This is a genomic window from Corallococcus sp. AB038B (assembly GCF_003668955.1).
GTDB classification, from domain to species: domain Bacteria; phylum Myxococcota; class Myxococcia; order Myxococcales; family Myxococcaceae; genus Corallococcus; species Corallococcus exiguus.
Map to the genome: position 1 here is coordinate 1 of NZ_RAWO01000014.1, position 56,730 is coordinate 56,730.

At 67.3% G+C, this 56,730-nt stretch carries 50 protein-coding genes and 1 pseudogene (1 of these 51 only partly in view); 24 read left to right on the forward strand and 27 right to left on the reverse strand.

What is annotated here, in order from left to right; genetic code table 11:
* Positions 1–469 precede the first annotated feature (469 nt).
* The 8 genes from D7Y04_RS35620 to D7Y04_RS35655 form a co-directional block, all read right to left on the reverse strand.
* Positions 470–922 (reverse strand): hypothetical protein, encoded by a 453-nt coding sequence (locus D7Y04_RS35620; protein ID WP_120575622.1) that lies wholly within the window; start codon positions 920–922, stop codon positions 470–472.
* Complete coding sequence (locus tag D7Y04_RS35625) at positions 919–1,566, reverse strand: anti-sigma factor (RefSeq protein WP_121762217.1); 648 nt, start codon at positions 1,564–1,566, stop codon at positions 919–921. The genes D7Y04_RS35620 and D7Y04_RS35625 overlap by 4 nt, the downstream gene beginning before the upstream one ends.
* Before the next feature lie 85 nt (positions 1,567–1,651).
* Entirely contained in the window at positions 1,652–2,266 is a 615-nt protein-coding gene (locus tag D7Y04_RS35630; RefSeq protein WP_120575660.1) for an RNA polymerase sigma factor, read from the reverse strand.
* A 61-nt stretch (positions 2,267–2,327) separates the two neighbouring features.
* Positions 2,328–3,401, reverse strand: a complete 1,074-nt coding sequence (locus D7Y04_RS35635; protein WP_216669303.1) for an Immediate early protein ICP0 — start codon at positions 3,399–3,401, stop codon at positions 2,328–2,330.
* A gap of 174 nt (positions 3,402–3,575) precedes the next feature.
* Complete coding sequence (locus D7Y04_RS35640) at positions 3,576–4,094, reverse strand: hypothetical protein (RefSeq protein WP_171807100.1); 519 nt, start codon at positions 4,092–4,094, stop codon at positions 3,576–3,578.
* Positions 4,094–4,993 carry an oxygen-dependent coproporphyrinogen oxidase gene (gene hemF / locus D7Y04_RS35645; RefSeq protein ID WP_121762218.1) on the reverse strand — a complete coding sequence of 300 codons (900 nt, stop codon included), beginning with the start codon at positions 4,991–4,993 and terminating at the stop codon, positions 4,094–4,096. Before hemF ends, D7Y04_RS35640 begins: the two co-directional genes overlap by 1 nt.
* 43 nt (positions 4,994–5,036) lie before the next feature.
* A complete protein-coding gene (locus D7Y04_RS35650; protein WP_370457297.1) occupies positions 5,037–5,789 on the reverse strand; it encodes a hypothetical protein in 753 nt (250 codons plus the stop codon).
* 57 nt (positions 5,790–5,846) lie between these two features.
* A complete protein-coding gene (locus D7Y04_RS35655) occupies positions 5,847–6,140 on the reverse strand; it encodes a DUF3467 domain-containing protein (RefSeq protein ID WP_121762219.1) in 294 nt (97 codons plus the stop codon).
* 70 nt (positions 6,141–6,210) lie between these two features.
* Between D7Y04_RS35655 and D7Y04_RS35660 the strand changes: the two genes are divergently transcribed.
* Entirely contained in the window at positions 6,211–7,032 is an 822-nt protein-coding gene (locus D7Y04_RS35660) for a carboxylesterase (protein ID WP_121762319.1), read from the forward strand.
* On the opposite strand, the gene D7Y04_RS35665 is transcribed toward D7Y04_RS35660, so the two are convergent.
* A complete protein-coding gene (locus D7Y04_RS35665) occupies positions 6,986–9,103 on the reverse strand; it encodes an ATP-binding protein (protein WP_121762220.1) in 2,118 nt (705 codons plus the stop codon). The genes D7Y04_RS35660 and D7Y04_RS35665 overlap by 47 nt on opposite strands.
* A 223-nt stretch (positions 9,104–9,326) precedes the next feature.
* Between D7Y04_RS35665 and D7Y04_RS35670 the strand changes: the two genes are divergently transcribed.
* The 5 genes from D7Y04_RS35670 to D7Y04_RS35685 all read left to right on the forward strand — a co-directional run bounded on the left by D7Y04_RS35670 (position 9,327) and on the right by D7Y04_RS35685 (position 18,286).
* Positions 9,327–10,055, forward strand: a complete 729-nt coding sequence (locus D7Y04_RS35670; protein WP_121762320.1) for an ABC transporter ATP-binding protein — start codon at positions 9,327–9,329, stop codon at positions 10,053–10,055.
* Positions 10,052–12,592 carry an FtsX-like permease family protein gene (locus D7Y04_RS35675; protein WP_121762221.1) on the forward strand — a complete coding sequence of 847 codons (2,541 nt, stop codon included), beginning with the start codon at positions 10,052–10,054 and terminating at the stop codon, positions 12,590–12,592. Before D7Y04_RS35670 ends, D7Y04_RS35675 begins: the two co-directional genes overlap by 4 nt.
* Positions 12,593–12,595: 3 nt before the next feature.
* Positions 12,596–13,795 carry a lipocalin-like domain-containing protein gene (locus tag D7Y04_RS35680; RefSeq protein ID WP_121762222.1) on the forward strand — a complete coding sequence of 400 codons (1,200 nt, stop codon included), beginning with the start codon at positions 12,596–12,598 and terminating at the stop codon, positions 13,793–13,795.
* A gap of 246 nt (positions 13,796–14,041) precedes the next feature.
* Positions 14,042–14,971 carry a hypothetical protein gene (locus D7Y04_RS44185; protein ID WP_147477267.1) on the forward strand — a complete coding sequence of 310 codons (930 nt, stop codon included), beginning with the start codon at positions 14,042–14,044 and terminating at the stop codon, positions 14,969–14,971.
* Positions 14,972–14,974: 3 nt separating this feature from the next.
* Positions 14,975–18,286 (forward strand): DEAD/DEAH box helicase, encoded by a 3,312-nt coding sequence (locus tag D7Y04_RS35685; RefSeq protein WP_121762321.1) that lies wholly within the window; start codon positions 14,975–14,977, stop codon positions 18,284–18,286.
* 79 nt (positions 18,287–18,365) lie between these two features.
* Here the strand turns inward: D7Y04_RS35685 and D7Y04_RS46965 are convergent.
* A pseudogene (locus D7Y04_RS46965) lies at positions 18,366–19,114 on the reverse strand (IS5 family transposase); the annotation flags it as partial.
* Positions 19,115–19,301: 187 nt separating this feature from the next.
* Positions 19,302–19,715, reverse strand: a complete 414-nt coding sequence (locus D7Y04_RS35695) for a DUF6194 family protein (RefSeq protein ID WP_121762223.1) — start codon at positions 19,713–19,715, stop codon at positions 19,302–19,304.
* 106 nt (positions 19,716–19,821) lie between these two features.
* Here D7Y04_RS35695 and D7Y04_RS35700 point away from each other — a divergent pair, with 106 nt between their 5' ends.
* Complete coding sequence (locus tag D7Y04_RS35700) at positions 19,822–20,250, forward strand: DUF3574 domain-containing protein (protein WP_233601734.1); 429 nt, start codon at positions 19,822–19,824, stop codon at positions 20,248–20,250.
* Here the strand turns inward: D7Y04_RS35700 and D7Y04_RS35705 are convergent.
* Positions 20,247–21,140, reverse strand: coding sequence for an NmrA/HSCARG family protein (locus D7Y04_RS35705; RefSeq protein WP_121762225.1), 894 nt, complete (start codon positions 21,138–21,140; stop codon positions 20,247–20,249). The two genes, D7Y04_RS35700 and D7Y04_RS35705, sit on opposite strands and share 4 nt — an antisense overlap.
* Positions 21,141–21,241: 101 nt before the next feature.
* On the opposite strand from D7Y04_RS35705, the gene D7Y04_RS35710 reads away from it, so the two are divergent.
* The 9 genes from D7Y04_RS35710 (at position 21,242) to D7Y04_RS35750 (ending at position 31,806) form a co-directional block, all read left to right on the forward strand.
* Entirely contained in the window at positions 21,242–21,829 is a 588-nt protein-coding gene (locus tag D7Y04_RS35710) for a TetR/AcrR family transcriptional regulator (protein WP_233601735.1), read from the forward strand.
* 21 nt (positions 21,830–21,850) lie between these two features.
* On the forward strand, positions 21,851–22,123 hold the full coding sequence (locus D7Y04_RS35715; RefSeq protein WP_121762227.1) for an SDR family NAD(P)-dependent oxidoreductase: 273 nt from the start codon (positions 21,851–21,853) through the stop codon (positions 22,121–22,123).
* Between the two features lie 200 nt (positions 22,124–22,323).
* A complete protein-coding gene (locus tag D7Y04_RS35720; protein ID WP_121762322.1) occupies positions 22,324–24,915 on the forward strand; it encodes a P-loop NTPase fold protein in 2,592 nt (863 codons plus the stop codon).
* A gap of 66 nt (positions 24,916–24,981) precedes the next feature.
* Complete coding sequence (locus D7Y04_RS35725) at positions 24,982–25,965, forward strand: SDR family NAD(P)-dependent oxidoreductase (protein WP_120598212.1); 984 nt, start codon at positions 24,982–24,984, stop codon at positions 25,963–25,965.
* Positions 25,966–26,475: 510 nt separating this feature from the next.
* Positions 26,476–26,712: a hypothetical protein gene (locus tag D7Y04_RS35730; RefSeq protein WP_121762228.1), complete on the forward strand. Its 237-nt coding sequence runs from the start codon at positions 26,476–26,478 to the stop codon at positions 26,710–26,712.
* Positions 26,713–26,923: 211 nt separating this feature from the next.
* Positions 26,924–28,408: a glycerol kinase GlpK gene (gene glpK, locus D7Y04_RS35735; protein ID WP_121762229.1), complete on the forward strand. Its 1,485-nt coding sequence runs from the start codon at positions 26,924–26,926 to the stop codon at positions 28,406–28,408.
* Between the two features lie 75 nt (positions 28,409–28,483).
* On the forward strand, positions 28,484–28,795 hold the full coding sequence (locus D7Y04_RS35740) for a 4a-hydroxytetrahydrobiopterin dehydratase (RefSeq protein ID WP_121762230.1): 312 nt from the start codon (positions 28,484–28,486) through the stop codon (positions 28,793–28,795).
* An 8-nt stretch (positions 28,796–28,803) separates the two neighbouring features.
* Positions 28,804–30,048: a hypothetical protein gene (locus tag D7Y04_RS35745; protein ID WP_233601736.1), complete on the forward strand. Its 1,245-nt coding sequence runs from the start codon at positions 28,804–28,806 to the stop codon at positions 30,046–30,048.
* 447 nt (positions 30,049–30,495) lie between these two features.
* Positions 30,496–31,806, forward strand: coding sequence for a hypothetical protein (locus tag D7Y04_RS35750; RefSeq protein WP_147477268.1), 1,311 nt, complete (start codon positions 30,496–30,498; stop codon positions 31,804–31,806).
* Positions 31,807–31,810: 4 nt separating this feature from the next.
* Here D7Y04_RS35750 and D7Y04_RS35755 read toward each other — a convergent pair whose 3' ends face one another.
* Both D7Y04_RS35755 and nrfH read right to left on the reverse strand, forming a co-directional pair.
* A complete protein-coding gene (locus tag D7Y04_RS35755) occupies positions 31,811–33,289 on the reverse strand; it encodes an ammonia-forming cytochrome c nitrite reductase subunit c552 (RefSeq protein WP_121762232.1) in 1,479 nt (492 codons plus the stop codon).
* Positions 33,286–33,804: a cytochrome c nitrite reductase small subunit gene (nrfH, locus tag D7Y04_RS35760; protein ID WP_172818484.1), complete on the reverse strand. Its 519-nt coding sequence runs from the start codon at positions 33,802–33,804 to the stop codon at positions 33,286–33,288. The genes D7Y04_RS35755 and nrfH overlap by 4 nt, the downstream gene beginning before the upstream one ends.
* Before the next feature lie 109 nt (positions 33,805–33,913).
* On the opposite strand from nrfH, the gene D7Y04_RS44645 reads away from it, so the two are divergent.
* From D7Y04_RS44645 to D7Y04_RS35770, 3 genes are read left to right on the forward strand one after another with little or no spacing between them, the layout of a single operon-like run.
* On the forward strand, positions 33,914–34,234 hold the full coding sequence (locus D7Y04_RS44645) for a hypothetical protein (RefSeq protein WP_158627644.1): 321 nt from the start codon (positions 33,914–33,916) through the stop codon (positions 34,232–34,234).
* Between the two features lie 2 nt (positions 34,235–34,236).
* Positions 34,237–35,748, forward strand: coding sequence for an FAD-binding protein (locus D7Y04_RS35765; protein ID WP_158627645.1), 1,512 nt, complete (start codon positions 34,237–34,239; stop codon positions 35,746–35,748).
* Positions 35,745–36,755, forward strand: coding sequence for a hypothetical protein (locus D7Y04_RS35770; RefSeq protein WP_121762234.1), 1,011 nt, complete (start codon positions 35,745–35,747; stop codon positions 36,753–36,755). Before D7Y04_RS35765 ends, D7Y04_RS35770 begins: the two co-directional genes overlap by 4 nt.
* A 61-nt stretch (positions 36,756–36,816) precedes the next feature.
* Here D7Y04_RS35770 and D7Y04_RS35775 read toward each other — a convergent pair whose 3' ends face one another.
* From D7Y04_RS35775 to D7Y04_RS35810, 8 genes are all read right to left on the reverse strand, one after another.
* Complete coding sequence (locus D7Y04_RS35775; protein WP_121762235.1) at positions 36,817–38,217, reverse strand: family 2B encapsulin nanocompartment shell protein; 1,401 nt, start codon at positions 38,215–38,217, stop codon at positions 36,817–36,819.
* A gap of 33 nt (positions 38,218–38,250) precedes the next feature.
* On the reverse strand, positions 38,251–39,648 hold the full coding sequence (locus tag D7Y04_RS35780) for a family 2B encapsulin nanocompartment shell protein (protein WP_120597330.1): 1,398 nt from the start codon (positions 39,646–39,648) through the stop codon (positions 38,251–38,253).
* 53 nt (positions 39,649–39,701) lie between these two features.
* The gene (locus D7Y04_RS35785) at positions 39,702–41,960 is read right to left on the reverse strand and encodes a family 2 encapsulin nanocompartment cargo protein terpene cyclase (RefSeq protein WP_120597331.1); all 2,259 of its coding nucleotides are present in this window, start codon (positions 41,958–41,960) and stop codon (positions 39,702–39,704) included.
* A 187-nt stretch (positions 41,961–42,147) separates the two neighbouring features.
* On the reverse strand, positions 42,148–42,558 hold the full coding sequence (locus D7Y04_RS35790; protein WP_121762236.1) for a histone: 411 nt from the start codon (positions 42,556–42,558) through the stop codon (positions 42,148–42,150).
* 152 nt (positions 42,559–42,710) lie between these two features.
* Positions 42,711–43,799: a succinyl-diaminopimelate desuccinylase gene (dapE, locus tag D7Y04_RS35795; RefSeq protein WP_120597333.1), complete on the reverse strand. Its 1,089-nt coding sequence runs from the start codon at positions 43,797–43,799 to the stop codon at positions 42,711–42,713.
* A gap of 45 nt (positions 43,800–43,844) precedes the next feature.
* Positions 43,845–44,477: a cupin domain-containing protein gene (locus tag D7Y04_RS35800; protein ID WP_121762237.1), complete on the reverse strand. Its 633-nt coding sequence runs from the start codon at positions 44,475–44,477 to the stop codon at positions 43,845–43,847.
* An 83-nt stretch (positions 44,478–44,560) separates the two neighbouring features.
* The gene (locus D7Y04_RS35805) at positions 44,561–45,388 is read right to left on the reverse strand and encodes a 2,3,4,5-tetrahydropyridine-2,6-dicarboxylate N-succinyltransferase (protein ID WP_120597335.1); all 828 of its coding nucleotides are present in this window, start codon (positions 45,386–45,388) and stop codon (positions 44,561–44,563) included.
* A 63-nt stretch (positions 45,389–45,451) separates the two neighbouring features.
* Entirely contained in the window at positions 45,452–45,763 is a 312-nt protein-coding gene (locus D7Y04_RS35810; protein ID WP_121762238.1) for a hypothetical protein, read from the reverse strand.
* Between the two features lie 198 nt (positions 45,764–45,961).
* Between D7Y04_RS35810 and D7Y04_RS35815 the strand changes: the two genes are divergently transcribed.
* From D7Y04_RS35815 to D7Y04_RS35825, 3 genes are all read left to right on the forward strand, one after another.
* Positions 45,962–47,431, forward strand: coding sequence for an aminotransferase class I/II-fold pyridoxal phosphate-dependent enzyme (locus tag D7Y04_RS35815; protein WP_121762239.1), 1,470 nt, complete (start codon positions 45,962–45,964; stop codon positions 47,429–47,431).
* Positions 47,432–47,487: 56 nt separating this feature from the next.
* Entirely contained in the window at positions 47,488–48,207 is a 720-nt protein-coding gene (locus D7Y04_RS35820) for a glycosyltransferase family 2 protein (RefSeq protein ID WP_120575652.1), read from the forward strand.
* A 245-nt stretch (positions 48,208–48,452) separates the two neighbouring features.
* Complete coding sequence (locus D7Y04_RS35825) at positions 48,453–49,487, forward strand: rod shape-determining protein (protein WP_120598366.1); 1,035 nt, start codon at positions 48,453–48,455, stop codon at positions 49,485–49,487.
* Positions 49,488–49,555: 68 nt separating this feature from the next.
* On the opposite strand, the gene D7Y04_RS35830 is transcribed toward D7Y04_RS35825, so the two are convergent.
* Positions 49,556–51,907: a hypothetical protein gene (locus D7Y04_RS35830; protein ID WP_120598365.1), complete on the reverse strand. Its 2,352-nt coding sequence runs from the start codon at positions 51,905–51,907 to the stop codon at positions 49,556–49,558.
* 911 nt (positions 51,908–52,818) lie between these two features.
* Here D7Y04_RS35830 and D7Y04_RS35835 point away from each other — a divergent pair.
* Positions 52,819–53,028, forward strand: coding sequence for a hypothetical protein (locus D7Y04_RS35835; RefSeq protein ID WP_121762240.1), 210 nt, complete (start codon positions 52,819–52,821; stop codon positions 53,026–53,028).
* A gap of 49 nt (positions 53,029–53,077) precedes the next feature.
* Positions 53,078–53,272, forward strand: coding sequence for a hypothetical protein (locus D7Y04_RS35840; protein ID WP_121762241.1), 195 nt, complete (start codon positions 53,078–53,080; stop codon positions 53,270–53,272).
* Between the two features lie 39 nt (positions 53,273–53,311).
* Here the strand turns inward: D7Y04_RS35840 and D7Y04_RS45270 are convergent, their stop codons facing one another.
* From D7Y04_RS45270 to D7Y04_RS35860, 4 genes are all read right to left on the reverse strand, one after another.
* Complete coding sequence (locus tag D7Y04_RS45270; protein ID WP_199749787.1) at positions 53,312–54,130, reverse strand: c-type cytochrome; 819 nt, start codon at positions 54,128–54,130, stop codon at positions 53,312–53,314.
* Positions 54,131–54,153: 23 nt separating this feature from the next.
* Entirely contained in the window at positions 54,154–55,272 is a 1,119-nt protein-coding gene (locus tag D7Y04_RS35850; protein WP_120598361.1) for a metallophosphoesterase, read from the reverse strand.
* Positions 55,273–55,284: 12 nt separating this feature from the next.
* A complete protein-coding gene (locus D7Y04_RS35855; RefSeq protein WP_121762242.1) occupies positions 55,285–56,595 on the reverse strand; it encodes a cytochrome-c peroxidase in 1,311 nt (436 codons plus the stop codon).
* A gap of 92 nt (positions 56,596–56,687) precedes the next feature.
* Positions 56,688–56,730, reverse strand: partial view of a sodium:proton antiporter gene (locus D7Y04_RS35860; protein ID WP_158627646.1) — the 3' portion only. It continues 1,862 nt past the right edge of the window; 43 of the gene's 1,905 nt are visible here — the last part of the coding sequence; the start codon falls outside the window, past its right edge; its stop codon occupies positions 56,688–56,690.

A 56,730-nucleotide genomic window follows, 5' to 3' on the forward strand; every position in this document is an offset into this window, starting at 1 on the left:
CTGCCTTGCTGCCCCGACCCGCCCTGCCCCGTCCCGCCCCGTGCTGCCCCGTCCCGCCCCGCCGCCCTGCCCGCCCACCGTCCCGCCCGTCCTGCCCTCATACCCAAGAGCAACTGCCGTGCCGTCGCTCAACCCAGCGTTTTCCGAGGGAACAAAGCCCGGAGCACCCCTGCCTCGCAGGGCAGGACTGACTTTCTTTCAGCCCGGCTCCAGGTAGATCCGCCCTCTTTCCTGCCCTCCGGTGCCATGCGCACCCCGGCGCACGTCAGGCGGGGGACGGAGCTGTCCGACGCTGGGACAGCACACCGTCCACGCAGGGGTGGATGTGCGAGGACCTGGGAAGCTTCAGGGACGGTGGGCCCTGACGCGGGGCCGCCCGGGGAGTTGGGGGCCATCCAGGCGTCAGGGTGGGGATTCCGCGGACGGCGCCTGCCTCGGGGGCGGCGCGCATCCGTCACGACTCACACGGCTACTTCGACGGCGGCACCAGGACGAGGATGAGTTCGCCACCCACGTGCTTGCCGGCCTTCTGGTACACGGCGCCCTGACGGCCCAGCTCCACCTCCACGGAGGACTGGTTCGGGATGATGACACGCAGCGTGGCGCTGCCGTCCTTCATGCCCAGCAACTGGAGCGACGCGTTCGTCCCGTTGGGGAGCTTCACTTCCGTGGGCTTCTGGGCGCCCACCTCCACGGTGTCCAGCGACATGCGCTTGAAGGAGGTGAAGCTGAAATTCTGCTTCTGGAACGCCTCCTTCATCTTGTTGAGCTCGGGCGGCTCCACCGCGGTGCCCTTGTTGGAGGCCAGCACCACCTCCACCTGCACCTTCACCTTCTGCTCCTGGGCGGAGGCGACCGCCGGCCCCATCACCAGACCCACGGCGAACAGCAGAGCCAGCACCGCCCACGTCGGCTTCGTCATAGCGCTCCTCCGGTGGGCCGGGGCGGGACGGACGGAGCCGGCGTCGGCTGTCCTCCCTGGCCATCCTGCTCCACGCTCGAATCCTGGGACTCCACCGCGCCCGGCTTCTTCTCCTTCACGGGCTCCGGGGCCTGCTCCTGCTCGTCCACCATCCAGATGATGGAGCCGCCGCCCTCTGTCTCCATCACCACCGGGGCCACGCGGGCGCCCTGGTAGGACTGGATGGACTTCACCGTCATGCGCTCGGCGGCGTAGCCCTCCGGCGCGCTGTCGCGCAGCACCAGCGGCAGGGCCACCAGCATCACCACCGCGGCGGTGGCCAGCGACGAAATCATCGCCGTGCGCTGGTAGAGGAACATCTCCGACAGGGCCAGCCGCATCCGCTCGATGAGGGGCGGCTTCTCCGGCGTCACCCGGGCCATGACCTTCTGGGCGAAGTCCTTGAAGTCGACGTCGTCCACCGCCATGTCCAGGCCGACCCGGAGCAACCCGGACTCGGCGCGCAGGTCCGCCGCGCGGCCTGTGCAATCCCGGCAGGCGGCCAGGTGCCGCTCCACGTTGACGCGCTCCCCGGGAGCGATTTCACCGTCGATGTAGGGAGACAGGAGCGGTACGAAACGCTCACACGCGGGATTTCCGGCCATACTCTTCACCCTGCGGGCTGGTGGGAATTCGTCGGTGAGGACGCGACGGGCCCCACGGATATTCGAGGAGGCCTTTCTGGCATCCTCATTCGTTGCCCACTCCGCTCTTGGCTTCGTCCAGCTCCAGATAATCCCCCAGGATTTTCTGCACCTTGGCGCGCGCGTGGAAGAGCCGGCTCATCACCGTGCCCTTGGGGATGTCCAGCGTGCGGGCCAGGTCCTCGTAGGACATTCCCTCGATTTCGCGCAGCAGGAGGATGGCGCGGTGCTTCTCCGGCACCGTGGCCAGGGCTTCCTGGATCTTCTCCGCCAGCTCCTTGCGCAGGGCGCTCTTCTGGGGATTGGTCCCCAGGCGGCTGCCGAGCGCGCCGATGCGGGCTTCGGAGAGGTCCACTTCCTGCGTCTCGTCGAACTCCACGGCCTCGCCGCCGCCGCGGCGCTTGCGCAGCACGTCGATGCAGATGTTGGACGTGATGCGGTAGAGCCACGTGTAGAAGGACGCGTCGCCCTTGAAGTGGTCCAGGTACTTGTAGACCTTGACGAACGCCTCCTGAGAGACGTCCATCGCCTCCTCCTTGTCCTTCAGCATTCCGAGCGCGACGGCATACACCTTGCGCTGGTAACGCTCGACGAGGAGCTTGAAGGCGCGCTGGTCCCCGCTGCGGACGCGCTTGACGAGTGTGAGGTCGTCGGTGGCCAAGTGCGCGGCACCGTAGCACAAGCCGCGCCAACCCCAAGGCTTTCGACGCGCCCCGTCGCTCCTAGAGGGAGCTGACGAGCGCGATGGCCGCCAGGGCCAGGCCCACCATGGCCAGCACCGCTCCGAAAATCATGCGGTCCCACTGGGCCTGGGTGACGGCGGAGTCCTCCGTGTCCTCGCCGGCCCGGAAGGTGTGGAGCACGTTCCAGAACATGCGGCCGCCCAGCCGGCGGTCGGTGCCATGGCGGTCGCGGGGGTCGTCGTTCTGGAGGGGCTGTCCCTGGGCGTCCCGGCGCACGAAGGGGCCGGGCAGCGGCTGGTAGAGGCCAGGGGTGAGCGGGGCGGCCTGCTCGGAGTGCCGCACGTCGGGAGGGGGCTCCAGCCGGACGGCGTCCGCGCGCTCGCGGGCCTCCTCGGGGGTGGGCGCGTCCATCACCCACATCCCGGCCTCCACGCCGTTCTGCCCGGTGTGGGCGTCCTGGAGGTGGGCGAAGCCCTGGTCCTTGAGGGCCTGCTCGAAGGCGGCCTTGCCCTCCGCGGCGGGCGGGTGCTGAGCGGCGGCCTCCGCGTAGGCGGCGAAGAAGACCCACAGGCGGGCCACCCGGTCCGACGAGGGCAGCGACGAGGGCCGCACCTGCGCGGACAGGAGCGCCCCGTCCGACGCGAAGCGCTTGCCCACCGCGAGGTGGCTCTCCAGGTCGTTCAAGTCGGAGGGGATGAGCGACTCCACGTCCAGCACCGGCCCCCGCGCCTCGCCCGCGCCCAGGTAGGGGCTGGCGGTGGTGGGGAGGGAGCCGGGCGTCCGGAAGCCGTCGCCGCCCTTGCGCCGGGGGGTCTGCGTGGCCGCGCCGGGGGACTCGAAGCCCGTGCCGACGTCCGCGCGAGGGGCCCGACCCGTCCCGTCAGAGCGAGGCCCCCGGTTGGGAATGCCGACGCGGACCGAACGGGGGCCCACGTCGCCACCCTCCGGAGAGGCGCCGGCCTCCGTCCCTTCGCCACCGGGGAGGCCGGGCTCGCCGGGCTCCGCTCCAGACTCCAACGGCGCGCCACCATCGGCTTCCGGCGGAAGTCCCACGGGCGGGGAGCCAATGCGGGTGCGGTCGCCGGACGTGGTGGTGGGGGTGGAGGTCTCCATCCCGTCATCGCGGAACGGAGACGCCGGCGACGGGCCCGTCGGCGCGGAGGGCCCACCGCCGGAGCGGGGCCCACCAGAGCCGGGAGGACCTCCTGCGCGGGGGCCGCGGATGTCGCCGACGTTTCCCATCACGAAGGATTCTCTCACAACGAGAACCCCGAGTTGCATGGGGGGCTACTCCCCCTCGCGCTCCACCTCCACGGGGCTGGTCATTCCGTTGGCATCCAGACGGACGCGGTACACGGCGTTGAGGCCGTCGCCATCTTCGTCCACGCGGGCGAGGCAGGACACCTCGGGTTCACCCACGGGGCTCTCCTCCACCCGCACCTCGTACTGGAGGTGAACGGCGGGGCCGGGATCGAAGCCAATGCGTCGGAAGTCCTCGTGGTCGTTCGGGAACGGCACGGCCTCGCCCCGCTGGGGCACGGGGGCGGGATAGGGCGCGATGGACACGTAGTCGCCGTGCTCGTCGCGGAAGCCCTGCACTGCGTCGCACAGGGCCAGCACCTGGACGCGGGCCTCATTGGCCACCCGCTCCGGCGACGCGCGGCTCCGGCCCGACGCCCCCATGATGGGCAGGTAGGCGATGTACAGGCAGCTCATGGCCACGGCGAGGAACACCGTGACCGCGACGCCCACGCGCACCGCGAGGTTGCGCGGGCGCGCGGGGCCGGGCTCTGGAGCCGAGGACATCAGGCCCACTCCCGGGGATTGCGCAGCACCTCCACCAGCCGGCCTTCGGGCGTGCCGGGCTCCGGGTGGTAGTCGTAGCGCCAACGCACGCGCGGCGGCAGCGACATCAGGATGGACTCCGTGCGCCCCTGCGTCTCCAGGCCGAAGAGGGTGCCCCGGTCGTAGACGAGGTTGAACTCCACGTAGCGGCCCCGGCGCACCTCCTGCCAGTAGCGCTGCTCCTCCGTCACCGGCGTGTCCTTGTGCTTCCGCGCGATGGGCAGGTACGCGGGGATGAAGCTGTTGCCGCACGCCTGCACGAACGCGAACTCGCGCTCCAGGTCACCGCCCATGTTCTCGAAGAAGATGCCGCCCAGGCCGCGCGCCTCGCCCCGGTGGCGCAGGTGGAAGTACGAGTCGCACGCGGCCTTGAAGCGCGGGTAGTACGTGGGGTCGTGCGCGTCGCACGCGGCCTTGTGCGCGCGGTGGAAGTGCGCCGCGTCCGCTTCATCCAGGTAGTACGGCGTCAGGTCCGCGCCGCCGCCGAACCACGCGCGCCCGCCCTGGTGGATGAAGCGGTAGTTGGCGTGCACCGTGGGCACATGCGGGCTCTTCGGGTGCAGCACCAGCGACAGGCCACCGGCCCAGAAGGTGCGCCCCTCGCCCTGGAGCTTCCTGGCGAAGGCCTCCTCCAATTCGCCGTGGACGATGGAGATGTTGACGCCCGCCTTCTCCAGGACGGCGCCATCCTCCAACACGCGGCTGCGGCCGCCACCGCCGCCGGGGCGGCTCCACGCGTCCTCGCGGAAGCGGCCCTGGCCGTCCAGTTCCTCCAGCGCTCCGCAGATGTCGTCCTGGAGCTTCTGGATGAAGGCGGCCATGCGCCCCTTCAAACCCTCCACATCCACCGTCGCCGTCATGCCCGTTGTCTCCCTGTCGCGGGTTGAACGGGCAGACACACTACTAAGGGCCCTGGGCGGACGGGGCCTCGAAGTCCACGGGAGGCGTGGATGGCGCCAGGTTGCCCGCTGCATCGAAGGCCTCGATGCGCGCGCGATAGCTGCGCCCGTCCTCCAGGGAGAACGCACCACCGCAGGCCTCATGCCCCAGATAAGCCGTATTGCCTTGCACGGGCAGCAGGTACTGCTGGGGAGAGATGCCCAGCCGGCGCGGCGACAGCTTCACCACCAGGAAAGCGGGGCTCTCCTCGCGCAGCGCCAGGTTGAGCTTCACGAAGCGCGCGATGCCCTGGGGCGAGCGGCGCACGAAGCCTTCCGAGACCGCGGGGCGCTTCACCCATTTAGGCGCCTTGGCGTCCGGCCCCTTGCCGCTCAGCCACGACGGCTGCGCGCCCACCTGGCCGTTGAGGAGGGCGATGTTGGGGAGCACCTCCTGCAGGTTCAGGAAGTAGCGCTTGTCCGCCTGCATTGGCTCCGCCAGCTTGAGGATGACGGTGGCGCGGCCCAGGGAGCTCTCCCAACCCTTGGTGACCTTGAGCTTCACCTCGTGGTCGGTGGAGACGAGCTTCAGCGGCTTGCCCACCAGTCCCAGCACCGGCGACTTCGCGGTGCCCACGCCCTCCAGCAGGATGCGCATGTTGGTGGGGACGATGCCGCCCGGCGCGGGATACAGCTGCACTCCGTCGCCGGTGCACTGGGCGGAGGCGTTGGCGGCGGACAACAGGGCAGCGGCGAACACGAGGGCTCGGAACACGATGCCGCTCAGTGTGCGCCGGGAAAGGCCGCGAGGGAAAGTCCCGGCGGCGCCTGCCCTTCAGTGCTTGGGGCCGTCGTCCTCGCCCAGGGTGATGGCGCCGAAGCGCGCTTCGTAGCGCTGCACGTTTTCCTGGAGTGCCTTCAAGAGCCGCTTGGCGTGGCGCGGGCTGGTGATGATGCGCGAGCGGACACGGGCCAGGGGCTGCTGAGGTTGGACATAGAGGAAGTCCAACACGAACTCCGAGTCCGTGTGATTCGTCAGGACCAGGTTGCTGTACTGGCCATTGGACACCTCTTCGGTCATCTGCACCTGGAGCTGCACTTCAGGGGGCTTCGTCGGAGTGTCGGCCATGAGTCAGGCGGCATAGCGCCTGGGGCCCGTCGTGGCCAGTGTCCTCCCCGTGAGCACGCGCTGGCGGGACATCGACGGAGAGTCCACCGCGCCCTTCACGCTGGGGCGGGGGCCGGACGCCTGCCTGCTCTTGCATGGTTTCACCGGCAGTCCCTGGGAGGTGCGTCCCCTGGGTGAGGCCCTGGCGGCGCGGGGGATGCGCGTGGTGGCGCCCAGGCTTCCGGGGCACGGCACCACGCCAGAGGCGATGCTGGGCGTGGACTTCCGCGACTGGCAGGCCTGCGCGGACGAAGCGCTGGCGTCGCTCTCCGGACACCGCCGCGTGTTCGTCGCCGGACTGTCCATGGGTGCGCTCCTGGCGCTGCGGTTGGCCGCGCATCAACCGGAAGCCGTGCACGCGCTCGCGCTGGTGGCGCCCGCGGTGCGCTTCCGGGGCGCGCGCATGGCGCTGGTGAGACAGCTGTGCCGCACGCCGCTGCTCGAATGGACCACGCCGTGGGTGGACAAGGGCGGCACGGACATCTCCGACCCGGAGGTGCTGGCGAAGGCGCCGGTGCTGCCCGCGTTCCCGGTCGCCCGGCTGCGCGACCTGTGCAGGCTGCAGGACCTGGCGCTGGCGGACGCGCCCCGGGTGCGCTGCCCGGTACTGGTGGCCACCGCTGAGCAGGACCACGTGGTGGATCCGGAGGGCGGACGCTGGCTCGCGCGGCGGATGAAGGCCTGTCCCCAGGTGCGGCACGTGGCCTATCCGGAGGGCTTCCACATCATCCCGCGCGACGTGAGCGGTGCGCGGCTCTCCCGGGAGGTGGGGGACTTCCTCCAGCCGTGGCGTGCGGAGGAGGACTTCAGGAGCCGACCGGATTGGCCGGAGCAAGACGCGCCACCGCCGTGAGCAGCTCCACCGCGTCGAGCGGCTTGGTGACGAAGGCGCTGAAGCCCGCGCGAAGGGCGCGGTCGCGGTCCTCGCGGCGCGCGGCGGCGGTGACGGCGAGCGCGGGCACACCGCCTCCGGACTCCCAGGGCAGCGCGCGCAGCCGGTACAGGAGCGAATAGCCGTCCTCGCCGGCCAGCGTCACGTCCGTCACCAGCACCGTGGGCGGAGAGCGGCGCACTTCATCCATGGCGTCAGTAACGTTGGTGGCGGTGAGCACGTGCGCGCCCACGCGGGTGAGCAGCACGGACATCCACTCGCGCGCGTCCGGCTGGCCATCCACCACCAGCACGCGCTGGCCCTCCAGCTCCGGGAAGCGCGGCAGCGTCAGGCCCTCCACGGGACGCGGCACGCGCAAGGAGCCCGGGGCCGTGCCCACGCGCGAGTTGGGCAGCACGACGGTGAACGTGGCGCCCTTCCCCAGCCCATCGCTGACGGCCGTCACGGTGCCGCCGTGCAGCTCCACCAGGTGCCGCACGATGGACAAGCCCAGGCCCAGGCCTCCGTGCTGGCGGCTCACGCTGGTGTCCGCCTGCTGGAAGCGCTGGAAGAGGAAGGGCAGGAAGTCAGCGGGGATGCCCTCGCCGTCGTCGCGCACCACCAACTCCGCGCCCTCGTCGCACGTGCGCGCGGACACCGTCACGTGGCCGCCGTGCGGGGTGAACTTGATGGCGTTGGAGAGCAGGTTCCACACCACTTGCTGCAAGCGGTCCGGGTCGCCGAACAGCGGCACGCCATCCTCGTCCACGGAGACATCGAGCGTCAGCTCACGCGCGAGCGCCGTGGGCCTGACGGCATCCAGCGCCGCCTCCACCACGTGGCCCAATTCCAGCGGCACCGGCTCCAGGCGCAGACGGCCGTTGGCGATGCGGCTGATGTCGAGCAGGTCCTCGATGAGCTGTCTTTGCGCGCGGGCGTTGCGCTCGATGGCCTCCACCGCGCGCTGTCGTTTGTCTTCACCCAGCAGGCCCTGCCGCAGCATCTGCGACCAGCCGAGGATGGACGTGAGCGGCGTGCGCAGCTCATGGGACACCGTGGCGAGGAACGCGTCCTTGGCGCGGCTGGCGGCCTCCGCGACGCTCCGGGCCGCGCGCTCCTCGTCGTACAGGCGCGCGCGATCCAGCGCCTGCGCGCACAAACGGCCCACCGTCAGCAGGAAGGCACGCTCCGGCGCGTCGAAGTCGCGCGCGTCGCCGAAGCCCAGGCCCAGCGCGCCGAACACGCGCCCACCGCTCACCAGCGGCACGGATGCCCAGGCCAACAGGGTCCGCTCACGGGACAGCTGCGCGAGCCTGGGGTAGCGCGCCATGCACTCCGTCCATGAGCTCAGCGCGCAGGGCTCGCGGGTGCGCGTCACGTCCGTGAGGGGACAGGTCGCGGAGACCTCGAAGCGCTGCCAGCCCTCCAGCTCACCGGGAGAGAAGCCATGCGCGGCGGCGCGCTCGAAGACGTCCAGGGTCGTCCCTTCTGGCACCACCACCAGGCCGGTGAGGGCCCCCATGGCGAGGGCGCCTTCGCGCGCGGCCACCTCCACCACCTGCGCGGGCGTGAGCGCTTCGGAGAGCGCGGCGGTCATCGCCTGGAGGCGTTCGGTGCGCCAGGCCGCGGTGGTCCACGCGGCGCGGCGGGTGCTCACGAGCTCCGTCACGTCCACCGCGAAGGCGAGCACGCCCTCCACCTTCCCCTGCGCGTCGCGGCGCGGCAGCAGGGACAGGTTGAAGAAGAGCTCCTCGTCCGCGGGGCACGCGCGGGCGGACGCCTCGCGCAGGTGCAGGGCTTCTCCGGTGGCGAAGACGCGGTCCCAGGCCTCGTGCCAGCCGGGGCCATCCAGTTGCGGGCAGGCCTCGCGCAGGGGGATGCCCACCTGGCCTCGCGTGTCGAGCAGCGGCAGTCGCGTGGAGGTGCTGAACTCGATGTGGTGGCCGGGGCCGCGGTAGAGGCCGAAGAAGGCAGGGAGCTGTTGAAGCAGCTCATGCAGCGGCGGGGGCACACTGCCGGACGCCGCGACCCACCCGGCCTGGGCTTCATTCATGTGTGGCCCCCCCTACCCCGCGGAAGGCAAGGCTTCCGGCGAGGAGAGGTGGCCATCAAACACCGAGACGTCTCGGCACGCACGAAAAGCAACCCGGACAACCTGCCGGGTGTCATGGGTTGAGCGCTCCCTGGCGCTGCTGGCGTCCAGTAGCGGGCATCCCTCCCGGTTGGACGGGGAAACGCTCCCGGATGCTGGGCATCGGCTATGTCGGATGCCCGGCATGCCTTCCTCTCCTCCCGATTCGCGGCCCCTCGTCGAACTGCGCGGCGTCACCAAGTCCTACGCGGAAGGCGATTCCGTGCGCGAGGTGCTCTCCGGCACATCGCTCGCCCTGCACCGGGGCGAGTTCGTGGTGCTGCTGGGCCGCAGCGGCTCCGGCAAGTCCACGCTGCTCAACCTCATCAGCGGCATCGACCAGGCGACGCACGGCGAAATCCTGGTGGAGGGCCGCGACCTGGGGCGCATGCCGGAGCGGGACCGCACGCTGCTGCGCCGCGAGCGCGTCGGCTTCATCTTCCAGGCGTTCAACCTGTTGCCCACGCTGACGGTGGAGGAGAACGTGCGGCTGCCGCTGGAGCTGCTCGGCCGCTCGAGCGCCGAGGCCAGCGCGCGGGCGAGGGAGCTGCTGGAACGGGTGGGATTGGGAACGCGCGCGAACAGCTTCCCGGACCGGCTCTCCGGCGGAGAACAGCAGCGCGTGGCGGTGGCGCGAGCCCTGGCCCATGCCCCGCCGCTGCTGCTGGCGGACGAGCCCACGGGCAACCTGGACGAGGAGACGGGCGGTCAGGTGTTGGACCTGCTGGAAGGACTCACACGGCAAGGCAACGCGTGCGCGCTCATCGTCACGCACGAACCCGCGATGGCGGAGCGTGCGGACCGCGTGCTGACGATGGAGAACGGACGCCTGGTGGAGCGCCCCGGCGGTGCGCGCGGCCGGGGAATGCCATGAGAGCGCTGCTCGCACGCTCCAGCCTGCGGCACCTGGGCGGGCACCCGTGGCTCACTGCACTGTCTCTCCTGGGCATCGCGATGGGCGTGGCGGTGGTGGTGTCCATCGACCTGGCGAGCGGCAGCGCGCTGCGAGCCTTCGAGCAATCCACCGACGTCGTCGCGGGTCGCGCAACGCATCAAATCGCAGGAGGCACCTCCGGTCTGCCGGAGGGCGTCTACACGGCGCTGAAGCTGCGGCCGGACGCACCGGAGGCGGCGCCCGTGGTGCAGGGCTTCGTGCAGGTGGAGGGTGGCAACCACCGCACGCTCACGCTGCTGGGATTGGATCCGTTCGCGGAGGCCCCCTTCCGGGACTTCTCCAGCGGGGGTGCGGTGGGGGACGTCGGCACGCTGCTCACGCGGCCCGGCACGGTGGTGATGGGCGCGAAGACGGCGCGGAGCCTGGGCGTGAAGGCCGGGGACACGCTGCCGGTGATGGTGACAGGGCTTCGCCGGGAGCTGCGCGTATCGGCCCTGCTGACGCCTTCGCAGGAGACGACGGAGCGCGCGCTGGAATCACTGCTCATCGCGGACATCTCCACCGCGCAGGAGGTGCTGGGCCAGGAGGGCCGACTGACGCGCGTGGACCTGCGATTGAAGGGCGGAGAGGCGCAGGCCGCGGCGCTCAAGGCCACGCTGCCGCCGGGCGCGGAGCTGGTCCAGACGTCCGGGCGCGCGGGCACGGTGGAGCAGATGACGCGGGCGTTCCGCACCAACCTCACCGCGCTGTCGCTGCTGGCGCTCGTGGTGGGGATGTTCCTCATCTACAACACGATGACGTTCTCCGTGGTGCAGCGGCGCGGGATGCTGGGCCGGCTGCGCGCGGTGGGCGTGACGCGAGGCGAGCTGTTCGCGGTGGTGCTGGGCGAAGCCCTGCTCCTGGGCATGGTGGGCACCGCGGCGGGGCTGCTCCTGGGCATCCTGATGGCCAGCGGCCTGGTGGGCCTCATCACCCGCACCATCAACGACCTGTACTTCGTGGTGAACGTGCGGCGTCTGTCCTTGGAGCCGTTCACGCTCATCAAGGGCCTGAGCCTGGGCCTGGGCGCGACAGTGCTGGCGGCGCTGGTGCCCGCGTGGGAAGCGGCGCGAGCGGCACCGGTGACAGCGCTGCGGCGCTCGACGGTGGAGGACGTGTCGCGCAACCGGGCGCCCCGGCTGGCGGTGCTGGGGTTGATCATCCTGGCCCTCTCGGCGGCGGTGCTCGCGTGGCCCACGCAGGCGCTGATGCCGGCGTATGCGGGGCTCTTCGGCGTGCTGCTGGGCAGTGCGCTGCTGGTGCCCTGGGTGACGGAGAAGCTGACGGTGGCGGCGGCGCGGCCGCTGGGCGCGATGTTCGGTCCACTGGGACGCATGGCGGCGCGCGGAGTGACGGCGAGCCTGTCGCGCACGGCGGTGGCGCTGGCGGCGTTGATGGTCGCGGTGGCGACGACGGTGGGCGTGGGCCTGATGGTGTCCAGCTTCCGAGGCACGGTGGCGGCGTGGCTGGAGTCCGCGTTGCAGGCGGACGTGTTCGTGTCGCCGCCGTCACTGGTGGCGCGGCGCGGGGATTCGTCGCTGGTGCCAGGGCTCGCGGAGAAGCTGCGGTCCACGCCGGGTGTCGAAGCGAGCGGATCCATCCGCGTCATCCACGTGCGCATCAACGACGTGGACACGGACCTGCTGGCGGTGGACTTCGCGAAGGGCCACGAGCGGACGTACCGCTTCAAGGAAGGACGCGCGGAGGACGTGTGGAGGCAGTTGGACGCGTCACCGGACGCGCTCATCGTGTCGGAGCCCTTCGCGTTCCACCGGGGCGTTCACGCGGGCGACACGCTGCGAGTCGCCACCGACAAGGGGCCGCACGACTTCCGCGTGGCGGGCGTGTACTTCGACTATGGCTCGGACGTGGGGACGGTGCTGATGCCGCGTGCCACGTATGAGCACTGGTACGAGGACCGGGGCGTGTCCGGCCTGTCCCTCTTCGCCGCGCCCGGACAGGACGTGGACGAACTGGTGGCCCGCGTGCGCGACCGCGCGGGCGGTGAGCAGGCCTTGAACGTGCGCGCGAACCGGGCGCTGCGGCAGGCGTCGATGGAGGTGTTCGACCGGACCTTCACCATCACGCAGGTGCTGCGCTTGCTGGCCATTGGCGTCGCGTTCGTGGGCGTGCTGAGCGCGCTGATGTCGTTGCAGTTGGAGCGGGCGCGCGAGTTCGCGGTGCTGCGCGCGACGGGGCTCACGCCGGGACAACTGTGGGGCATGGTGTCGTTGCAGACGGGCCTGCTGGGCTTGCTCGCGGGGCTGTTCTCCGTGCCGTTGGGGTTGGCATTGGCCTATGTGCTGGTGCACGTCATCAACCAACGCTCGTTCGGGTGGACGTTGCAGCTGGTGGTGGCGCCGGGCGTGGTGGGACAGGCGCTGGTGCTGGCCCTGGTGGCGGCGGCGCTCGCGGGGCTGTACCCGGCGTGGCGCATGGCGCGCGCGAACCCGGCCATGGCGCTGCGGGAGGAGTGAGGCATGGGGCGGGGACTCGTCATCGGGGTGGTGTTGGTGCTCGCCGCGCTGGGCGTGGCGGTGGGCGTGGTGCTGCGGGACACGGAGGACACCGGGCCCGCGAACACAGGCGGCATGACGGTCGCGTCCGCGATGGGAGGAGACGGCGGCACGGAGGGCTACGCGCGCGCGATGGAGCCCCGGCCCTTCCACTTCCCGGAGGACCACGGCCCCCACCCCGACTTCCGCACCGAGTGGTGGTACTGGACAGGAAATCTAGAGACGCAGGACGGGCGCGCCTTCGGCTACCAGTTCACGCTGTTCCGCAGCGCGCTGTCGCCAGAGCAGCCGCGGCGTGAGTCCAACTGGGGCACGCGGCAGGTGTTCATGGGGCACTTCACGTTGACGGACGTGAGCGCCGGGAAGTTCCACGTCACCGAGCGATTCAGCCGCGCGGCGCAGGGACTGGCGGGCGCGGACGGGGCGCCCTTCCATGTCTGGCTTCAGGACTGGGACGTGCGCAGCGAAGGCACGGGCGGCACGTGGCCCATGCACCTGCGCGCGCAGGGCGACGGGGTGACGCTGGAGCTGACGCTGGACGAGGGCAAGCCGCCGGTGCTCCAGGGCGACAAGGGTTTGAGCCAGAAGGGGGCGGAGCGGGGCAACGCGTCCTACTACTACTCGATGCCGCGCATGCCTTCTCTGGGCACGGTGTCGGTGGACGGCCAGACGGTGCAGGTGAAGGGCGAGAGCTGGATGGACCGCGAGTGGAGCACCAACGCGTTGAGCGGTGACCAGGTGGGTTGGGACTGGTTCGCGCTCCAGCTCTCCGACGGCAGCGAGCTGATGCTCTACCAGCTGCGCAAGAAGGACGGTTCGAAGGACGCCTTCAGCGCGGGCGCGTATGTCCCCACGACAGGTGAGGCCGTGCACCTGACCGCGGAGGACATGAAGCTTGAGCCACGGGGCACCTGGAAGAGCCCGCGCGGTGGCGAGTACCCGGCGGGCTGGCGCGTCCAGGTCCCCAAGGTGTCGCTGGAGCTGACCGTGACGCCGAAGCTGCCGGACCAGGAACTGCCGGTGCTGGTGCGCTACTGGGAGGGCGCGATGACCGTGGACGGCACGCGCGAGGGCCAGCCCGTGCAGGGGCGCGGCTACCTGGAGATGACGGGCTACGCGGACGTGCCCCGGAGCGACGAGACCGTGCGCAGCCGCACGCCGTGACAACGGCAGCAGACGTTAGACGCAAGTCTGCACTCCGCAGCTAGTGCCGAAGCATGCGGCGAGGCCGTCTCATCAGACTCAAAATCAAGACTGAAGCGGCCCAGCCAAGGCAGCAACACGACACATTTCAACCGAACATCAAACACTCCCGCAAGTCCCACCAAACCACCAAGAGAGTCAGACAAGACCTCCTGAACACGCATTCACTTCAAAGTAGTCTTCAAGACAATTTAGCCTCCAGGCCTCATGACTGGAGCCCCCAAAGCCCACTCCGCAAATGCGGCGGCCGAATCAGCCTCACCAAGCCCCACCCTACCAGCCAATCAGTCAGCCCCGCCGGCGCAGCCGAACCAACTCTCGACGACTGCAGATCCGACAGCCCTCAACGCCTGGCCCATAAGCATAAGCAGCATCACACACACACAGCCATGGCACTCGTTTGCCTGGGAAATAACAAACAAGAAGACGCTAGCAAAGCACATCGCCTACATAGCAGCCGGATACCATCTACACATCGAAAACATACTCAGGAAGCTCGACAAACTCGAAAGCACCACACCACACACCAACGCTATCGCCGCCGCAATCAAAGCCCTAGCCCCACCTCAGAACCAGCAGCAAAAATTCCATCGAGATGGATGGCTGTTTCAATTAATCGCATGGCTCGCAGCACTAGCCAAAGCATCGCCCACTGACATTCTGCGGGCCCCGCAAATCAGAAAAGCCGACCATGGACTCGACGGAATTATAATCCACACCAAGACCACAGCACTGTCGCCAGCAGGCGTACGGATTTGCGAACAAAAAGCAACAGACAATCCGCGCAACAAAATCTCCCAGCAGGTATGGCCGGAAATCGATAAGCACGAGCAAGGCGACCGAGACCACGAAATTGTAGCTGAACTAACTACAATACTTCAACGTATCAATCCACATTCGGCACAGTCACTGGCGGAAAAAGCGCTCTGGCAGGATCAAAGATCCTACTCAGTAGCCGTGACAACCAAGAGCGCTGACCCCTCAGAACACAGCACACTCTTCGCAGGATTTGATGCACACGCCCAAGGCAGCAATGAGCGTCGCCACGGAGAAACACTAACCCTCGACAACTTGCGTGACTGGATGGATGACTTGGCAAGTCTGGTCATTTCAGATCTACATGCGATGGAAAAATAAGAAATGTACGATTCCATTACCGAGAAATTAATCCAATCAGCACGGCCACTCGAAGGTCTCGATCTATCCAATCTCCCCAAGCAGTTAACAGCAGCCTTCACCGCAATCACCGAACTCCGGCTACGCATTGCAAATCAGCCTCTGGATCAAGATGACAAAGACCTCAAGAACAATATAAATTGGCTGCGCCATCTTGCAAACACATACGAATCCATCTCATGCTTTCTTGAAACGGGCTCATCAGAACAAAAATCCTGCGCTTTCATTTCAGCAACAGCCCACCACCTAGTCCACCAAGCATCTGGAATCACGAACCCTGCCGCGAAAAATTCGCCACAAGCAGCAGATAGCCACCTTCAGACAAACGCCATCTCATCGGCGCTGGCGGCGCTCTTGCTGTTCCACATTGCAGCAGCAGTTCCCGATGCCCATGAAGTCGCCAGGACAATTAGAAAAAAGTATGTACCAGGAGACACAATTGCCGATGCCCTCATACAGTCCATCATCCTGCTCGCTGAGGGGCGCCCAGGCGAAGCATTAGCCTTGCCACTTCCGGCAATTTCCATCTCCGCCGAGCCATCCTTACAAGATGCGACGAATGCGCTCTGGGAGCAGCTCTTTTTAGGGGTTAGACAATTTTCAGACGAAATACTCCGAATCAATGCCCCTCCCCAATCGGAAGGCACATTTCTCAAAGTGCAGCAACTCTCGTCAGAGCAAATGTTCCCCCCTGGATTCAACGCGCCCTCAACGCAAGCCACTTTCGACCCTGTCGATCCACAACCGAATATCTATGCCACTCTAAGTGGACCCCATCACCTCGCAACACTGCTAATTCACTCAAGCAAGAATCTACGACTACTCGCAATAACAAACACACCCACACCGAGCGGGACAGATCCAACCAGTTGGAGTAGGTATTTATCTGAAGCTGCCACAAGCCGCCCATTCCTGTGGCTGAATCACGTCGACGCCATTAAGAGGGGATTCCTTGCCAACGGAACGTCGTCGGCAATCAGTTTCCCCACTGGAGCTGGCAAATCAACCCTGGTGCAGCTCAAGATAGCAGCAACGCTCTTGTCTCAACGAGACGTTTTGCTACTAGCTCCAACCCATTCGCTTATCGAGCAATTCCGAACTGATTTGGCAGCAGCCTTCGGAGAAGTACTGAGCAATTCACTCAGAGCGGACCAAGTCAGCACGGACGAGACTGAGCGCATATCCCAGATTACGATCTGCACTCCGGAGTCGTGCCTAGCCCAAATCAGCACAGGGTCATCAAAACTCGATCATGTCGGCCTCATAATACTAGACGAGTGCCATATCCTCCACCCCACACAAGGAGTCAACGACCGCCGAAGTCTAGATGCGATGCTGAGCCTGCTCAATCTATTCAAATTGGCAAATAAGTCAGACTACGTCCTGATTTCCGCCATGATGGAAAACGCGTCCGAACTCGCTGCATGGATTCAAGAACGTACGGGCCGGCCAGCCATAGCACTCGACCTTGCATGGCGCCCGACGCGGCAAGCTCGTGGATGCGTCGTCTATAGCAAGAGCGACATATCTACCCTCCACGCAACGATTGGCGAATACAGGCGCAGATCAACAACCAAAGGTCCGCCAGCGGCATTGCAACGAGAACTGTTGGCACGACCGTATGGACTATTCTGCCTGCGCCACTCTTGGACAGCCGAATCAGACGACTATGCCCTAAAACCCTTGCTAGACTCCAACGTACCACTCAAGGCGTCCGGCCTTCCAAGCAATCCTCGGCAATGGCACCTAACAGCCAATCGAAACCAAGTGGCAGCGAAGATAGCAACAGGTTTCTCGAAGACGAACATAAAGACAATGGTTTTGGTTCAAATACCAGACCACACGAAGTCACTCGGCGAATTTGCCACTGGCATCCTTGGAGCTAGCAAGCCTTCCCTACATGAGGACGAGCAAAAACTGCTCGACACGGCAGCATTGGAACTGGGCGACCAAGCACATGTCGATGGATTGATATCTGCCGACGTAGCCATACATCACGGGCTATTGCTTCCAGTCGAGCGCAAGCTGAGCGAACGTTATTTTTCGCGTCCCAGTGGAGCAACCGTACTGGTTGTTTCGCCAACTCTCTCGATGGGAATCAATCTGCCTGCCGAAGCTGTCATCATAGCGGGCGATGACAGGTACGAAGCAGATCAGAGCACCATGCGCCCGTTAACGGCCCATGAACTTCTCAATGCTGCGGGCCGTGCAGGTCGAGCAACCACCGGCTCCCATGGGATAGCCCTGGTTGTCCCCGGCACGGTTGTCTACACTGACAAGGCCAAGAACGAAATTACACAGCACTGGCTGGAAATGCAGAAGAACATATTCTCAAAGAGCGATCAATGCCTCACCATAACGGACCCAATCGAACAATGGCTGGACATAATGCAACAATACACAGTCGACACCAAGCTCACTGCTGATGCCGACTATTTCCTGAATCGCCTGCCCGCAGCCCCTGATTCGGCAGCTAGCCACATCAACAATTCACTTTCTGCATTCAAGGCTCGCAGTAACGGCACGTCAAAGCAGTATGCCGATAAAGTAGCATCCCTAATTGCCATCCGAACAAGCCGGGTGCCGCAAGGCCCAGCGAATTGGCAATTCGACCTATCATATGCAACCGGGCTATCTTTTGATTTAATCAACCAACTCGCCGCCGACATCTCGAACCTTCAAGGCAACTGGCCAAGCACGCCAATTGATTGGACGACTTGGTGGATTCACTGGCTACAAGTTGACTCCGGCAGAACTGAAGCTCTTCTCGGAACTGACACCTCACTTCGGATTCTTCCCAAACTGACGAAGGGAATCGAGAACCCCAACTCTCTTCCTCCAATATGCCTCCTCAAGAATGCCCTAGAACTTTGGATGAGTGGCGAACCGCTGAACAAGATTGAGCTTCAACTAGGCACGCCTATCAACAAGCTTAGTTACTGCACCAATGCGCGCGAACTCGTTCTACGAGTGGTTCCAACCCTCTCTTACGGCTTGGCAATAACTGCCAGGGTTCGACGGATACAAATCCAAGAACAAGAAACTCCTGAGCTCGACTCAGCGCTGGATTCGGCGGCAGCATGCCTCAGAGATGGATTCCGAACCCCAGAGCAGCGTGCACTGCAATTTCTGACAAAGGAAGAGTCACGCATATCCATCCATGAGCTGCATCGAAATTTAAACAACCTCCTTCCCGCAGCGCCTCCTGCCGAAACCTACACGGAGACTATACGCAGGGTGTCGATCGCCTATAGAATATGGACTTCATTGGCTTGAGGTCTCGACACAGGCTTACAGCTCCGAACAAATGCCAGGAGAGGTGGCGTAGGAGCATGCGGCAGCAGCCGAGGACGAGGAAGCCGAAGTGAACATCGTCCCTGCGCTCGTCACGGACGCGAAGGCGGCACAGTTGGTTCTTCTAAGCCAATAGGCGCTCCTCGACCCAGCGGTAGCGTCCCAGCCGCTCTTTGGACTCGACGCCCAGGCGTGCGATGCGGGCGGCGATTCCGCGTAAGCGCAGCCCTCGTCGATTCTTCCGGGAGGCATACGCCTTGTCGCCATGGAGCTTCGCGGGCCGGAATCTGCGTTGCCCCGACGGCATCCGCACCGCAGGCACGGAGTCGACGAGGGGGAAGAGCTCGTGCGTGTCGTGCACGTTGGCTGCCGTCACTGACTCGGTGAGGGGCAGACCGTGCGCCTTTACGAGAAAATGCTGCTTGCTACCCGCCTTCGTTCTATCCGTTGGGCTTGGGCCCGTGAGGGCCCCCTTTTTGACGCCCGCACGGACGAGGAGTCGATGGAGGCGCGGGAGAAGTCCACTTTGCCGCGCAGCTCCAGCTCCTCCAGTAGCCGTTCCTGGAGCTTTTCCCCCACGCCGGCCCGCGTCCAGTCCTCCAGCTTGCGCCAGGCCGTCATGCCCGGCAGGCCAAGCTGTTTGCAAGGCAGCATCTCCCATGGGATGCCGCTGCGAAGCACGAAGGCGATGGCCTCCAGCACCGCCCGGTCATCCGCCCGAGGTCGGCCCAGCTTCTTCTTGGGCCGTGGCGGAGGCAGCAGCGGTGCCACGCGCGGCCAGAAGGCGTCGGCAACGAGTTCGCGGACCATGAACCTCAAACTGGTGATGGCACTTGCTACTGATCACCCCAGTCCGCATTTTCGCTAGGCGCTGTTACTCCATCCCGTAGTCGTCGCAGTCACGCGCCTTTCCACTTCACAGGAGCAACTATGAACTGGATTCGGTACGCGGACGTGCCTCGGAGCGACGAGACCGTGCGCAGCCGCACGCCGTGACTCAGCCCCGGGCGGCCCGATTCACCTGGATGGCGTGGGCTTCCTTCAGGTACGGGCGCAGCAGCCGGAGCGTTTCGTGGCTGGGGTTGAGCACGCTCAGCCAGAACATCCGCGAGTAAGCCGGGTGTGGCAGGAGTACGTCCAGGTCCGTGTAGTCCACGCGCGGGTCGAGCACCGGGAACAGCTTCTGGAAGCTCTCCTTGCTCAAGCCCAGGTTCAGCCGGAACACGTCGTCGCGGTCCAGCTCCGAGTGATGATCGAACTCGGTGTCCCGCGTGACGATGGTCGCGAAGGGGTGCTTCCGCTCGTCCCCCGCGAAGAAGAAGAGGTCGGGCGTGGAGGTGTCCATGTGCACGTCCTTGAACGCGTCCTGGATGTACTCCGCCAGTGCTTCCAGGCTGATGGCTCCTGTCATGGCGCACGCCTCCGAGTCGTACCGGAGTCGCTCTACCACGCATGGAAACAGCCGGTCATGCTCCCCTCCCATTTTCCCGGAGTGACCCGCGATGCATTTTCCAGGGATGACCGCCGTTTCCTCACGGCTGTTGTTGGGGCTGACCCTCGTGTTCGCGATGGGTGCCACTGCGTGTGGCGGGCACGACGATGACGACCTGAAATGCAGGGTGGGAGATCCCCAGTACCAGACGGACCTGTACTTCGGCCGGAACCGGGTGGGCAACGAGCCCGTCAGCGAGGCCGAGTTCCAGGCCTTCGTGGACACGGTCGTCACGCCCCGCTTCCAGGACGGGCTGACCGTGTACGACGCCAACGGGCAGTACCGGCTGGAATCCGGTGAACTGATTCACGAGCAGACCAAGGTCCTCGTGCTGCTGCACGACGGCAGCGCGGCGCGCTCGGCGGACGTCGATACCATCCGCGAGGAATACAAGAGCCAGTACGACCAGGAGTCGGTGCTGCGCATCGACTCCCTGCCCTGCGTCGCGTTCTAGACCGCGAAGCGCTCCCGGATCGCCGCGGCGCCCCCGCGCTCCAGCCACGCATCGAACGTGAGCAGGCCTGGCGCCAGCCGCCGCAGTGCCGGAATGTCCGCGCTCTCGAACACGAAGCCATCATCGAAGAGCTTCACGAGCTTGCGCAGCATCGGGCTCGCCGCAAGCATCTCTGGCGGAAACCGTGAGTAGGAAATGGACGTCCCGGTGGCCCGGCCGATCTTCTCCACGAGTTCATTGCCGGTGAGCGAGTCTCCCGCCAGATCCAGCGTGGTCCCCACGTACGTGCGCGGATCCGCGAACACGCGCGCGGTCAGTACGCCGATGTCCTCCCCCGCGATGAACTGCATGGGCTGCTCCGGCTGGATGAAGAACTGGAGCGCCCCCCGTGTCAGGCCGAAGTCCGGCACCAGCAGCAGCTCCATGAAGGTCCCCGGCCGCACGATGGTCGCGCGAAGGCCACTGGCCCGGACGTGCTCCTCGATGCGCCACTTGGTCTCGAAGTGGTCCACACCCGTGCCGGGACGCAGCCCCAGCACCGACGTGTAGACGAAGTGCTCTACGCCCGCCGCCTTCGCCGCGTCCGCGATGGATGTGCCGAAGCGGACCTCGTCGGCGTCCGTGACGCCGTAGCTCGCCTGTGCCGAGCTGGGCTGGATGCTGAAGACGCCATACGCCCCCGCGACCGCACGGTCGAGCGACGCGCGGTCCCCCATGTCCCCGCGCACCAGCTCCACGCCCGCCGCTTCGAGTTCCCGGGCCTTGGCGCTCGCCGGGTCCCGCACGAGCGCACGGACCCGCCAGCCGTCCTTTCGCAATGCGCGCGCCGTCGCGCCGCCCTGCTGCCCCGTCGATCCCAGCACCAACACGACTTCGCTCTTCGTCGCCATCTGGTCCAGCCTTTCCCTTGATAAGCGGAGGATTGCTCCGCTTAAATACGGAGCTATCCTCCGTTTCGCAAGTGAGAGCAAAGCCTTCGAAGAATCCGCCGGTGGAGGACGCGACGGGCGGAGCCTTGCGCGCGGATGCGCGGCGCAACCGGGAGCGGCTGCTCTCGGCGGCGCATGCCGTGTTCTCCGAACGCGGCGCGGACGCGTCACTCAGCGACGTGGCGAAGCGGGCGGAGGTCGGAATCGGCACGCTCTACCGACACTTCGATTCGCGGGAGGCGCTGCTCGCCGCGACGTGTGACGAACAACTGCTGACGCTCGCCAAGGAGAGCCGCGAACGTTCAGAGGCCCTGCCCCCGCTCGAAGCGCTGCGCGTCTTCCTGGCGGAGCTCGTGCACTCCGCGGGCATGTACAAGGGGCTCGCGGCGTCACTGGGCATCGTCCTAAAGAACCACACCCAGGGCTGTGACGCGACGACGGCCGAGGGCCAGCGCCTGCTGGAGGCCGCCCAGCGCGCGGGCGAGGTGCGAAGCGACATCCTCCTGGATGACGTGGTCTGCATGGCGATGGCCATCTCCCTCGCCGCTTCGGAGGATGCCTCGGACCCCAAGCGCATCCCCCGTCTCACCGGAATGTTCTTCGACGGGCTGCGCTCCCGCCCCGAGCCCCGTGGCGCGCGGCACCGGTGACTCCGGCTAGATTGCCGGCCCATGAACGTCCTCGTCACCGGGGCCACCGGCCTCATCGGCAATGCCATTGCCCATCGGCTCGTGAAGCAGGGCGCCTCCGTCCGTGCGCTCGTGCGAGACCCGGCCCGCGCCGCGAAGCTGCTCCCCTCCTCCGTGCAGCTCGTCCCGGGTGACGTCACGTCGCCGGGCACCCTGCCCGCCGCCTTGCATGACGTGGAGTTCGTCTTCCACGCTGCGGGCATGCCGGAGCAGTGGCATCGGGACGACTCCATCTTCGACCGCGTGAACCGCTAGGGCAGCGTGAACGCCCTGTCCGCCGCGCACGCCGGTGGGCCTCATGTGCGCGATGGATGCATTCATGCCTGAGCATTAGCGAGCCCAGCGAATCCAGCATCGCCCCCACCACAGCGAGCCCAGCGAATCCAGCATCGCCCCCACCACCAACCAATTCCCAGCAATAGTCCCCCAGCCGCCCTCGCGCCAGCCCTCAAACAATGAGCACCAAAGAAAAACATCCAAGCAAATGGATAGACATCACAGCACTAACACTGGCCGGCTACGGACTCAGCGCAACGCTACTCAAAACGCTGGACTGCCAAAAAATAATCTCCTTCGGAATAACAAGAACCGTCACTCTCGCACTTTTCACAACAGTCGCACTGTGGCGCGGACTCGACGTTCGTCCAACACCACTGCTAGGAATCAAGCATCTCAAATCATACCCCCCGATCTGGATACCTGCGACGATCGGTGCACTCCTCACAATCACGCATGGTCTCCTCCAGCCACAACAACTTCTCTCCCCAGCATGCATTCCAGATGCCCCCCTATCGGAAACCATCCACTACCTCCTTCTCCTCCCAGCCCTTCCAATCGCAGCGTTCACAACAGTCAAGCTACTAGCGCACGCCAAATCTCTATTTCGCCGCTTACCCTCAAGCCGAACTGTCGTTCCTCCTTCGAACGAGCCACATCCAATACTAACTTGGCTTGCAGATGACGCCCCCATCAGCACTCACCTCAACGATCGATTCAACCACTCTCGAATCGCAAATAGACTCTCAAGCCTAATACTGTCAGACACAGAGCCTACCATCGCACTAGTCGGAGAAACAGGCGCAGGGAAATCCTCAATCCTCAACCTCATCTCCGAAAAAATCGCATCCTCAACCAACACAAAAGGCGTATACATCTGCCAAGTCAGTCTCTGGCCGTTCGACTCAACTCAAGCAGCCATATCGGGAATCCTGAGCGCCGTTTCCGAACTGCTCGCCGAACACGTTGCAATATTCCCACTCAAAGGCCTCCCAGCAGATTATGTCGACGCCATTGAAGGGACGGGGCTGCCTTGGATAAAAGCCATACGACTGGCAAGACCAGAACAGCCTTCTGTCGTCCTAAAGAAAATTGACCATGTCGCACTAGCAACACGCATAAAAATCATCCTTTGGATCGAAGACTTTGAGCGCTTTGCTGGCCTAAATCGGTCTGCCACAGAACCAGAGCACGCTCGTTTGGCTCCATTGCGCGCTCTACTGAATGAGCTTTCAAATCTAAGCTCAATTCAAATCATCCTCGCATCCTCTGCCGCCGAGTTTCGATTCGATCTTGAGAAACTAGCCAGATTCACCATCGACATACCCCCACTAAACGAACATTTTACAAGGAAAACAATAGAACAACTCCACAAAACCCTATCGGCTAAATTTCCGCTCGACATCACAGCCCCTCCACGCAACGGAATATCCAGAATCAACCCAAACTCTTCAACGGAGGAACTACCCGTCCTCTCAACATCGACTCAATCGCCGGACATCCCAAACTCAATAGCCACATTATTATCAACACCGCGACAACTCAAGCAAACACTCAGATGGGTTGCCGACGCCTGGGAGACATTGCATGGGGAAATAGACCTCGTAGACCTAATCATTGCCGCCACGATAAAGTCCACCTTCCCCTTACTACATAGCTCCATTTCCAGGCATATTGATACACTTCGACACGGCACAGGCCAATTCTCAAAAAAAGAAAAGTCGCAATTTTTTACCGAAGCCACCGAACTACTAAATGCCGAAAGCATAGAGCGTTCGACAGCACTTCGGTTTTTATTAACCGAGCTCTTCCCCGGATGGGAAGAAGGGGTTCCCAGCAACAATACACTCCGAAGCCGCCCCCAAGCACTCGGTTCCACGCATACTCCGTACTGGGAGAGCTACGTTTTTCAACAACCACCGTCTCGCGAGAAAAGCGATCAACTGGCACTTCAACTCATCGAGCGGTGGATCAAGACAGGCGATCTTCAGATTGTCCAAACCCTGTCTATAGAGACAGAACCGCCCTCTCTCAAGGCGTTTCTCACAAACCTTGTCACCCCAGAGCAAATCCTCCAACTACTCACACACATAATAGACTTTCACATCCGAAACGAGGTGCACCCGGACAAGAATCAGCCAGCAACCCCAGGCATCATGTCGATCTGGCTGATGATGATAAACAAAAAACCACCTCAAAGCGAACTGCTCGCGCTTCTCAACACCCAGATCGACAGAACGCTAAAATTAAACATAGAGATTGCATTCTGGGTCATCCATCTCTTCACGTCATCCGACGCCGGCCAACAAGCTGTCCCGCCACAGGACGCTAAAAATATCAGCGAGCGATTCAGGGAACAGCTAGTCGACAAGTTTACCAACAAACCAGAAGATCTTATTCGCGCACTTCAATGGGCACGTCCTTACGCGCTAAAATGGGCCGCTTGGGGACTAGACCGAATCCGCGCACAATCAACAACCGGGCTACCAAGCCCCAACTGGGCTCGCTTCTCAAAAACCCTCATCAAGAGCATCAAACTAAACCCGAAGATTATGCTTCCTCAAATACTAGCACTTGTCGAGACCCGGAAAGAAGCATTCGAGATTGCTGAAGACGGGACATTAAGACAACTGACACAGCTTGGCTTCGACAAGGAAATGGCCTCAAGGCTATTTGGCAACAACAAACTTGAGAGAATCCTTCGTACAACTCGCCACGAACCTATTCACCACGATTTGAATGCCGTCAGAGAGTCTGCCCTCTCGCCATAGCTCATTGCGTTTAGCTGCCACTTCGTCCTTGCCCATCGGCGGCCTGCTATTTCTGCTCATCTATCTATGAACGTCCTCGTCACCGGGGCCACCGGCCTCATCGGCAACGCCATCGCCCATCGGCTCGTGAAGCAGGGCGCCTCGGTCCGCGCGCTCGTGCGGGACGTGGCCCGTGCCGCGAAGCTGCTCCCCTCTTCCGTGCACCTCGTCCAGGGTGACGTCACGTCCCCGGGCACCCTGCCCGCCGCCCTGCATGACGTGGAGCTCGTCTTCCACGCCGCGGGCATGCCGGAGCAGTGGCATCGGGACGACTCCATCTTCGACCGCGTGAACCGTCAGGGCAGCGTGAACGTCCTGTCCGCCGCTCACGCCGCGAAGGTGCGACGCGTGGTCTACACGTCCACCATGGATGTCTTCGCCGCGCCCCGAGGCGGCGAGCTGACCGAAGCGCATATCGACCCGCACCCCAAGCCCACCGTCTACGAGCGCTCCAAGCAGGACGCCGAGCGCGCCGTGGAGGCCATCCGCCAGCAGGGGCTGGACGTCGTCTTCGTCAACCCGGCCGCCGTCTACGGGCCCAGCCCCGTGCACGTGGGGCTCAACTCCTTCTTCATCCAGTTGCTCAACAAGAAGGCTCCGCTGCTCCCGCCGGGCGGCATGTCCGTGGTCCACGTGGACGGCTGCACCGACGTGCACCTCGCCGCCGCCGAGCGCGGCGTCAACGGTGAGCGCTACCTCGTCGCCGACCAGTACGCGAGCAACGCGGACCTCGCGCTCGCCATCCACCAGGCCGCCGGGGCCGGCAAGCCTCCCGCCGTCGCGCCCGTCTTCCTGATGGAGGCCCTGGCCCGCGTGTCCGCGCCGCTCGCGCGCGTGTTCCCCTTCACGCCGCTCGTCGCGCCCGGACAGCTGTCCTTCATGCGCTGGGAGGCTCGCGTCAACGCGGCCAAGGCCCAGCGGGAGCTGGCCTTCCGCCCCACCCCGCTCGCGGACGGCGTGGCCCACACCGTGACCTTCCTGCGCGACCAGGGCCTCATCCCTCGCGCCTGAAAGAACATGGGGGTCCGTCCCACAGGGATGACGGACCCCCACGCAGTGGGTGACTGCCTACCGCCGGACTACTCCTTCGCCGGCTCCGTCATCCCGAGGGTCTTCCTCGGTCCGAGCACCTCGCGTGTCCTGCACATCCAGCGCGTTGACTGTGATTGAGGCGGGGGCGCCGGAGGTGCGCCCTCTTGGACCGCAATCTGGAGACGCGCCCCAGGGCAGGGAACCGGGTGGGCCACGCCTCACCCGGCCGAGGCTTCCGTTCGTGGGCCAGGCAGGCAGTGCCCCCTTCGCCCAATGACATGCATCCGGATCCACCGCGCTCCCGTACCCGCCGTCCCCCAACCCGCCCGCCTGCCCTCCGGCCCGGGACACGGGCTTTCGCGGATCCCGTTCGACACGGGGTGTCGTCACACGGTGTGAGACCCACCTTTCAACGCACGCACGTCCTTCACGGGTCCGACCCCCGTCGAGGTCGCTCGGGGCCCGTACCCCTCACCACGGAGTGACACCATGGCATTGCTATCCAACCTGCTGGGCGCGCTGAGCGCGTCACAACGGAGTGTCTTCAGGGGCAGTGGCTGGAACCGCGGACGCAGCGCCTATGGCCGCCGTCCCATCGGCTACGGATACCGGGGACGCAGGTCCTCCGGCGCGGGCGGCTCATTGGGCCGGATGATTCTCGCGGGCCTGGGCGCCTACGGCCTGCGCCGCTACTTCAACAGCCGCTCGAGGGCCACGGGTTACTGAAAGCGGGCCGCCGTGCACGGCAGCGCCGGGAAGTACCGTGGACTTCCCCCGGCAAGGCGCGCCGCCATGGCCCCCCACGCAGGCACGGGAGCGTTCCGCGGACATCTCCCGGTGCCTGACATCCCGCACGCTCCGTCGGTGCGGCGCCTTCTCTTGGAGTAGGGTCCCCTTCCGTGTCCGGCCACTGGCCGACGAAAGAGGCTCCGCACGCATGGCGAAGGCGAAATACGTCCTGGCGCTGGACCAGGGCACCACGGGGACCCACGTCTCCATCCTCGATACCCGGTTGCAGGTGGTGGGCCGCTCCTACAAGGAACTGCCCCAGCACTTCCCCAAGCCGTCGTGGGTGGAGCACGACCTGATCGACATCTGGAACACCAGCGAGTGGTGCATCGCCCGCGCACTCAAGGACGCCGGCCTCACCGGCCGCGACATCGCCGTGGTGGGCATCACCAACCAGCGCGAGACCACGGGCCTGTGGGACCGCGAGACCTCCGAGCCCCTGGCCCGCGCCATCGTCTGGCAGGACCGCCGCACCGCGGACATCTGTCAGCGGCTCAAGGCCCAGGGTGTCGAGCCCCGCGTGCGGGAAGTCACCGGCCTGGTGCTGGACCCCTACTTCTCCGGCACCAAGCTCACCTGGCTCTTCCAGCACCTCAAGGGCGCCAAGAAGCGCGCCGAGCGCGGCGACGTGTGCTTCGGCACCATCGACTCGTGGCTCGTCCACAAGCTCACCGGCGGCGTCGCCCACGTCACGGACGTGTCCAACGCCAGCCGCACGCTGCTCATGGACCTGCGCACGCTCAACTGGGATGACGAGCTGTGCTCGCTCCTGGGCGTGCCTCGCGCGTGCCTGCCGGAGATCCGAGGCAACGCGGAGGTGTACGGCACCACGCGCGGCATGCGCAGCCTGCCGGACGGCGTGCTCGTCGCGGGCATGGCGGGAGACCAGCAGGCGGCCCTCTTCGGGCAGGCGTGCTTCGACCCCGGCGAATCCAAGTGCACCTACGGCACCGGCGCCTTCCTGCTCATGAACACCGGCACCCAGCCGGTGCGCTCCACCGCGGGGCTGCTCACCACCGTGGCGTGGAAGATAGGCAACACCACGAACTACGCGCTGGAGGGCAGCTCCTTCATCGCGGGCGCCGCCGTGCAGTGGCTGCGCGACGGCCTCAAGGTCATCAAGAAGGCCCCGGACGTGGAGGCGCTGGCCGCCAGCGTGAAGGACTCTGGCGACGTCGTCTTCGTCCCGGCGCTCGCGGGCCTGGGCGCGCCGCACTGGCGCCCGGAGGCGCGCGGCCTGTTCGCTGGCATCGACCGCTCCACCACCGTGGCGCACCTGGCGCGCGCGACGCTGGAGGGCGTGGCCCTTCAAATCCACGACCTGGCGGAGGCCATGCGCCGCGACAGCGGACGGGACATCCCCGTCTTCAAGGCGGACGGCGGCGCCGCGGCCAACAACCTGCTCATGCAGTACCAGGCGGACCTGTTGGGCGTGCCGGTGGTCCGCCCGCGCAACCTGGAGACCACGGCCCTGGGCGCGGCCTTCCTGGGCGGCCTGGGCGCGGGCGTGTGGACCAGCCCGGACGCCATCCGCCGCGCGTGGAAGGCGGACCGGACCTTCAAGCCGAAGATGAAGCCGGAGGTGCGCGCGCGCCACCTGGAAAAGTGGAAGCAGGCGGTTTCGCGCGCGTGAAATGAGACAAAGGAGCCCGGCGCATTGAACGCGCCGGGGCTTCCATCGGGCGGGGGAGCGGGTAGAACGGCCGCCATGGCCTACGACCGCACGTTGCTCACCCCGGATGCGCTCCAGACCTTCCTCGCCCAGCACCCCGCCTGGAAACACGAGGGCGGGATGCTCCGCCGCACCTACGAAGCGCCCTCGTTCCTGGAGGGCATCGCCTTCGTGGAGCGCGTGGCGAAGGCCGCGGAGGCCGCGGACCACCACCCGGACATCGACATCCGGTGGCGCAACGTGACGCTGGCGCTGGTGACGCACGACGCGGGCGGCCTCACGTCCCGCGACTCCGCCCTGGCGGCGGAGGCGGACCGCCTCTTCAGCGAAGGGGCCGCTGTCCGGTGATTCACGGCGTGCGTAGCACCCTGGCGGCCCTGGCGTGCGCGGTGTCACTCGCCGCGCTCCCGGCCCTGGCCCAGGACGACGCTCCCACGGAGCCCCGTCCGGAACGTCTGTATTTCAACTCCGGCGCGCTGCTGGGGTCCGCGCGCGTGGTGGGCCTGGGTGGCGCCTACGTGGGCATCGCCGAGGGCGCCGCAGGCGTTTCCAGCAACCTGGCCGCGCTGGCCCAGCGCAGCGCGTCGCTGGAGCGCGACTGGGACCTGGGCGTCACCCTGTCCTGGCTGGACCTGCCCTTCACCGGCACCAAGCGCCGGGACGTGGACAACGACGGCCTGGCCGACGAAACCGTGGACAGCCGCCAGCTGCTGGGCGCGCTGATGCTGCAATACAAGCGCTTCGGCATCGGCTTCCTCTGGCGCAACAGCCGCACGGGCTACTGCCTCACCCTGGGCTGCCGGGGCGAGGGCGAGAAGCTGCGCGTCTCCCTCACCCAGTCCACGCTCGCGGGCTCCATCGCCTTCGGCCAGGACGACTTCATCCTGTCCCTGGGCATCTTCTCCGCGCAGGCCAGCTTCAGCGAGATGGGCGACCAGTCCTGGCGCTACGGCGACACCGGCGTGGCGGTGGACATGCTCTTCCGTCCGCACGGGCGCCCCTACCGCATTGGCGTGGCGGTGCGTCCGGAGGTGGTGGCGGGCTGGCGCCGCGATGACGGCCAGAGTCCCTTCATCGCGGGCCGCCAGGTCTACGCGGCCGTGGTGTCGCCCGCGGTGCTGTCCCTGGGCGCCAGCTGGCGGCTGGGCGAGGGCGCGCACCGCTACAACCGGCTGTCCCCCGCCGCCCGGCGTCAGCTCCAGGTGGACGGGGACGCGCTGCCGGTGCCGGAGGAGGAGCCTCGCGACGCGCTGGCCGGCCGGTGGCTCATCACCGCGCAGGTGGACCTCATCTCCAGCGTGAGCAACGCGGTGGCGTCGCGCTCGCTCGCCATCACCACGGAGCCACAGCCCGTGGGCGAAACCCCGACCTTCCAGCCGCGCCTGGGCGCTGAATGGGACACCTTCCCGGGCCTGTTGCGTCTGCGCGCGGGCACGTGGCTGGAGCCGTCCCCCTTCCGGGACCGGAACCCCCGGCCGCACCTCACCGGTGGCTTCGAGCTGTTCGTGCTGCGCTACTGGGAGGACTGGTCCATCACCGCGTCGTTCGACCTGGCGAGCCGCTACTCCAACTGGGGCGTCTCCATCGGCTTCTGGCGGTAGTGTCTGGCTTTGTGCCTGCGTGGGTAACGCGAGGACCTTCGTGGGTGCTCGCGTCGCCCATCCGCGGCGTCGCGAACCCCACCCACGCGATACATGCGCCGTCCGACAGCGGGCGGCCGAGCAACCTTCCGCGCCGTATTTGCCGGTGTGGGATGGCATGCGAACCCTGCCCTACACGGAGGGGATTCCATGTATCTGGGGCGGGGGTGGCGCCGGACTGTCGTTGGAGCGACGGTGCTGGGTTTCGCGTTTGGCGGAGGGTGGGGGTGCGGAGGCGGGGCTGAAAAGCCCGATCCGGACAACTGCCAGGATTCGAAGTTGGGGTGCCCACCCTCGGAGCAGCCTTCGATACCGGGCGAGGTTCCACCCCCAGGGAGCGGCACGCAGACGCCGCCGGGCAATCAGAACCCACAGACACCACCGCCTCCGGTCCAGGGGCCGGGGACCGTGCCGCCCGCATCCGGGGCCACGATGTGGTTCGCGAAGGAGGGCGCCGCGCAGGACGACCTGGCGCTGGACCTGGCGGTGGACGCCACGGGCGACTTCTTCACCGCCGCCGTGCACGGCTACGACGACCTGGACGCGCGCACGCCCACGGATGACGCCGTGGAGCTGGTCCTCACGCGGCGCTCCGGCGCGGGGCAGACGCTGTGGACGCACGCGTACGACGTGCGCGTGGACTCCACGCCCGAAACGCTGCGCGCGGATGTTCGGGCCCGCGTGGCGTCGGACGGCGCGGGCGGCATGCTCCTGGCCGGCAACATCCAGGGCACGGTGGACCTGGGCACGGGCAAGCTCAGCGACGGCGCCATCGTCGCGAGGCTGTCCGCGGATGGCGCGACGCTCTGGGCGCACCGGGTGCCCGGTGAGCTGACGGTGAAGGACGTGGCGGCGGACGCGCAGGGCCGGCTGTACGTGGCCTATACGGCGCCGGGCACGGTGGACCTGGGCAACGAGGTGAAGGGAGCCTCGGCCGGCGTGGCGGTGTTCACGGCGGACGGCACGGCGGAGCGCGCCTTCGCCGTGGGCAGCGCGGAGTCCGCGGGCGCGGGCGCCGAGCCCCTGTCCCTGGCCCCCGGCGCGGACGGCAGCGTGGCGGTGGCGGGGCGATACACGGGCACCGTGCGCTTCGGCACCAACGTCACGCAGGGCTCCGGTTCAGGCAGCCCGTTCGTGGCGCTGTACGGGCAGGACGGGGCGCTCGGCTGGGCGAAGCCGCGGCCTGGCGTGAAGGGAAGCGTCCGCGACGTGAGCCGCGACGCCGCCGGTGACGTGGTGGCGGGCGGCGACTTCCAGGGCAGCTTCTCCTGGGCGGGCGCGGCGCTGAAGGGCGCGGCCAGCCCCAGCCCCTTCGTGGTGGTGACGGGCGTCGACGGCACCGAGCGCTGGGCGCGCGACCTGGGCGTGGACGCATCCGTGCAGGGCGTGGCCATCCACTCCACCGGCGAGGTGCTGGTGGTGGGCTACACGTACTCGTGGCTGGAGAACGGCGCCACGGGCCCGGACGGCCTGGGGTCCGCGCAGCTCTTCACCCAGCGCTTCGACCCCACGGGGCAACCGCTGGCCTCGCGCCTCTTCCTGGGCACGGCGCCAGAAGCGCGCGGCGAGCTGTACGGCGTGGAGGCGGTGCCAGCGGTGACGTTGATGCCGGACGGCGACGCGGTGCTGTTCGGCTACACAGACCGCGTCACCGACTTCGGCGTGGACAAGTTCAAGCCCACGCGCGGCGACGTCTTCCTGGTGCGCGTGAAGTACTGACCGCCTACCGCGAGCCCTGCGGAGCGCTCCCAGTTCCCGTGGCTGGGGGTGCTCCCGCGGGCCGCTGATCCGGGGCGGTGGAGGCCCCTCCGCCGGGCCGCAGCGCGTTCTGGCCCAGGCGTGAGAAGTTGATGGAGTTGCTCAGGATGCGCACCGCCTCCTGGTCCGCGTGGAAGCCCATGGAGTTCTCCGCCTCCACGAAGTCCAGGTAGAACTGGGCGCGCTTCTGCAGGTCGCGTGCCTTGGCCAGTGACTCGTCGGGCACTCCCGCCTTCCGTGCGCTCTCAAGGTCGTGGATGAGGTCCACCAGCGCGTCCATGGCGATGTTGCGCGTCTGGAAGGTGCGCGTCTGGATGGTCTCCGCCCGGTTGAGCAGCTCCGCCTCGCTCCACTTGTGGCACGTCTGACAGGCGCGGTTGATGTTGAGCAGCGGGCTGCGCACGTGGTGGTCGCTGATCTTCATGGCCCCCTCGCGCTGGTAGGGCATGTGGCAGTCCGCGCACGCCACGCCGCTCTTCGCGTGGATGCCCTGGTTGTACATCTCGAACTCAGGGTGCTGCGCCTTGAGGACCTTCGCGCCGGTGAGCGCGTGGGTCCAGTCGGTGTGCCCGTCCTCGTCGTAGTAGGCCATGATCTGATCGACGTTGATGCCCTTGGCCCAGGGGTACGTGAGGCGCTTCTCCTTGCCCTTGAAGTAGTACTCGACGTGGCACTGCCCGCACACGTACGTGCGCATCTCCTGGCGGGTGGCGTCCTCGTTCACCTTGAAGCCGGGCACGCCCTGGCTGGCCTTGAGCGCGGCGATGCCCTCGATGAAGCCGGGGCGCGTGACGCGCAACTGCATGGTGGAGGGGTCGTGGCAGTCGATGCAGGACACCGGGTGCTCCACGAGCTTGCGCGCCTCGGCGAAGGGCATCTGGTTCATCTTTTCAAAGCCCTTGATGAGGTCCCCGTCCCCCAGCTTCTTGTAGGGCACGTACACGCTGCCGTGGCAGTGGATGCAGGTGCCCGGCTGCTGCGTCACCTGCTGCCGCTGGGTGAAGACCTGGTCCTCCAGCATGTGCGCGTGGCCGCGCTCCTCGCGGAAGTCGGTGGCGAAGGCGTAGCCGCTCCACATGGTGACCAGGCGGGGGTCCTCCTCCAGCCGGCTCTGCGCCACCACCGAGCGAGGGTCCGCCTGGGTGGGCGTGCGCGCCACCGCCTCGCTGCCGCCGTAGCGGGTGCGCTTCTGGTCCACCGTGCGCTTGTAGCCGTCGTACTGCAGCGGGAAGTTCTTCCCCCACACAGCGGGGTCCGTGATGGTGTCGTCGAGTTCCACCACCCGGTAGAAGGGGTTCCTCGCCTCCTGCTTGCGCTCCATGATGTTGACCAGCAGGGCGGTGACGCCCGCCGAGGCCAGCGCCGCCGCCACCGCCACCGCCACCACGAGCTTTGTGCCGCTGAACCGCTGGCGCTTCTCCGGAGCCTTCTCGGGCTCGGTCATCGTGCATTCTCCTTACGGATGAGCTCGGGGTTCCCCGACCCTTCGGGATGACCCACGGAGTTGTGGCAGGTGAGGCACTGGAGCTGCTCACCGGGGGCCACCTGCCCGTGGCCCGTGGGGGGCGTTTCGATGGCCTCCACGATGGGAGCATGGCACTTGCGGCACGCGTTCTCCGTCACCACGCGGTTGCCCGGACGCAGGCGGATGGGGTCCGGGAAGGTGCCAGTGGTGAAGTAGAAGGAGTGCCAGAAGCCGTTGCTCGCCTTCGTGTAGTACTTGGGCAGAAAGCCCGCGGGCGTGTGGCAGTCGTTGCAGGTGGCCACCGCGTGATGGCTGCTCTTGCGCCAGCCGTCGTACTGCTCGTTCATGATGTGGCAGTTGGCACAGGCGGCAGGGTCGTCCCGCAGGTAGGACGAGCCCTTCGCGTACGCGAAGGTGAAGCCGCCGAGACCGACCGCCACACCCATGGCAATCCCGAGGGTCACGGCCAGCACGGTGCGGGATGCGAGGAGCACGTGGGGCACCCTACACGCATGACGGTGGCGCGTGTGCGTGAAGTGTCAGACAGAATTCCGCGACCACTGACCGCATGGTCCCACTCCTCCGGCGGGCCCATGCTCGAGCATGTCCAAGCATGCGGCGGCGTTGCTGTGTCTGGGGTTGAGCTCGGCCTGCGCGCACTACCGTGTCCAGGCGCCCGGCGCCGCGGGGGCCAGCGCCACCGAACCGCAAGGCGAGGTCCTCTGGTCCCTGGGCTGGGGGCTCGTCCAGGAGCGGCCCCGGGTGGACAACTGCCAGGGCCAGGCGCTCGCGGAGGTCACCCAGAGCACCAACGTGGGCTTCGCGCTCATCGGAGTGCTGACGCTCGGCCTCGCGATGCCGCAGCGGGTGGAGTGGCGCTGCGCCAAGGCCCAGCCGGCGCCCGGCGACCTCGGGGTGCGGTAGCCATGCCTCCCGTCATCCACGAGAGCAGCCAGAAGCGCTGGCAGAACTGGCACCAGAGCTACACCCAGAAGCTGGAGCTGTTGGTGGATGTCTGGAACGCGGATGCCTCCCAGTCCACGGTGCCGGGATACATCGACACCACCGTGGGCCTGCAGGGCCTCATCCAGCGCGCGCTCACCGAGCGCCTGGAGATCCGCGGCCTGGGCGGCGGCTGGTCCTTCTCCAAGGCGCCCGCCACCAGCGGCATCCTCGTCAACACCCGGCCGCTGAACTACCTCTTCCCCGCGCCCCGCACCCATCCTGACTATCCGGGCCGGAGGGAGGACCTCCTCTTCGCGCAGAGCGGTGTCTCCGTCGCGGAGCTGAACCACTTCCTGAAGAAGGCCGGCAAGTCCCTGACCACCTCGGGCGCCAGCAATGGGCAGACCATCGCCGGAGCCATCGGGACGGGCACGCATGGCTCCAGCCTGGAGACCGGCGCCATGCAGGACTTCGTGGTGGGCCTGCACATCGTCGTCTCACCGGACCGGCACGTCTGGCTGGAGCGAGCCAGCGCGCCGGTCATCCACGATGAGATTCCGCAGAAGATTGGCGCGGAGCTCATCCGGGACGACGCCCTCTTCAACGCCGCCCTGGTGGGCCTGGGCGGCTTCGGACTCGTGCACGGCGTCCTGATGGAGGTGGTGGACCTCTACTACCTCCAGGCGTACCGCCAGCGGATGCCGCTCACCGAGGGCCTCTGGCGCGCGTTCGACCAACTGGACTTCTCCGGCATCACGCTGCCGGGGCCGCAGGGGCTCAAACCCTATCATTTTACAGCGGTCATCAATCCCAATGACATGGACCGGGGCGTCTTCGTCACGGTGATGTACAAGCACGCGCGGTGTCCGGAAGGCTCGAACCCGCCCAGCCCCGGCAGCAAGCTGACACAGGGGGACAGCGCGCTCGAAATCGTCGGCGTGCTGACGGACATGGTCTCGGAGCTGACCATCCCCCTGCTGTCGCGGCTGATGGATCGCTTCTACACGGAATACGAAAACGTCTGCGGGACGCACGGCGAGCTGTTCACCGACACGACCACCCGGGGGAAGGCCTGGGGCAGCGCTGTAGGAGTCCCGCTCGGCCGGGTGCGCGAGACGGTGGAGATGGCCCTCGCCATCAATCGCACCCACGCGTTCCCCGGGCTGTTCGGGGTGCGCTACGCCCTGCCCTCCAAAGCCACGATGGCGTTCACCCAGCACGCGCCCATGACGTGCATCCTGGACATCGACGGGGCGTCGTCCACCCGCACGAAGTCCTACAACCGTCGCGTCTGGCAGCAGCTCGCCGAATCCTCCATCCCCCACACGTACCACTGGGGCAAGTTCCACGAACTGGATGGCCCGGCGGTGCGCGGCCTGTACGGCGAGGCTCGCGTCAACGCCTGGCTCGAAACGCGCCGGGCCCTGCTTCCCACGCCAGAGCTGCGCGCGGCCTTCGCCAATGACTATCTCCGCGGGCTGGAACTCGAGTGAATAGGTTCGCCAGCCTGTCGGTGGTGGGCGCCCTGCTCGCCCCGGGCGCGGCGAGCGCGCGAGACAGCGACAACATCAACCTCTACCGCTACGTGCTCGACGTGGACGTGCCGGAGTCTCCGGCCCTCGTCGCGATGGAGGAGGCGCCCCTGCGCGTGCTGCTCGGCGCGGCGCCCAAGCCGGTGATGGCCACGGTCCTGGCGTCAGCATCGCCGGAAGCGTTCCGTCCGGGGATCAGCCTGGACGTCGCGCCCTACTTCCTCTTCGGCGGCGGAGTCCGGAGTCTGTCGGGCTACCGCTCGAACTCGGTGGCGGGCCGGTTGATGCGGGTGCTGACGAAGACGACGGTGTCCGCGGCCATGATTCCAGACCTGGACGGCACGGGTGCATGGCGCGTGGGACTCGGGCTCCGGACGACGGTCCATGATCCGCACGACCCCGTGCTCAACTCCACCCTGCCCGAACAGGTCGCGGAGGAACTGGAGCGCCACGGCGTGCCACGGCCCGCGGACTCGGACGAGGACGTGTCCGAACGGGGCGTGGACCTGTCCGCCATCTTCGACCAGGCCGAAAGACAGATGCGTTCCCGGAGCGGAGACATCCAGATCTCCGCGGGCTGGGGCGTCTCCGCCCGCACGGAAGGCGGCGTGCTCACGGGCGACGGGCTCCGGGACACAAGGCACACGTTCTGGCTGACCGGACAGGCCTCGCTCGGCCGGCGCTTCGACGCGCTCGCGACGATGCAGGCGCTGGACATCTTCCGCGACGGAAGGGCGCTGCGCACCGGACTGGGCGTGCAGCGGAAGACCTCCGTGGCCAACTTCCGCGCGGAGCTGACCTTCGACGGCACCGACAATCGCTTCCACCCGGGCGCAGCCATCGACGTGAAGCTGCCCGGCTGCACCAGCGCCCTCGCCTCGCTCACCACGGCACCCGGCACGGACACGGACGAAACCGTGCTCCGGGGCCAGCTCCAACTGCGCTGGTACTTCGCCCGGTGCCGCTAAAAACAACGGGCCCGGCGCGCTGACGCACCGGGCCCGTTCATGTTTCACAGCGGGGAACAGCTCAGCCGCCGAGCGCCACGTTCTCCAGCACGCCCAGCGCGTCCGGGACGAGCACGGCGGCGGAGTAGTAGGTGCTCACCAGGTAGTTCGTCATGGCCTGGTCGTTCACGGCCATGCGCTTCACGGTGAGGCTCGGCTCCACTTCGTCGGGGATGCCCGCGTTGTGCAGGCCCACCACGCCCTGGTCGTCCTGACCGATGCGCATGGCGAGGATGGAGGTGGTGTTCTCCCGGCTGATGGGCAGCTTGTCGCACGGGAGGATGGGCACCCCGCGCCACGCCTGGAACTTCGCTCCGCCCACGTCCACCACCGTCGGGTACAGGCCGCGCTTGTTGCACTCCCGGCCGAACGCCGCGATGGCGCGCGGGTGGGCCAGGAAGTAGCGCGTCTTACGGCGGCGCGACACCAGCTCATCCATATCGTCCGGCGTCGGCGGACCCGTGCGCGTGTTGATGCGCTGCTTGAGGTCGGCGTTGTGCAGCAGGCCGAACTCCGGGTTGTTGATGAGCTCCCACTCCTTGCGCTCCTTCAGCGCCTCGATGGTCAACCGCAGCTGCTCCGCGGTCTGGTTCATCGGGTCGTTGAAGATGTCCGACACGCGGGTGTGCACGCGCAGGATGGTCTGCGCCACGCTCAGCTCGTACTCGCGCGGCTTCAGCTCGTAGTCCACGAAGGTGCCGGGCAGCACGGGCTCGCCGTGGTGGCCGGCGGCCAGCGCGATGGCGGACTGGCCCGCCTTGTCCTGGGGCTTCTTGAGGTTGGCCTGGTAGCGCGCCACGTGCGCCTTCAGCGCCGGGGACTGGTTGATGAGGGACTCGAACACGTCCTGCGGCAGCGCCATCACCGTGCAGGCCGTGAGGGCCTTGACGGTGAAGGGCCACACGTCGTTCGACTCCACCACCGCCTGGTCACCGAAGTGGTCGCCGTCCGCCAGCGTGTCCAGCACGACGGGGTCGCCGTACTTGCCGGCCTTCAGCTTCTGCGCCTTGCCGTGGGCGATGAGCATCACGTGCTCGGCGGACTTGCCCGCCTCCACGATGTTCTCCCCGGCCTTGTAATGCTTCTGGGTGAAGCGGCCGGCCAGGGTGCGGATGAGCAGGTCATCCACGTCCTGGAAGCCCCGCATCAGCGGCAGCTTGAGCAGCTCCTGCGGGATGATCTCCACCTTGGCGCCGATGTTGCTGAAGTTCAGCCGGTCATCGCCCACGGTGTACGTCAGCCGCCGGTTCACGCGGTACGTGCCGCCGGACACCTGCACCCAGGGCAGGATGTTCAGCAGGTAGCGGGGCGAAATGCCCTGCATCACCGGCTGCGTCTTGGTCGTCGTCGCGAGCTGGCGCGCACCCGCCGTGCTGAGGCTGGTGCCCTCGTGCGCCGCTACGTCCTTCTGTGAAGTCGTCATGGAAGAGCCTTCCCGTTATGGACGGACGAGGAACTACGAGCGGCCCAGCTCCACGCTCTCCAGGATGCCCAGCGCGTCCGGCGTCAGCACCGCCGCGGAGAAGTACGCCGTCACCAGGTAGTTCATGATGGCCTTCTCGTTGATGCCCATGAACCGGACGTTCAGGCTGGGCTCGATCTCATCCGGGATGCCCGCCTGGTGCAGACCGACGACGCCCTGGTTCTTCTCACCCGCGCGCATCAGCATGATGGACGTGGTGCGCGACTCGCTGATGGGCAGCTTGTTGCAGGACACGATGGGGATGCCGCGCCACGCGGGCACCATGGTCCCGTTCATGTCGGTGCTGGTGGGGTAGATGCCACGCTTGTTGCACTCCTGCCCGAACGCGGCGATGGCGCGCGGGTGGGCCAGGAAGAACGACGGCTCCTTCCACACCGTGGCCAGCAGCTCGTCCATGTCGTCCGGGGTCGGCGCGCCGGAGCGGGTGTGGATGCGCTGCTTCAGGTCCGCGTTGTGCAGCAGGCCGAACTCGCGGTTGTTGATGAGCTCGTGCTCCTTGCGCTCCTTCAGCGCCTCCACCGTCAGACGCAGCTGCTGCTGGGTCTGGTTCATGGGGTCGTTGAAGAGGTCCGCGACGCGCGTGTGGATCTGCAGCACGGTCTGCGCGATGGCCAGCTCGTACTCGCGCGGGTGCGTCTCGTAGTCCACGAAGGTGCCGGGGAGCACGGGCTCGCCGTGGTGGCCGGCGGCCAGCTCGATGGCCTTCTGGCCGGACGTGTCCTGCTTCTTCTTGGAGCGGGCCTTGAAGTTGTCGATGTGCTTCTGCAGCGACGGAACCTGCGCCACGACCGCCTCGAAGGCGGACTGCTGCAGGATGAGCGCGATGACCGGCGTCACGGCCTTCGCCGTGAACTGCCAGTAGTCCTGCGACTCCAGCAGCGCCTGGTAGCTGTAGTGGTCGCCGTCCGCCAGCGTCTCCAGCACCAGCGGCTCGCCGTACTTGCCGGTGCCAATGCGGTTCACCTTGCCGTGGGCGATGAGGACGATGGAGTCCGCTTCCTTGCCGGCCTCGGTGATGACCTCACCGGCCTTGTACTCCTTCTGCTCGAAGCGGTTGGCCAGCGCGGTGAGCGCGTCCACGTCCTCGTAGCCGCGCAGCAGGGGCAGCTCGCCCAGCTCCTGCGGAATCACCTGCACCTTGGCGCCGGTGCTGGTGAAGGTGACGCGGCCGTCACCCACCGCGTAGGTCATGCGGCGGTTGACGCGGAACGTACCGCCGGACACCTGCACCCACGGCAGCAGCTTGAGCAGCGTCCGCGAGGAGATGCCCTGCATCTGCGGCTCGGACTTGGTCGTCGTCGCCAGCTGACGCGCCGCCTGCGTACCGAGGCTCTGGTTGTTGTCGTCGAACTTCTTGATGTCGTTGGACATGGATCACCCTTTTCCAGGTTGAAGAATCAAAAGGCTTCGGACTGCGGTTGAGCTCAAGGCTTGCCGGTGCGGAACAGCTCGGCGATGCGCATCGCGGACTTGCCCAGACCGGAGACGTTCCCGGTCTTGAACTTGGGCGCTGCGTCGTGGGTCAGCTCGGTCTCCGTGTAGCGGGTCACCTCCGCGTGCCACCGGGGGATGCCCGCCATCCACTGCTGGAGCTGCTCCACGTACTTGTTCAGCTTCTCCTGCGCCTTCGCATCCAGGTTGAAGGTGCGGATGACCACCGGCAGCTCCTTGGCCACCAGGTGCTCGAACTGCTTCATGCGCGCGGTCATCAGCTCGTTGACCGTGAGGACAGCCGTGTCCTTGTCCACGCCCAGAAACTTCTGGACCACGAGCACGCAGTTGTTGAGCTCGCCCTCGAACTCAATCTCCTTCTGATAGGAGAAGAGGTCGTTGACGAAGCAGGCGTAGTCCGCGGCGGAGTTCTCCAGCCCGCGCAGCGTGCGGGTGTTGAAGACGTCCTCCGGCACCGCGTCGCCCTTGGAGAGGCGCGACAGGCTCATGGTGAGGTCCGAGCCGAACGTCTTGCGGCGCATCTCCACGTAGTCCACGGGGTCCGGCACGCGGTTGACGATCTGGTTGTTCAGCTCCCACACCCAGCTGTCCGTCATGTCCTGGATGGCCTTGCGGAACAGCGTGCGGCCGCGCGCCGACAGCGGGCCGGCGGTGCGCTTCCACAGGTCCACCAGGCCCAGCTCCACCGGGTTGGTGGGCACCGCGGCGTTGGCGGCCTCCACGTCATCCGGCATGAACTGGCCCAACCGCGCGGTGAACATCTTCGCGCCCGCCATGTCCCGCGTGTTCGCGTAGAGCATGGGGAAGTAGTCGTCCGCGTACGTGCCCCAGACGAGCCAGCACGCCGTCAGGTCCAGCTGCTCCGGCGTCGCGTCCGGGTGGATGTACGCGCCGCAGAGGGCCACGTCCGCCGCGTCGAACTTGTGGTCGTCCCAGACGTAGAACCCCACGACGGGAACCACCTCCAGCATGCCCACCCGCCGCGCCCACTCCTTGGAGTGCTTGCGCGCGCGGTCCAGGTGCGGGCTCAAGTACGTGCTGTACGGCATGTAGAACTTCGGCAGCTTCGTGGGGCCCACGTGCTGGCGGGGCACGTGGCTCAGGGAGCGGGAGCGAGGCCCCAGTCCCAGCCCGCCCGGCGTCAGCGGAATCCGCAGCGCGGAGGTGCCCAGGCCGGAGGGCACGGGGATGGACAGCGCCGGCCGCTCCTCCGAGTGCTGGTTCATGTAGCGGTTGGAGCGCATGTGCCACTCGTGGCCGCCGGACTGCCAGTCCTGGAGTCCGCGCAGGTACGTGAGCACCTGCGCCTGCTCCACCGGGTTGAGCCCGTACTCCGCGAACAGCCACGGCAGTTCCGTGGCGAACGTGGTCTCGAACTGCTGGAGCCGCGACGTCAGCAGGTCGTTGACCAGGTCCGCCGCGCGCTGCGTGTCACAATCGAGGAACTTCTCCACCACCAGCACGCCGTTGGAGAGCTCGCCCTCCTCCAGCTCGCGCTCGTAGGAGAACAGGTCGTTGCGCAGGTGCACCGCGTCCGAGAACGTGTCCTTGAAGACGCGCATCGGCCGGCTCTTCACGACGCGGTCCGGAATCTCCGCGGCGACGGCGTGCTCCACCAGGTCGGACGACCAGGGCGCGCCACCCACCTTGCGGCGCATCTCGATGTACTCGATGGGGTTGGAGACGCGCGCCTCGCTGATGTTCTCGATCTCCCACATCGACTCATCGAGCAGGTGCTTGGTGTTCTCGAAGAAGCGGCGGCGCCACTCCATGGACATGGAGGGCACGGTGCGCTGCCACAGGTCCCAGAGGCCGCGCTCCACCGCGTTGGTGGGCTCCGGCGGCGGGGACATGTCCAGCGGCATGAACAGCGGCAGACGGTCCAGGTAGGCCTGCCCACCCGCCACGTCGCGCGAGTACTTGAAGACCTCCAGGAAGTGGTCGTCGAAGTAGAAGACCCAGACGTACCAGTCCGTGATGAGGTCCAGCTCCGGGCCCGGCGCCTCCGGGTGCGTGTACGCACAGAGCAGCGCGTAGTCCATGCCGTCGAAGCGGCGCTCGGACCAGACCTCGCGGTCCGTGCCATCTCGCGGCGGTCCCAGGATGCCCATCTGGTACGACCACGCCTTGGTGTGCACGCGGGCCGCTTCCAGGTTCGGGTTCAGCCGCGCCGGCCACGGCACGTAGAACTCCGGCAACTGGAATGGCTGCTTCTGCTTCCCCTTGGACATCTCCACCCCTCGTTGGACCCCGGACGACTAGTACTGTCGTTCAGTGTCCAACTCCACGCCTATCAGGCCCAGCCGGAAAACTCGATTAATCCGGCGAATAAGGGGGCGTGGGGATGGAAGATGACCCGCCCTGGGTCACTGGCGGGAACCCGGTGGTGAGGGGTATTTCCGCCAGCGACAGGGAGTGCTAACGGCGCGTGGAGCGGCGCGACGGGCTCTTGCGAGCCGTCGTCTTGCGCGCGGACTTGCCACGGGCGGACGTCTTGCGTGCGGTGCGGCCGGCGGCGGCGCGACGGGCCGGGGCCTTGCGGGCGCCGCGCTTCGCGGTGGCCTTCTTCGCCGTACCGCGCTTCGCCGTGCCGCGCTTCGCGGTGGCCTTCTTCGCGGTGCGCTTGCCCGCGGCCTTCTTCGCGGTGGTGCGCTTGGTGGTCGCCTTCTTCGCGGCCCCCGTGCGGCGGGACGACGCCTTGCGGGCGCCCTTGCGCGCGCCGGAGGAGCGGCGGCGCGACGGAGTGGCGGGCGTCGCCTCACCGACCGGCAGGATCGTGTTGGACGACGGGGTCTCGTTCGGGTCCTGCATGTTCGACTCGGCGTGCATCAACAACCTCCAGGGATGACGACCCTGCAAGGGTAAGCGCAACCGCCGGAGTTGCATCCATCCCCCCCTGCGCAGATGCACGCCACCTGACGAATGCGCTCACGCGCGAGGCCGAGAATCCGGCCCCAGAGCGCACGACGCCACGCGGACCGCTACGCCGCGCCCTTCAGGAACGCAGCCAGCTTCTCGTACGCCACGGCCAGCGGAGGGATGGGCGCGCTCTCGTGAAGCTGGTGCGCCTGAGCCGTCTCACCGGGTCCGAAGTTCACTGCGTCCACGCCCCACTCACCGAAGCGGGCCACGTCCGTCCACGCCTGCTTCGACGCGGCGGGCAGCCCCGTGAGCGACATCAGCCGCTGGAACAGCGGGTTGCCCGCGGCCACCGGCCCACTGGGGGACGCGTCCGTGAACTCCACCTCCGCGCGGCCCGCCACCAGCGCCAGCACGTCCTCCTTCGCTTGCGCCACGCTCTTGCCCGGCGCGAAGCGGTAGTTGAGGTTCAGCTCGAACGCCTCCGGCACCACGTTGCGCGCACGGCCGCCCTTGGCCAGCGTGGCGCTCATGACTTCATAGAAGGGGAAGCCCGCGACGTTGACCTCCACGCGCTCGCGGCCCAAGAGCTCCGTGAGCAGCGGCCCCGCCTTGTGGATGGCGTTCTCCCCCTGCCACGGCCGGGCGGAGTGCGCGCTGCGCCCCGTGAACCGGACGGTCACCTGCATGCTGCCGACGCAGCCCACCTGCACCACGCCGTCCGTGGGCTCCATGGCGATGCCGAACTTCACGTGGGAGAGGTCCGGCCGCTTCGCGTACAGCGGGATGAGGCCGCTCTCCGCGTAGGCACCCTCCTCGCGCTCGTACAGGAGGAAGGCCACGTTGACGGGCAGCGCGTCGCGCTTGAGGTCCTCCGCCAGCGCCATCATCACCGCGACGCCGCCCTTCATGTCGGACGCGCCCAACCCGTGCACGCGCTCCCCTTCGATGCGCGGCACACGGCCCACATCCCCGGGGTGCATGGGCACCGTGTCCAGGTGACCGATGAGCGCCACCGTGGGCCGGGGGTCCTCCAGCGAGCCCAACAGCAGCGTGTGCCCGACGCGGAAGACCTCCTCGCGGCGGAAGTGCTTCAGCGCCCAGCCTTCCACGTGGTCCGCGATGGGACCCTCGTAGCCAATGGGGCTTTCAATGCGACACAGCTCGAGCGTCGTCTGGGCGAGTCGGGTGGCGAGGTCGGTGGAGGACATGCGCGAAGCACCATACTCCCCGCCCGGGCCCGGAACATCGTCCCGTCAGGCGCCGTCCGCCAGGTCCTCGAAGGACGTCACGCCATCCAACACCGAGACGCAGATGCACGCGGGGCCCTGCAGCGCGGTGAAGTCGTGCAGCGAGCCGTCCGCCTTGTCCAGCTCGTCCCCGGGCCACACCTCGTGGCCGGAGTCCTCGCGGAAGCCGCCCTCCAGCACCAGGTTCCACTCGCGGCCCAGGTGCGTGTGACGCGGGTAGCGGGCGCCGGGCTGGAGGCGCACGATGGCGGCCATCATCCCCTCACGCGTCGGCCCCGTCTCCACCGGCATCAGCTCCACGCCCTCCACCGGGCCGGGCATCCAGTTGGACGGCTCCGACATGGACTCCAGCAGCTCGCGGGCCCGCGCCTCCGTCAGGTCCAGGAACGCGGCGAGCTTCCCGGCCCAGCGGGCGAAGCGGCCGGGCCCCTCCATCTGGCCCATCAGGCGCTGGAGCGACTCGACGGGGGGCGCCACCGGCTCCACGAGCGCCCCCAACGCATCCACGGCGGGCGTCAGCCGGGCCAACTCCGCCCGGCAGTGCGCACAGCCGTCCAGGTGCCGTGACGCGGCGTCGCGCCGGGCCGGCTCCAGTGTCCCTAGCAACCACTCGGGGAGGATGTCATCGAGGTGTTCCATGCTCTCCTGAAAACGACGCGGCCGTAACAAGTCGCGTAACAACTCCTATACGCGACCCCGCCCGCGCCGGATTTGTCGCAGGCTCACACCGCGACGGCGAAGTCCCGCAGGGCGGAGTTGAGGCTGGTCTTCTGGTCGGTGGACGCCTTGCGCTGCCCGATGATGAGCGCGCACGGGACCATGAACTTCCCGGCGGGGAACTGCTTCTCCCGCATGCCCGGAATCACCACGCTGCGCGCCGGCACGCGGCCCTTGTGGATGACCTCCTGGGTCCCGGTGACGTCGATGATCTGCGTGGACGCGGTCAGCACCACGTTGGCGCCGAGCACCGCCTCCTCCTCCACCACCACGCCCTCCACCACGATGGAGCGGCTGCCCAGGAAGGCGCCGTCCTCGATGATGACCGGAGACGCGGTGGGCGGCTCGAGCACGCCGCCCAGGCCCACGCCGCCCGACAGGTGGACGTTGCGGCCCACCTGCGCGCAGGAGCCCACGGTGGCCCAGGTGTCCACCATGGTGCCCGCGCCCACCCGCGCGCCGATGTTCACGTACCCGGGCATCACCACCGCGCCCCGCTCCACGAAGGCGCCGTAGCGCACGGTGCCCGGCGGCACCACGCGCACACCCGCCGCCTCCAGGCCCTTCTTCAGGGGCACCTTGTCGTAGAACTCGAAGGGGCCCACCTCCATCACCTTCATCTCCGACACGGCGAAGAACAGGAGGATGGCCTCCTTCACCCAGGCGTTGACCCGCCAGCCTTCCGGGCCCTTCTCCGCGACGCGCAGCTCCCCGGTGTCCAGCCGCGCGAGCGTCTCGCGCACCGCCGCCACCGTGTCCGCGTCCTTCAATTTCGCCCGGTCCGCGAACGCCGCGGACACCCGCTGGGAGAGCTCTTCGAGGGATGTCGCCATGACGCCGAGTTGAATCACACTTCAGGTGTCCGCGCCCTCCTCAATGTCCACCGCCGGACGGCCTCACGCGTGCGACGACTCGAGCCCCAGCACCAGGGGCAGGGTCTGTGTCGGGATTTCTCCGTGAAACATGGCGTCCGCGTGAGTCAGCGGGCCCGTGCCCTCCTTCAGGATGACGGAACCCTGGAGCACCCGGCCCACGGCGGACAGGGGAGCCTCCTTCCAGTGGCGATGGCGGACGAAGGGCGAGCGCCGGATGTAGAGATGCTCCTGGCCGATGAGGGCCACGTACCCCAGGAGCTTCCCGTCCGCCGAGCGGACGCGCATGCCGCTGATGATGGAGCGCCGTTCGGACGGCGTGTCGTCGAAAGCCATCGGTCGTCTCCTCCTGTGCGCCGGAAAGGTGGTGACGGCCCGGGGTCGCCGCGAGCCGCCCGCCCCTTCGCCGGGCCCCTGCCCGCCCGGTCCCTCCGGGAGCGGAAGGGTTCCACCGGCCGGCCTGGAGCCCGTCCGGCCCCTCATGCCCCGGTTTCCCGTACCCGGAAGATGCGCTCCCGTTAGCGTGCGTCCGCCATGACGACCCCCGTCTTCCCGCCGCTGCGCGCCGCCTATGAACCGGAGTCCTTCCGGGCCACCGCCCACGCCCTGATGGATCAGCTCGCGGACTACCTGAAGGCCGCGCTCGCCGGGGGCGAGATGCCGGTGCTGCCCTGGGCGCCGCCTGCGGTGAACCAGGAGCGCTTCGCCACGGCCTTTCCGGAGGAGCCGGCGCCGGAGGTCTCGCAGGCCTTCGCGGCACTGATGGCGCGTGTGCTGGAGGGTTCGCACCACCTGCACCACCCGCGCTACGTGGGACATCAGGTGACGGCGCCCGTGCCGCTGGCCGCGCTGTGCGATGCCGTGTCGTCGCTGCTCAACAACGGCATGGCCGTGTACGAGATGGGCCCCGTCGCCACCGCGATGGAGCACCACGTGCTCGCGTGGATGGCGGCGAAGCTGGGCCTGCCGTCCAGCGCCCGGGGTGTGCTCACCTCCGGCGGCAGCGCGGGCAACCTCACCGCCCTGCTCGCCGCCCGCCAGGCGAAGGCCGGCTACGACGCGTGGAACGGCGGCGCGCACGCGGGCCCGCCTCTCACGGTGCTGGTCCCCCGCTCCGCCCACTACTGCCTGGCCCGCGCGGTCCGCATCATGGGCTGGGGCGAGGGCGGCCTCACCCCGGTGGACGTGGACGACCACTTCCGCGTGCGGCCGGACGCCCTGGAGGACGCGCTCGACCGGGCCACCCGCGCGGGGAGGAAGGCCATCGCCGTGGTGGCCAGCGCGGGCTCCACCGCCACCGGCGCGTTCGACCCGCTGGAGCCCGTGGCGGACTTCGCGGAAAGGCACGGCCTGTGGTTCCACGTGGACGGCGCGCACGGGGCCGCGGCGTCCCTGAGCCCGAAGTACCGCGCGCAGGTGAAGGGCATCGAGCGGGCGGACTCCGTGGTGTGGGACGCGCACAAGGGGCTGCTCATGCCCGCGCTGGTGACGGCCGTGCTCTTCCGCGACGGCGCGCGCTCCTTCGACGCCTTCTCCCAGGAGGCCCACTACCTCTTCCACGGCGACGGCGACGACGCGCGCCCCTACAGCGACGTGGGCCTGCGCACACTGGAGTGCACCAAGGAGATGATGCCCCTCAAGGTCTACGCGTGCCTGTCCGTGCTGGGCACGCGCGTCTTCGAGGAGGCCGTCACCGCCTCCTACGACCAGGCCCGGCGCTTCGCGGGGATGCTCACCGCCGCCCCGGACTTCGAGCTGGCCCTGGAGCCCGACTGCAACATCGTCTGCTTCCGCCACACCCCCTCGCACGTGCCGCCGGAGGGCTGGGACGCGCTCCAGGTCCGCCTGCGTGAAGCGCTGGTCTCCCGTGGGAGTTTCTACCTGGTGCAGACGCGGCTGCCCCGGGGCGTGTACCTGCGCACCACGCTCATCCACCCGCTCACCGGGGACGCGGACCTGGAAGCCCTGCTGGACGCGCTCCGGAGCGCGGCGGCCCGGCCCTGAATTTTGTGTGCAAGGGAGTCGCCCTGGCGGGGGAAATGCGATAGGGCGGGGCCGCCATGCTCGTCTCGCTCGTCATCCCCGTCTACAACGAGATTCCCACCCTGGCGGAAATCCTCCGGCGCTGCATCGCCGTGGACTTCCCCAAGGAGCTCGTCCTGGTGGACGACTGTTCCAAGGACGGCAGCCGCGAATTCCTTCGCCAGCTGTCTGAACAGGGCCTGGAGGTCCTGGGGGGCTCGCCGAAGAACCGGAACGAAATCCGGGTGCTCTTCCAGGAGAACAACCAGGGCAAGGGGGCCGCGCTGCGCCGGGGCTTCGCCGAGGCCACGGGGGACATCGTCCTCGTGCAGGACGCGGACCTGGAATACGACCCCCGGGACATCCCCCGGGTCATCCAGCCCATCCTGGACGGCGACGCGGACGTCGTCTTCGGCAGCCGCTTCATCGGGTCGCCACGTCGGGTGCTGTACTACTGGCACACCGTCCTCAACAACCTGCTCACCACGCTCTCCAACATGACGAGCGGGCTGAACCTCACGGACATGGAGACCTGCTACAAGGCCTTCCGCGCGGAAGTCATCCGCTCCGTGCACGTGGAAGAGGACCGGTTCGGCTTCGAGCCCGAAATCACCGCCAAGGTGGCGCGCGGCAACTGGCGCGTCTTCGAGGTGCCCATCAGCTACCATGGGCGCACCTACGAGGAGGGCAAGAAGATTGGCTGGAAGGACGGCGTGCGTGCCCTCTACGCCATCGGGAAGTACTCGCTGAAGCGCTGAGAAGTCCGGACGTCCGCCCGGCCGCTGTCCTGGGGAGGATGCAGGTTGGGGTCCTTCAGGAAAAGCGCACCCCGAATGCGGACAAGGGAACAGACGGGCGGGTGCGGTTGGTTGTCCAGCGAGCGGCGCCCTGAGAGGGGCTCCGGCTTTTCTTCCTCCGTATTGCGGCGCGTAGTAGTTTCGACAACGCACTCCGTCTGAAGGGCGGAGAGTTTCCCGACCCTTCCGAAAGTTTCCGTCCCCGTATGTTCGACTGGCTCCACACCCTGTTTTCGCGCGACCTCGCCATCGACCTGGGTACGGCGAACACGCTCATCTACATCCGCGGCCAGGGCATCGTGTCCAACGAGCCCTCCGTCGTGGCGGTGCAGCATGACTCGCGCGGCGGCAAGAAGGTGCTCGCCGTGGGCAAGGAGGCCAAGGAGATGCTCGGCAGGACGCCGGGCAACATCGTGGCCATCCGGCCCATGAAGGACGGCGTCATCGCCGACTTCGAAATCACCGCCGCGATGCTGCGCTACTTCATCCAGAGCGCGCACAACCGCAAGACGCTGGTGAACCCGCGCATCATCATCGGCATCCCGTCCGGCATCACGGAGGTGGAGCGCCGCGCGGTGCGTGAGGCGGCCGCCAACGCGGGCGCTCGCGAGGTCTACCTCATCGAGCAGCCCATGGCCGCGGCGATTGGCGCGGGCCTGCCGGTGACGGAGCCCAGCGGCAACATGATTGTGGACATCGGCGGTGGCACGTCCGACGTCGCGGTCATCAGCCTCGCGGGCATCGTGTTCGCCAAGTCCGTGCGCATCGGCGGCGACAAGCTGGACGAGGCGATCATCCAGTACGTCAAGCGCAAGTACAACCTGCTCATCGGTGAGCGCACGGCGGAGCTCATCAAGATGGGCATCGGCACTGCGTACCCGACCGACGAGGTCATGACCATGGAGATCAAGGGTCGAGACCTGGTGGCCGGCGTGCCGCGCACGCTGACGGTGTCCAGCGACGAGGTGCGCGACGCGCTCGCGGAGCCCGTCAACGGCATCGTCGAAGCGGTGAAGCTGACGCTGGAGCGCACGCCGCCGGAGCTGGCCGGTGACATCGCCGACAGGGGCATCGTGCTGGCCGGTGGCGGCGCGCTGCTCAAGAACCTGGACACGCTGCTCCGCGAGGAGACGGGCCTGCCGGTGTTCCTCGCGGAGGACCCGCTGTCCGCCGTGGTGATTGGCGCGGGCAAGGCGCTGGAGTCGTTGGACATCCTCCGCCAGGTCTGCCAGCCGGGCTGAGGTTCCCCTCCCCCGCTGTACCGTGACGGCGCCGGACCCGGTTTCAAGGGTCGGCGCCGTTCGCGTTTCTACGGCGTCGTCGTGGCGGCGGTCCGGGGAAGCGACAGCCCCGTGGGCCGGACGATGCGCGCCTCGCAGTTGGGGCGGCGGCCCTCCCGGTCGTCCTCCTGGCGGGCCTGCTCTTTCACAAGGTCACCCCTCAAGAGGATGCCTGGAGGCAGGGACTGCTCCACCTTCGTGTCCATGCAGGCGTCGAACGCGCGCCGCATCCAGGGGCCAGCAGCGCGGACCGAGAAGCCGCCCAGGGCGTCCATGCGGGCAAGACCGTCCAACCGCTCCGTGAACACCGGGTAGCCCTCCTTCGCCTCGCGCCGGGCGTGGACCAGGGTGGCGGCGGCGCGCAGGCCCGGGGGCAGGCGGAGGAAGTCCGGTCCCGGGACACCCGAGACGGACAGGACGTGGTTTCGCAGCGGTTCGCGCGCGAGCATCAGCGGCAGAGAGACATTGAAGAGCCGTTTCCCAAAGGCATCGCCGGTGCGCGTGAACTCCAGGGCGAGCAGCGTGAGGATCTCCGGATCCAGTCGGGGCAGCACGACGAGCGGGTCGCCGTCGGCCTCTTTCAGCGCGCGCTTCGGATCCACCAGCACATCCCGGGTGAGGCGCAGCATGGAGCGGTCCTCAGGGGACGCCAGCGCGGCGAGCTCCGCGTCCTTCGGCGAGCGCTGGCCGGTGAGCAGGTCCAGCAGCAGCATCCGCTCCGGCTGCCGCGCGAGGTCGGCGGGAATCCAGTCGCGCATCACGTAGGACGTGTGCTCGGGCCCGGCGGCCTCCGCCGTGCGTCCGGCCAGCACCAGGAAGTCCCAGGTCCGGCGGCGCAGGTCCTCGGCGTAGCGGCGCACCAGCGTGGTGGCCGCGTCTCGCAGCTGTGCGCGCAAGAGGATGCGCACGTCCAGCTCCAGCGCCTCCAGTGTCTCTGGCGGGTGCTTCTCCTCGAGTGCCTTCACCTGTCTCGCCGTCTCGACCTCGTACGGCGGGCGTCCGACGCCGTCCCCCCGGTCCGCGTCCGACGGGTGCTCCAGTTCGAAGCGCCACCGCGCCTCCAACCACGCGCGGATCACGTCGGGCGAGTCCGGGAAGCGTTCCGCCAGCTTCGAGTAGGCGTCAACGGCGTCCGCGGAGCCCGGGTCCGGAGGGCTCGCGCGCTGCAGGTAGAGGGCCGCCAGCGGTGAGTCCGGATGCTGCTGCGCGTGCTCCGCGTAGCGTGCGCGGGCCTGGGACCCCTGGCCGATGTGGCGCATCAACGACAGCGCCAGCGCTTGCGCGGCCGGGTCCTCCTGCCAGGTGTGCATCAGCATCGCCGCGAAGTCGCGCGTGTTGCGCCATCGCAGGTCGGCCGGCAGGTTCGCGGGCACCTGCGTGTCCACGAAGAGCCATGCGCGCGCGGCCATCTCCCGCGCGACGGTATTGCCCGGCTCCACCTCCGCGACGGCGGACGCCACGCGGCCCGCGGCCTGCCAGCGCCCCTCTTCCGCGTAGAGGCGCGCGGCGGACTCCCACTTCGCGGACTGCACGGAGAGCTGTTCTCCCGGCTGGAGCACCGAGGCGATCTCCGGAAGGGACCTGGCGTAGGGGCCCGCGGAGACGACCCCTTCCTCAGGGACCGCCTCCAGCATCGCCGCGCCCTTCACGTTGTAGAGGATGTGCTCGCCCTGGACCGGAAGTGTCACGTCCTCGATGACGGACTCCTGGCCGGGCCAGGTCGTCACCGCATGGAGCGGTCCGTCTCCCATCTTCACGCGCCCCTGCTCCTGCGTCCCGGGCGCCACCACCCAGTGCTCGCCGCCGATGCGCACGTCCACGGGGCGCGACAGGCCGTTGACGACCGTCACGGCGCGCATCCTGCGCGCGTCCAGCCACACCGCGCCCAGCCCCACCAGGCCGCAGAGCCCCAGCGCCATCCCAGCCAGGGCCACCGCGCGGCGGCGCGACCTGCCCGGCGAGGGCGGCACCTGTCCGATGACCTGGACCCGCGCCTTGCCGTCCGTGCGCACGAGGTAGCCGTCCATCGGCCACACCGGAATGCCCAGCACCGTCACCGTGCGCTCGGCGACGAAGGGCGCGTCCGGCGCGGCGCCGCGCGGAGGCGAGCCCTTCCACCGGATACCCGTCCCCAGCACGGAGGACGTCTCCGGCGACCGTGCCGCGATGACGAAGGCGCCCCGGTCCTCCACCAGCGCCGCAAGCAGCTCCCGCATGGGACCAGGCGGCTCGTGCTCCAGCCGGCGTGAGAGCACCGCGTGCACCGCCCACGCATCACCCCGCGTGAGCGCCTCCGACAGCGCGGCATCCGGCAGCAGCTCCGCCAGACGCGGTGCGCGCTCCAGCAAACCGCTGGGGTCCGTGACAGGGACGAGGGACATGGCCCGCATTCAACCGGGCACCGGCGGGGGGAAGGCAAGACCCCAAGCCCTGAATCCCGTCAGGCCATGGCCCAAAGCGGCCGAGCCATGACTGCCTTCGACCTCGTAAGGGCTCCACGATCCATCGTCCCGCCAGGCCTTCAGGCCTGAAGGCTGCCCCCACCGATGAGAAGGTAAGAGCCCTGCGAGCCCCCGGCGGCGGCGCGCGGCCAAAACCCGTCCGACTGTCGGACAGCTCTGGACCACCGCATCCAGGGCCCCCGACACCCGAGCCGAGAAATCCTGTCCGACTGTCGGACAAGTTCGGGGCAACCGCGGCCAAGACCTCCATCCATCCGGCCAGCGGAAACCTGTCCGACTGTCCGACATCTTTGGACCACCTCGGTTCGCGGGCCTCCGCTCCATCCGAGCCAAGGAAACCTGTCCGACTGTCGGACAGCTCCGGACCACCTCGGTTCGCGGGCCTCCGCTCCATCCGAGCCGAGGAAACCTGTCCGACTGTCGGACAGCTCCGGACCACTGCGGCCGAGACCTCCATCCATCCGGCCAGCGGAAACTTGTCCGACTGTCGGACAGCTTTGGGCCACCGCGACTGAGACCTCCGACACCCGAGCCGAGGAAACCTGTCCGACTGTCCGACAAGTGCTGGGCTGCGCTCGATCCGAGTGAGGGAAACCTGTCCGACTGTCGGACAGCTTTGGGCCACCGTGGCCTGGCCGGGGCCTCCTCTCAGTCCCACCCGCAGAAACCTGTCCGACTGTCGGACAAGTTCGGGGCAACCGCGGCCGGGGGGAGAACCCCATTGGGCCAGGGGAAATCTGTTGGACCGGTTCGTGCGGTACGCCACTGGCGGGGTGCGGCATGCCACTTGCCTTGAATCCCGTCAGGCCATTGTCCGAAGCTCCCGCGCCATGGGCGCCTTCGACCTCGTGATCATCTCCGTCATCGTCGCGCTCGGCCTGGGGCGCTTCCTCGTGATGCGCGACCAGCGCCGTGCGCCGCCTCCAGAGGCCGGGCCGCTCAAACCGACGCCGCAGCGCATCGCCGGTCGCGTCCTGCTGGGGTACGCCTACGCGATGGCGCTGTTCATCCTGGTCCGCTTCTTCCTCAGCCGAATGTGACGGGGACTGGCTTGCGTCCCCTCCCGAGCGCGCTTGATGCTTTCCCCCCATGAACCCATGGCTCGTGTCGGGGGTGGTGTCCTTCGCGCTGGGGGCATACCTGAGCCACCGGGATGAACGCGGCCCCACGAAGGGCGTCATCGACCGGCGGCACCTGACGCCGCTGCAAATCACCTACAGCCTGCTGTTCGCGTATCCGTTCTGCGCGGCCTACACCGCCCTGGACCTGAACCTGGGCCCCTGAGCGCACGAAGCGCCCGGGGCCCGAGGTCCCGCTCAGGCATCAGTGCTTGCCGTACTCCAGCTTCACGCCCTTGCGCTGCGCATAGATGTACGCCTCCATCGCGCGCATCTTCGGGTCGCCGTCCGCCAGCGGCTTGCCGCGCACCGGGTTCTCGATGCACCAGTTGATCATGTCGCGCAGCAGCGCCACGCGGCCCAGCTGCACCTGGTACTTCGGGTAGGTCTCCGGGTGGGTGTTCGCCGCGTCTGGATGGCACATGTCGCACGACACGCCCACCGTTCCGCCCAGCGCGTCCGCGTCGTGGAACACGCGGTGGCCCTCCTTCACGGCCGCCTGCACGGAGTCCGCCCACACCTGCTCGTCGCGCTCGGAATACGCGCCGTAGGTGTGGCCCGTCTGGAGGTTGGCCTTCTGCTGCTGGGGCACCGCCTTCGCGCCCGTCTCCGCGCCCACGCCGCCCTGGCGCACGTCGTTGCCCGAGGGCTTCGAGCCGGGGTTGGGCTGGGGCGCGGGCGTGGGGGACTTCTTCGTGGCCGGGGGCGTGGCCTGCGCCAGCACCGGGCCGGGCACATCGTCCCAGTTCGCGTCCGGGTTCTTCTTGCGCCAGTCATCCATCAACTGCGCGGTCGCGGTGATGGCCTGGGCGCGGGTGAGCTTCTGCCCATCCTTCACGCCTTGCACTTCCATGGACGTCTCACCGTCGCACAGGCCCAGCACCAGGTTGCCATCCTTGGACGCGGGCAGGACGTGCTTGGGGAGCGGTTCGGCCTTCGACTCCGGGGACGTGGCGAGCGCCACGCCGCCGGCGAAGGACAGGGCCGCGCACGGGACCACGAGCAACTTCATTCGCAGGTTCATGGGAGGGAGTTCCTCTTCCGGTCCTAGTAGGTGGGCAGCTTGGGCTTGGGGGGCGCGGACTGCTTGCCACCGGAGCCCAGGTAGCTGGCGCGCACGGTGATGGGGTCGCGCTGCCAGAGGTTGTAGACCTTGTCCACGAGCCCCGACTCCAGCACGTCCATGCGGCCGTCACCGCAGCCGTCGAACTGGCTGAACGGATCCGCGCGGTTCATGGGCACCGTGAGCGAGGGCAGTCCTTCCGGCGCGTACGGCCACGGCCACGCGGTGGACAGCATCCCGTGGAAGGAGATGTTGCCAATGCGGTTGCTGAGCAACTGGTGCGTGTGGCCGTGGATGACGGTGACCTTCTCGTACGGCTTGAGGATGGCCTGCACCTCGTCCGCGTCGTCGGTCCAGAAGTTCCAGGGCTTGTAATACTTGTAGAGCGGCGAGTGGCTGAAGACGATGACAGGCGTCGTCTTCGCCACCTTGGACAGGTCGTTCTGGAGCCACTGGCGCTGTTCGGCGCCGACCTCGAAGCGGGACTGGATGCCATTGTCCAGGCCAGCGACGATCTTCATGCGCTCCATGGGAGAGAGCTTCCGCTCCGTCCAGAAGTCCTTCTCGTGGATGGAGTTGAGCACCACGAAGTGCACGCCCTTGTGGTCGAAGGAGTAGTTGGGCGCGCCGAACAAGTCGCGCCACAGCTCGCCCATGTCCAGGAACCAGTCGTGCTCGCCCACCATCATCTTGATGGGGGCCTTCACGGACTTGAGGATTTGGGCGCCCAGCTTGAGCTCACCCGCCTGGCCCAGCTGCGCCAGGTCTCCGCCGAAGAGGACGAAGTCCGGCTGGGGGTCCAGCGCGTTCACGTCGTCCACGGCCTTGAGGATGGCGCGCACGAAGCGGTCGTTGAGCTTGTTTTCATACAGGTGCGTGTCGGAGATGTACGCGAAGGAGAACTTCGGCTTCTCTCCCTGCGCCTCCGCCACGTTGACCAACTGGAAGCTGTTGGGCGTGAGCTTGCCCATGCCCGCGACAATGCCGGCGGAGATGCCGGCGACGCGCATGAAGGCGCGGCGGTCCAGCTTCCTCAGGCCCTCGAAGAAGGCGTCGCGTTCGGCGTAGTGCTTCGTCTCGATGCTCTGGAACTTGTTTGCCATGGCGCGCCTCCGTTACCGCTGCTTGGTGTTCGTCACCGGGGTGACATCGCCGTAGAAGCCCAGGTCCGCCGGGTTCTTCACGCTCAGGTCCGGGTTGGGAGCCAGGTCGCCCAGGTTGCCCTTCTTGCCCAGGGCGATGGCGTTGTCCCGCTCCGGCCGGGTGTTCTTCCGGGCGCGCTGCTTCGCCAGCTGCTCCTTGTTGAGCTTGTCGAACTTCGTGTCCGTGAGGGTGAAGAGGAACGCCACCAGGTCGTCGATTTCAGGCTCCGTGAGCCCCAGCCGCTGCATCCCCCCATCGAGGTAGGGATTGGCCACGCCGCCCTTGTTGTAGTGGTCCATCACGTCCCACAGCGTGGTGAGCGACCCGTCATGCATGTACGGGCCGGTGATGCCCACGTTGCGCAGGATGGGCGTCTTGAACGAGCCCACGTCGTTCTCCTGCTTGGTGACGAGGAAGCGGCCCAGCTCGGAGAACTCCGAGTTGAGCGCCAGTTCGTCGATCTGCTTCTCGTCGCCAGTGCGGACCACCTGCACGCCCTTGCGCGCCAGGGTGACGAAGTCCTGCTTGTGCGCCGCGACGCCGATGTTGTGGAACTTCTGGTCGCTGAACAGCGGGGACACGGCGTTGCCCGCGTGGCAGGAGTTGCAGCGCGCCTTGCCGTTGAAGAGCGCCCAGCCGTTCTTCTCCGACGCGGTGAGCGCCTTGCTGTCGCCCGTGATGAACTTGTCGAAGCGCGCGTCGCCGGAGAACTGCATCCGTTCGAACGCGGCGATGGCGACAGCCAGGTCGTCGAAGTTGGGCTCGCGGCCGAACACCTTCTGGAAGTCGGTGACGTACTCGGGGATGCCGCGCACCTTCTTCATGACGGTGTCCGGGTCCGGCATGCCCATCTCACGCGGGTTGAGGATGGGCAGCTTCGCCTGGTCCTCCAGCGTGGCCGCGCGGCCGTCCCAGAACTGGGTGGCGTTGAAGAGGGCGTTGAGGACGGTGGGGCTGTTGCGCGCCACCTTCTGCTGCTTGACCCCTTCTGACAGCGGCTTGCCGTCGGTGAAGCCCAGCTCCGGCTCGTGGCACGTCATGCAGGCCACGGTGTTGTCTACCGACAGGCGCTTTTCCCGGAAGAGCTTCTCGCCCAGCGCCACCCGCTCCGGCGTGGGCTCGGAGCCCTTGGGCACCGCGAGCCGCCACAGCGTCGCGGAGACGCCCGGCGGCAGCTGCGGCGGTGTCGCGTTCGCGGATTGTGAAGGGGGAGGTGCTGCCAGTCCCACGCCGGAGTTGAGCACCACGGCGAGCATCGTGACGACGCCCGAGGGCAGCCGCATGAACGCCTCCTACCCGTTCTCTGGAGCCGCGGCGGGACATCCGCCCGGGTCCGAGGCCGGTCCGGGCATTTCACGCAACCCGTGAGAACTGTTCAACGGTCTCTCGGTCCAGGGGGAGGGCGAGTGTCTGGGATT

What these genes read in the sequence shown, in the direction of transcription:
- D7Y04_RS35620 (WP_120575622.1), bottom strand. Translation starts at nt 922, where the DNA reads ATGACGAAGCCGACGTGGGCGGTGCTGGCTCTGCTGTTCGCCGTGGGT.
- D7Y04_RS35625 (WP_121762217.1), bottom strand. Translation starts at nt 1,566, where the DNA reads ATGGCCGGAAATCCCGCGTGTGAGCGTTTCGTACCGCTCCTGTCTCCC.
- D7Y04_RS35635 (WP_216669303.1), bottom strand. Translation starts at nt 3,401, where the DNA reads ATGGAGACCTCCACCCCCACCACCACGTCCGGCGACCGCACCCGCATT.
- D7Y04_RS35640 (WP_171807100.1), bottom strand. Translation starts at nt 4,094, where the DNA reads ATGTCCTCGGCTCCAGAGCCCGGCCCCGCGCGCCCGCGCAACCTCGCG.
- hemF (WP_121762218.1), bottom strand. Translation starts at nt 4,993, where the DNA reads ATGACGGCGACGGTGGATGTGGAGGGTTTGAAGGGGCGCATGGCCGCC.
- D7Y04_RS35655 (WP_121762219.1), bottom strand. Translation starts at nt 6,140, where the DNA reads ATGGCCGACACTCCGACGAAGCCCCCTGAAGTGCAGCTCCAGGTGCAG.
- D7Y04_RS35665 (WP_121762220.1), bottom strand. Translation starts at nt 9,103, where the DNA reads ATGAATGAAGCCCAGGCCGGGTGGGTCGCGGCGTCCGGCAGTGTGCCC.
- D7Y04_RS35670 (WP_121762320.1), top strand. Translation starts at nt 9,327, where the DNA reads ATGCCTTCCTCTCCTCCCGATTCGCGGCCCCTCGTCGAACTGCGCGGC.
- D7Y04_RS35675 (WP_121762221.1), top strand. Translation starts at nt 10,052, where the DNA reads ATGAGAGCGCTGCTCGCACGCTCCAGCCTGCGGCACCTGGGCGGGCAC.
- D7Y04_RS35680 (WP_121762222.1), top strand. Translation starts at nt 12,596, where the DNA reads ATGGGGCGGGGACTCGTCATCGGGGTGGTGTTGGTGCTCGCCGCGCTG.
- D7Y04_RS44185 (WP_147477267.1), top strand. Translation starts at nt 14,042, where the DNA reads ATGACTGGAGCCCCCAAAGCCCACTCCGCAAATGCGGCGGCCGAATCA.
- D7Y04_RS35685 (WP_121762321.1), top strand. Translation starts at nt 14,975, where the DNA reads ATGTACGATTCCATTACCGAGAAATTAATCCAATCAGCACGGCCACTC.
- D7Y04_RS35695 (WP_121762223.1), bottom strand. Translation starts at nt 19,715, where the DNA reads ATGACAGGAGCCATCAGCCTGGAAGCACTGGCGGAGTACATCCAGGAC.
- D7Y04_RS35700 (WP_233601734.1), top strand. Translation starts at nt 19,822, where the DNA reads ATGACCGCCGTTTCCTCACGGCTGTTGTTGGGGCTGACCCTCGTGTTC.
- D7Y04_RS35705 (WP_121762225.1), bottom strand. Translation starts at nt 21,140, where the DNA reads ATGGCGACGAAGAGCGAAGTCGTGTTGGTGCTGGGATCGACGGGGCAG.
- D7Y04_RS35715 (WP_121762227.1), top strand. Translation starts at nt 21,851, where the DNA reads ATGAACGTCCTCGTCACCGGGGCCACCGGCCTCATCGGCAATGCCATT.
- D7Y04_RS35720 (WP_121762322.1), top strand. Translation starts at nt 22,324, where the DNA reads ATGAGCACCAAAGAAAAACATCCAAGCAAATGGATAGACATCACAGCA.
- D7Y04_RS35725 (WP_120598212.1), top strand. Translation starts at nt 24,982, where the DNA reads ATGAACGTCCTCGTCACCGGGGCCACCGGCCTCATCGGCAACGCCATC.
- D7Y04_RS35730 (WP_121762228.1), top strand. Translation starts at nt 26,476, where the DNA reads ATGGCATTGCTATCCAACCTGCTGGGCGCGCTGAGCGCGTCACAACGG.
- glpK (WP_121762229.1), top strand. Translation starts at nt 26,924, where the DNA reads ATGGCGAAGGCGAAATACGTCCTGGCGCTGGACCAGGGCACCACGGGG.
- D7Y04_RS35740 (WP_121762230.1), top strand. Translation starts at nt 28,484, where the DNA reads ATGGCCTACGACCGCACGTTGCTCACCCCGGATGCGCTCCAGACCTTC.
- D7Y04_RS35755 (WP_121762232.1), bottom strand. Translation starts at nt 33,289, where the DNA reads ATGACCGAGCCCGAGAAGGCTCCGGAGAAGCGCCAGCGGTTCAGCGGC.
- D7Y04_RS44645 (WP_158627644.1), top strand. Translation starts at nt 33,914, where the DNA reads ATGTCCAAGCATGCGGCGGCGTTGCTGTGTCTGGGGTTGAGCTCGGCC.
- D7Y04_RS35765 (WP_158627645.1), top strand. Translation starts at nt 34,237, where the DNA reads ATGCCTCCCGTCATCCACGAGAGCAGCCAGAAGCGCTGGCAGAACTGG.
- D7Y04_RS35775 (WP_121762235.1), bottom strand. Translation starts at nt 38,217, where the DNA reads ATGACGACTTCACAGAAGGACGTAGCGGCGCACGAGGGCACCAGCCTC.
- D7Y04_RS35780 (WP_120597330.1), bottom strand. Translation starts at nt 39,648, where the DNA reads ATGTCCAACGACATCAAGAAGTTCGACGACAACAACCAGAGCCTCGGT.
- D7Y04_RS35785 (WP_120597331.1), bottom strand. Translation starts at nt 41,960, where the DNA reads ATGTCCAAGGGGAAGCAGAAGCAGCCATTCCAGTTGCCGGAGTTCTAC.
- D7Y04_RS35790 (WP_121762236.1), bottom strand. Translation starts at nt 42,558, where the DNA reads ATGCACGCCGAGTCGAACATGCAGGACCCGAACGAGACCCCGTCGTCC.
- dapE (WP_120597333.1), bottom strand. Translation starts at nt 43,799, where the DNA reads ATGTCCTCCACCGACCTCGCCACCCGACTCGCCCAGACGACGCTCGAG.
- D7Y04_RS35800 (WP_121762237.1), bottom strand. Translation starts at nt 44,477, where the DNA reads ATGGAACACCTCGATGACATCCTCCCCGAGTGGTTGCTAGGGACACTG.
- D7Y04_RS35805 (WP_120597335.1), bottom strand. Translation starts at nt 45,388, where the DNA reads ATGGCGACATCCCTCGAAGAGCTCTCCCAGCGGGTGTCCGCGGCGTTC.
- D7Y04_RS35810 (WP_121762238.1), bottom strand. Translation starts at nt 45,763, where the DNA reads ATGGCTTTCGACGACACGCCGTCCGAACGGCGCTCCATCATCAGCGGC.
- D7Y04_RS35815 (WP_121762239.1), top strand. Translation starts at nt 45,962, where the DNA reads ATGACGACCCCCGTCTTCCCGCCGCTGCGCGCCGCCTATGAACCGGAG.
- D7Y04_RS35820 (WP_120575652.1), top strand. Translation starts at nt 47,488, where the DNA reads ATGCTCGTCTCGCTCGTCATCCCCGTCTACAACGAGATTCCCACCCTG.
- D7Y04_RS35825 (WP_120598366.1), top strand. Translation starts at nt 48,453, where the DNA reads ATGTTCGACTGGCTCCACACCCTGTTTTCGCGCGACCTCGCCATCGAC.
- D7Y04_RS35830 (WP_120598365.1), bottom strand. Translation starts at nt 51,907, where the DNA reads ATGTCCCTCGTCCCTGTCACGGACCCCAGCGGTTTGCTGGAGCGCGCA.
- D7Y04_RS35835 (WP_121762240.1), top strand. Translation starts at nt 52,819, where the DNA reads ATGGGCGCCTTCGACCTCGTGATCATCTCCGTCATCGTCGCGCTCGGC.
- D7Y04_RS35840 (WP_121762241.1), top strand. Translation starts at nt 53,078, where the DNA reads ATGAACCCATGGCTCGTGTCGGGGGTGGTGTCCTTCGCGCTGGGGGCA.
- D7Y04_RS45270 (WP_199749787.1), bottom strand. Translation starts at nt 54,130, where the DNA reads ATGAACCTGCGAATGAAGTTGCTCGTGGTCCCGTGCGCGGCCCTGTCC.
- D7Y04_RS35850 (WP_120598361.1), bottom strand. Translation starts at nt 55,272, where the DNA reads ATGGCAAACAAGTTCCAGAGCATCGAGACGAAGCACTACGCCGAACGC.
- D7Y04_RS35855 (WP_121762242.1), bottom strand. Translation starts at nt 56,595, where the DNA reads ATGCGGCTGCCCTCGGGCGTCGTCACGATGCTCGCCGTGGTGCTCAAC.